Consider the following 56,922-nt stretch of genomic DNA (forward strand, 5'->3'; position numbering starts at 1 on the left):
ATAGGCGATAGCGAAATTTTCGCCAAACATAGTCAGAAACTGCTCCAGCGGCGGGCCGGTGCGATGCATCGGCAGGATCAGCGCAGAGCGCAGGCGCTTGACCACCCTGCTCATGCTGTCGGCCCCCATGGTCAAACCACCATCGACAGGCACCATCAACACATCCAGGCGGCCGATCTCGGCATAATGCGTGTCCGTCAACTCATGATGCAGATGGCCGAGATGGCCGATACACAGCCCGGCAACCTCGAAGATGAAGATGGAATTGCCGTTTTCCTGAAAAGACTCATAATCTCCCCAGCGGTTGCGGATGTCGGTTGAGACATTGCGGATGTAAACGTCGCCCACGAGCAGCTTGTGCTCGGCTTTTTCTCCCGGCGTATCGCTCCAGCCATGCAGCACATATTGAATGGCCGGGTCCGGATTGAGGGTGAAATGTGTTGAATGCGCCCGGTTCATGGTCACCACCGTCGGCATGACGGGAGGGCGATAGACGCCGTTATAATCCGTGGCAATCGTTACCCCGCCGGGACTTTCGATCAGGTAGGTGGAGTGGCCGATGAAGCTGATTTTCACCTCTTCCTTCGCCGTGGCCTGAGCCAGCTGAACATTGCGCGCATCGAAGCGCGCGAACATCACGCCCGGAATGGCGCTGGCGATCGCCTGGCACTGGCTGACGGGAGGACGGCTCGCCGACTGGGAGAAGGCCGCTCCCGAACAGGCGATCAGTCCTGTTATTGCAAGCATTAGCACGCGCAGCATCATGCCACTCCCCTGAACTTGCGAAGCTGAGAGGATGGGACAGGTTTTGCCGAGCGTCCAGTTACATCAGCAACTGAAGGCTGGCACTCTCGTCATTGTGAACGCTTCGGCGGGATCAAACCCAGAAGGAAGGCAGCGTTTCCGAAAGTCGCGGCCCGATGCGCAGCGGCGCAATTTTTTCCGCAAGCCCAGTCCGGTCGGAAATCTCCACCCCGACACCGCAGATCGTGGCAGGCCCGCTCGCTGCCTCAAAGCGGCCCTTCGGCATCTTGGAGATAAAGCGGTTGATCGGCTCTTCCTTGTCCATTCCGAGGGAACTGTCATAATCGCCGCACATGCCCGCATCCGACATGTAGGCGGTTCCGCCGTTCAATATCTGTGCGTCAGCTGTCGGAACATGGGTGTGGGTGCCGACGACGAAGCTTGCACGGCCATCCACGAAATGTCCGAAGCACTGTTTCTCGCTGGTCGCCTCGGCGTGAAAATCGAAGATGATGGCATCCGCCTGTTCCTTCAGCGGGCAGGCCGCAAGAATGCTTTCCGCCGACTTGAAGGGGTCGTCCAGCTCCGGATGCATGAAGACCCGCCCCATGATGTTGGCGACCAATATGCGTGCGCCGTTGCGGGCATAAAAAATGCCCGAGCCCTTGCCCGGCGTACCCTCGGGGTAATTGGCGGGCCGCAGGAACTGGTCATGGCGCTCGCAGAAGGAAACCGCCTCTTTCTGATCCCAGACGTGATTGCCGGTGGTGACAACATCGGCACCGGCATTGATGGTCTCGAGATAGATATCCTCGGTGATACCGAAACCACCAGCAGCATTCTCACCGTTGACGATGACGAAATCCAGCTTCAGATCGGAAATCAGCCCCGGCAATCGCTCCCAGACAGCCGTGCGTCCGGTCTTGCCAACCATGTCTCCGAGAAAAAGAAGCCTCATTCACCCGCCCCGATCTTGCGCATGTTTCGATATTTCGTCCCCTCTAACGGGTAATCCATCTTTTAAAAAGTGCTAAAGCGCCTTTTGCTCACTATCGGAGATCGACAACGGGGCTGAAAACCAGCGCAGACCGCTTTCTGTCAGAATGGCGTGAAGCGAGACATCGTGCGGTTCCGCGGGGATGTCTGCCACTTCCTGGCAGTCAAAGGCGACACCGATGAGAACGGGCTGTTTGCCCTTGGCGTGCAACCGCGCGATGGCGCGGTCATAATGGCCTGCGCCATAACCAACCCGTTGCCCGTGTCCGTCGAAGACGGACAGAGGTACGAGCAGTATATCGGGATCGAGAAGCTCCGCATCCTCACCCGGACCGGTCGTGCCGAAGCCGGTCTTCACCAGCGGCGTATCCCTCTCGAAAGCCCTGAAGACAATGGTTTCACGATCCAGCACAACGGGAAGGACGAGACGTCCACCCCTTGCCCGCAACGCTTCCATCAGCGGACGGGTATCCGCCTCCGAGCGGATCGGCATGAAGCCGGAGATGACGGTCCCCGGCACAAGGGGAATATCCGCGGCACCGTGGGCGGTAATGAACCGGCTCTTCTCGTGCCGTTCCGCCAGTGTCAGAGCATCTCGCGCGGCGAGCCGTTCGCCGCGCAACCTTGCTTTTTCGGCAACGTCACCGGGCATCAGGCGGCCCGGCTCACGAGAACCTTGTCGATGCGGTGACCATCAAGGTCGATGACCTCGAAACGCCAGCCGTTGCGGGTTACATGTTCACCCAGTTCCGGCAGGCGACGGAACTCGTCCAGGACAAGTCCGGCGACGGTCTCGAACTCGGCGTCCTCATTGATCTGGAAGCCCATGCGATAAGCGAACTCATCGGCAGGCATCCAGCCGGCAACGAGGAACGAACCGTCCTCGCGCTCGACCATGGCCGGCTCTTCGTCGTCATCTTCCTGAAAGGCACCGGTAATGGCCTCCAGCACGTCGCCGGAGCTGATGATACCTTCGAAATGGCCGTACTCGTCATAAACGAGGACCATGTGCACGGTGGAGCGACGCAGCGACTGGATGACGTCAACGGCGCTCGTCAGGTCGGACACGACGGGCACCTCGCGCAGAAGCTCACGAATGTTGAGCTCCTTGCCGGAGGCCAGCGCATCAAAGGCGTCCTTGGCGAAAAGCACGCCAAGAATTTCGTCGGACGCGCCGTTGCGCACCGGCAGACGCGAACGCTGCGTCCCGCGAAGCTGCTCGCGGATTTCTTCGGCGCTGTCTTCGATATCGACCACTTCCACGTCGCGACGCGGCGTCATCAGGCCGCGCGCGTTGCGGTCAGCAAGGCGCATGACGCTGGTGATCATCGCCGATTCTTCGGTCTCGATCACGCCGGCGCTATGGGCTTCGGCCAGGACAGTGCGAATTTCATCGTCGGTGACCGACGCGTTGGATTCGCCACTATGGCCGAGAAGCGCCAGAATGGCCTTACCCGACCGGTCGAGCAGCCACACCAGCGGCGCGCCGACCTTGGACAGCAGCATCATGGTAGGCGCAACACGCGCGGCAATCTTTTCAGGGTCGCGCAACGCAATCTGCTTTGGCACCAGTTCGCCGACGATCAGTGACAGGTAAGTAATGGCGACGACGACCGAGCCGACGCCAATTGCATCGGCCGCACGGTCAGGAACACCCTGCTCCAGAAGCCACGCCGTAAAGCGGGCACCGAGCGTGGCGCCGGAAAATGCGCCCGAGAGGACGCCAACCAGCGTGATGCCGATCTGCACTGTAGAAAGAAAGCGTCCGGGGTTTTCGGAAAGGCTGAGCGCCTGTGTGGCGCCCTTGCTGCCTTGCGTGGCAAGCACCTTTAGCCTCGCCGGTCTGGAGGAGACAACGGCAAGCTCGGACATGGCAAGCACACCGTTCAATACGGTGAGCAGGACCACGATCATAATTTCAGTAAACAAGTTTAGCTCTTTGGGCTGTTGAACGGCACGTCGCGGTTTTGGCCGCAGCGCCCCTTTTTAAAGGGCATGACAGACATACCAATCCGGATAATAGGGAATTGTTCCGCCATTGCAATGACAGGAATATAAAAAAGCCGTGCCCGGCAGTTATGAAAAATGACTGTCGACTATATCGAGGGTACAGGGAAGCATCGGAATTGTCCCGAAACTTCAAGCGCGTTCCACGGCGACCGATGGAGATTTACGATCCTGGGTGCCTACAAAAGTAGGTGGGCACCGTGTGTCCAGCCCCACGGGACTGGCCAGGGACAGCTCCCTTTGGATCGAGTATGGCCCCAGGGATTGTGGTTCCTGTCGAGAAGCGCAGAACGCATTCAAGATATAGGACGGATCGGGAAAAACCGCCAGAGGCGCAGAGCGAAATTTTATCGCTTCGGAATTCCGGATGATCAGTGTGCCGCCGGTTTTGGGCGGTCCAGCAATTTTTCGGTAATGCCGTTCAGCCGGTCGGCCAGATCGCCGATGGCAAGCGCCACCATCTCATCCGACTTCGCCTTGTGCTCGGCCATGCCATCGCGATTGCGGGAGAGGGATGCGACCTCACCTTCCAGCTTCTCGATCTTGCGGTTGAGCTCGGAAAGCTCGTCCATCACCATGATACCAGCCATCACCGTTAGCCTCAGGTCGCCGATTTCTCCGAACTGGCTCTTGAGATGCCCCACATACCGGTCGAAACTGGTGGCAAGGTCGGTCAGGTGGTCTTCCTGGCCTGCTTCGCACGCCATGCGATAGGCCTTTCCGTCGATCATAACAGTAACTTGCGCCATGATACCGCTCCTATCGATCCAGCACCGCGCGGATCGTCTCCATGGCCGTCACCAGCCGGCGCGAAACCTCGCGATTGACTTCTTCAAGACGGTTAGCGCGAAACTCGGCCTGGTCCAGTTCCTGCGCCAGTCTGGCGCGGTCGACATGGACGCGCTTCACCTCGTTATCGATCTCGCCGGTCTCTCTCTGCCGCTCGATACGCATATCGATGGCATTTTCGAGATTTGTGATGGCAGCATTCAGCTCCGTCAGCGCAGATTGTAAGGTCTTCTCAGCCGACATCGTTTTTTCCAACTCGCACGCCACCGGCCGAATCGTCCGGTTTCAGGCCATTTAAACGCTCACGAGGTTATTACCCGATTTACCATCCCGTCAATCAAACCAGTGCATTGTGGCGTTTTGCTCTGTGGATGAACGAAGAAACCGGGCCGGACGGGACACGAAATCCGTTCCAGCCCCCGCTTTGCGAAACGATTTTTATCGACCGCAGAACCGCAATTGCCCGTCGATTTATTGACTTGCCTGCCTCACCTGCTATGGATCAACCCGCTTTTTGGATAGTTGCGTAAAACTATCTCCTTTCACCCGGAAACAGACGGAAAAGCCATGATTTCTCGCGACAAACACAACCGGATGGCAAATGCGATCCGCTTTCTTGCCATGGATGCAGTGGAGAAGGCCAACTCAGGCCATCCCGGTCTGCCGATGGGCGCCGCTGATGTCGCCACCGTTCTCTTCACCCGCTACCTGAAATTCGATCCCAAGGCGCCGCTCTGGCCGGATCGCGACCGTTTCGTGCTGTCGGCAGGTCATGGTTCGATGCTTCTTTACTCGCTGCTCTATCTTACGGGCTACGAGGACATGACGATCGACGAGATCAAGCGTTTCCGTCAATTCGGTTCCAAGACCGCCGGCCATCCTGAATATGGCCACGCCACCGGCATCGAAACGACCACCGGTCCGCTCGGCCAGGGCATCGCCAACGCCGTGGGCATGGCAATCGCCGAACGCAAGCTGGAAGAGGAGTTCGGCTCCGACCTGCAGAGCCACTTCACTTATGTACTGTGCGGCGACGGCTGCCTCATGGAGGGCATCAGCCACGAAGCCATCGCGCTTGCCGGCCATTTGAAGCTTAACAAGCTCGTTCTCTTCTGGGATGACAACAACATCACCATCGACGGCGAAGTTGGCCTCTCCGACAGCACCGATCAGATTGCCCGTTTCCAGGCGGTTCACTGGAACACCATCCGTGTTGACGGCCATGATCCGGATGCGATCGCCGCTGCCATCGAAGCCGCGCAGAAATCGGACCGCCCGACCTTCATCGCCTGCAAGACCGTCATCGGTTTCGGCGCGCCCAACAAGCAGGGCACCCATAAGGTTCATGGCAACCCGCTCGGCGCAGAAGAAATCGCTGCGGCCCGCAAGAGCCTGAACTGGGAAGCCGAAGCTTTCGTCATTCCGGAAGACGTGCTGGATGCATGGCGTCTTGCCGGTCTGCGCTCCACCAAGACGCGTCAGGACTGGGAAGTCCGCCTCGAAGCCGCTGAGGCCGGCAAGAAAGCCGAGTTCAAGCGCCGCTTCGCCGGCGACCTGACGGGCAATTTCGATAGCTCGATCGATGCTTTCAAGAAGAAGATCATCGAGAACAACCCGACCGTTGCGACCCGCAAGGCCTCGGAAGACTCGCTCGAAGTCATTAACGGCGTGCTGCCGGAAATGATCGGCGGTTCTGCCGACCTGACGCCGTCCAACAACACCAAGACCAGCCAGATGAAGTCCATCACGCCGACGGACTTCTCCGGCCGTTACCTGCACTACGGCATCCGCGAGCACGGCATGGCTGCTGCCATGAACGGCATCGCACTGCATGGCGGTCTCATTCCTTATGCGGGCGGCTTCCTGATCTTCTCGGACTACTGCCGTCCGTCGATCCGTCTTGCCGCGCTCATGGGCATCCGTGTCGTCCACGTTCTGACGCATGATTCCATCGGCGTTGGTGAAGACGGCCCGACCCACCAGCCGGTGGAGCAGATCGCTGCCCTTCGCGCCATTCCGAACCTGCTCGTCTTCCGCCCGGCGGATGAGACCGAGACGGCGGAATGCTGGCAGCTGGCGCTGGAACAGAAGCATCGTCCGTCTGCGCTGGCCCTCACCCGCCAGAATCTCGCTCCTTCGCGCAAGGAATATGAAGAGAAGAACCTGTCTGCTTACGGCGCCTACGAACTCGTCTCCGCCAGCGACGCCAAGGTTTCGATATTCGCTTCCGGTTCGGAGGTCGAAGTGGCTCTGAAAGCGGCCGCAACGCTGAAGGACAAGGGCGTATCCGCCCGCGTCGTTTCCGTTCCCTGCTTCGAACTCTTCAAGGAACAGCCGGAAACCTATCGCAACGCCATCATCGGCAAGGCTCCGGTCAAGATCGCGGTGGAAGCCGCCATCCGCCAGGGCTGGGATTACTTCATCGGTAACGATGGCGCTTTCGTCGGCATGCACTCCTTTGGAGCGTCCGCCCCGGCGAAGGATCTCTTCAAGCACTTCGGTATCACGGCAGAAGCTGTCGTCGCCGCAGTCGAGGCAAAACTTGCGTAAGGGCTTCCCAAGCCCTCACCATTCAGCAAAGACCAAGCCCATTCTTGATCGGGAGACTGTAAATGACTGTAAAAGTTGCCATTAACGGCTTCGGCCGCATCGGCCGCAATGTTTTGCGCGCCATCGTTGAATCCGGCCGCACCGATATCGAAGTCGTCGCCATCAACGACCTCGGCCCGGTTGAAACCAACGCTCACCTGCTGCGCTACGATTCGATCCACGGCAAGTTCCCGGCCGACGTCAAGGTCGAAGGCGACACCATCATCGTTGGCGGTGGCAAGCCGATCAAGGTGACGGCCGTTCGCGACCCGGCAACGCTGCCGCACAAGGAACTGGGCGTCGATATCGCGCTTGAGTGCACCGGCATCTTCACAGCCCGCGACAAGGCTGCTGCCCATCTGACGGCCGGCGCCAAGCGCGTCATCGTTTCGGCTCCCGCTGACGGCGCCGACCTCACCGTCGTCTTCGGTGTCAACCATGACCAGCTGACGAAAGATCACCTCGTCATCTCCAACGCATCCTGCACCACCAACTGCCTCGTGCCGGTCGTGAAGGTTCTCGATGACGCCGTTGGCATCGATCATGGCTTCATGACCACGATCCACTCCTACACCGGCGACCAGCCGACGCTGGACACCATGCACAAGGATTTGTACCGCGCCCGCGCCGCAGCCCTGTCCATGATCCCGACCTCGACAGGCGCCGCAAAGGCTGTTGGCCTCGTCCTGCCACACCTCAAGGGCAAGCTTGACGGCACGTCGATCCGCGTTCCGACCCCGAACGTGTCGGTCGTCGACTTCAAGTTCGTGGCCAAGAAGAGCACGACGGTTGCCGAAATCAACGCAGCCATCAAGGTGGCTTCCGACGGCCAGCTGAAGGGCATCCTCGGCTATACCGACGAGCCGCTGGTTTCCCGCGATTTCAACCACGACAGCCACTCGTCAATCTTCGCCAATGACCAGACCAAGGTCATGGAAGGCAACTTCGTGCGCGTCCTGTCCTGGTACGACAACGAGTGGGGCTTCTCCAACCGCATGTCGGATACGGCTGTCGCCTTCGCGAAGACCATCTAACGAATACCCATCAGTCGATGCATTCCGGCGGGAGCGATCCCGCCGGATTTTTTATTCCCGGTTTTCCTCTACAGTGCCGCCATGTTTTCAATTTCCTGCCTTTGTCTGGTCCATTTTGAAACGGACAAGGGACGCAGGGATAACGGTCGTGCGCAATGCACTTCGGCCCTGCCGTATCTTTCGATACACCCCGCCTTGCGTTACCTTTCAACGCCGCCGACCGAGCGCTGACAGACCGCAACCCGTGGCGCATTGACTGCGAACGTGCAGAGCAATCATTGCGGTGGCCAGCGCGGCGTGAAAGAGGCGGTGGACGTGGAATCATTTTATCTGTTGTTGCTGGTGGCAACTGTTCTTGTCCTCGTCGCTGCCTTCTCGAGCCTCATCGCCTACCGCTTCGGCGCGCCGCTGCTGCTGCTCTTCCTTGTGATTGGACTTGCGGCGGGTGTGGACGGACTCGGTATCGAATTCACCAACAACCCTCTCGCCTATATGCTCGGTTCGCTGGTACTTGCCGTCATCCTGTTCGACTCCGGGTTTGGCACGTCGATCCAGTCTTTCCGGCTTTCCGCGGCACCGGCAATGGCGCTTGCCACGGTCGGCGTTATTCTCACATCCGTCTTTTTCGCGGGCGCAGCCGCCCTCCTGCTCGGGCTCTCCTGGCTAGAGGGCCTGCTGCTCGGTGCCATCGTCGCCTCCACCGATGCGGCAGCGGTGTTTTTCCTGCTGCGCATCGGCGGCATCCACATCCGCGATCAGGTGCGCTCCACGCTGGAGGTCGAATCCGGTACCAACGATCCAATGGCCATCTTCCTCACAGTCGCCCTGGTCGAGATCATCGCCAAAGGACAGGGCCTGGCCGGTATCGACAGCGGTTTTCTGCTGCTTTTTGTTGAGGAAATGGGCCTCGGTGTGATCGTCGGCGTGCTGGGCGGTCTCATGATCGCCGCCGTGGTCAACCGTTTTGCCGCCGATCGGGGACTGGCGCCAATCTTTGTGCTTGCGTTGGCGCTGCTCGTGTTTTCCTTCACCGGCACGATTGGCGGCAGCGGCTTTCTGGCGGTCTATGTCGCCGGCATTGTCGCCGGCAATCGCAGGATCTTCGCCAAGGAAACGATCCGTCGCTTCCACGAAGGGCTGACGTGGCTGGCACAGATCATCATGTTCCTGATGCTCGGCCTGCTTGCCACGCCGTCGCAGTTTCCTGCAATCGCAATTCCAGCCATCCTGCTGGCGCTGTTCCTGATCTTCGTCGCCCGTCCGCTCGCGGTCTGGCTCAGCCTCATGCCGTTTAACTACACCCAACAGGAAACCTCTTTCGTCGCCTGGGTGGGCCTGCGCGGCGCCGTCTCCATCCTGCTTGCCATCATGCCCATCCTCGGCGGACTTGATGACGCCCAGATATATTTCAATGCCGCCTTCATCATCGTGCTGGTATCGCTCCTCGTGCAGGGCTGGACCATCAAACCGGTGGCAACAAGGCTGGGGCTGATCGTGCCGCCACGCATGGGCGAGGTGGACAAGCTGGAGGTTGACCTTCCCGGTACGGCCAATCACGAACTGATTTCCTACCGCGTGGCAAAGGGCAGCGCCATCCTGCAGGGCGAGCGCATTCCCCGCTGGGCGATGCCTTCGCTGGTGGTGCGTGACGGCAAATCGATTCGCTACCAATATGCCGGGCGACTGCGTGAAAATGATCTTGTCTATCTCTTCATCGCCCCCGGTTATTCCCGCCTGATCGACCGGCTCTTCGCGAGCGCCCTGCCCGTCGCCGATGACGACGCCGATTTCTTCGGCACCTTCGCGATCTCTCCCGCCCGGCCGGCGAAGGAGCTTGATGCCGCCTATGGTCCCGGCCTGCTTGCGCCAGCAGAACAGGCAATGAGCATCGCAGAACTCATCGAGACACGTCTTGCCGGACGGGCCGATTATGCCGACCGCGTGCGCCTCGGCTCCATCGTCCTGATCGTGCGGACTTTGGACGAACATGAGGCGATAGCGGGTGTCGGAATTTCGCTGGAGCCGGTCGAACCGGCTACCACCCTGCCGATCTTCATCAGCTTCTCGGAAATTTTCAAACGGGTGCGTGACTATCTGGCGCAGCGGCGTCAGTCGCGTTCCACCGCTACCGCACAAGACGTGGTCGCACCTTCAAACACCGTGAGAGAAAATGAAGCCTGACCGGCTTGCGTCGGCAATCAGGCATAGTATGGTCCCTGCCGAACTCGCAACAAATCAGGATCGACCTATGCCCGCTTTCAAGACCATCGATGACCTCAACGACATTGCCGGAAAGCGCGTTCTCGTCCGCGTTGATCTCAACGTGCCGGTCGCGGATGGCAAAGTTACGGACAAGACCCGTATCGAGCGGGTCGCGCCGACCATTCTGGAACTTTCCAAGAAGGGCGCAAAGGTTATTCTGCTTGCCCATTTTGGCCGTCCGAAGGGCGAACCCGTGGCTGACATGTCGCTTTCCCAGATCGTACCAGCAGTAGAGGAAGTGCTGGACCATGCCGTCTCCTTCGCGTCCGACTGCATCGGCGCGCCGGCGGCGGAAGCCGTTGCGAAACTGAATGACGGCGATATCCTGCTTCTGGAAAACACGCGCTTCCACAAGGGCGAAGAAAAGAACGATCCCACCTTCGTCGAGGCTCTGGCGGCCAATGGCGATATCTATGTCAATGACGCCTTCTCCGCCGCGCATCGCGCCCACGCCTCCACCGAGGGCCTCGCCCGCCACCTGCCCGCCTATGCCGGCCGCACCATGCAGGCCGAGCTTGAGGCTCTGGAAAAGGGCCTCGGCCAGCCGGTGCGTCCCGTCGTCGCCATCGTCGGCGGCGCGAAGGTTTCAAGCAAAATCGATCTTCTGATGAACCTCGTAAAGAAGGTCGATGCCCTCGTCATCGGCGGCGGCATGGCCAACACCTTCCTCGCCGCCCGTGGCGCCCAGGTTGGAAAATCGCTCTGCGAGCACGATCTGGCCGAAACCGCAAAGCAGATCATGATCGAGGCCGCGACTTCCGGCTGTGCCATCGTGCTGCCGGAAGACGGCGTCGTTGCCCGCGAATTCAAGGCCGGTGCGGCCAGTGAAACGGTCGACATCAATGCCATTCCCGCTGACGCCATGGTGCTCGATGTCGGCCCGAAATCGGTTGAAAACATCAAGGCCTGGATTTCACGCGCGGAAACGCTGGTCTGGAACGGGCCGCTCGGTGCCTTCGAAATCGAGCCCTTCGATGCAGCCACCGTGGCTGCCGCAAAACATGCCGCGGAATGCACGAAGGCCGGCAAGCTCGTCTCCGTCGCAGGCGGCGGCGACACCGTGGCCGCGCTCAACCATGCCGGCGTTTCCGAGGATTTCTCCTATGTTTCGACCGCCGGCGGAGCCTTCCTTGAATGGATGGAAGGCAAGGAACTGCCGGGCGTTGCCATCCTGACCGCCGCCAAGTAAACTTATCTCACTTGCCTGACACGAGGCCGGACAAGCGATGCTTGTCCGGCCTTGTCTTTTGGTAAGTGCACGCGGGAGGAAAAGTTTCAAACGATTGAAATCATTTCAATCGTTTCAATGAGTTAGCGTGCCATTTCCCTGCCCTGGAACTTCTGTTATCGGAAATTTATTGTGCCTTGGGAGAATAGCAAATGACCGAACGTCTCGAAGACATCGCAATCAAAATGGTCGCCGACGGCAAGGGCCTGCTCGCCGCCGACGAATCCACGGGAACGATCAAAAAGCGTTTCGACAGCATCAATCTGGAGTCCACCGAGACCGCCCGCCGCGACTATCGCGAGATGCTGTTCCGTTCCGACGACGCCATGAAGAAATATATCTCCGGCGTCATTCTCTATGAAGAGACCCTGTTCCAGAAGGCTGCCGACGGCACACCTTTCGTTGATATCATCAAGGCGGCTGGCAGCCTGCCGGGCATCAAGGTGGATATCGGCGCCAAGCCGATGGCCTTCCACCCGCATGAATTCATTACCGAAGGCCTCGACGGTCTTTATGAGCGCCTGCGCAAGTACCACGAAGCCGGTGCGCGCTTCGCCAAGTGGCGTGGCGTCATCACCATCGGTGAACAGCGCCCGAGCTGGGGTTCGATCAAGGCAAACTCCCAGTCGCTCGCCCGTTATGCCGCTCTCTGCCAGCAGGCGGATATCGTGCCGATCGTTGAGCCTGAAGTCCTGATGGACGGCGAGCCGGGCACGCATGACATCGACCGCTGCGCGGAAGTCACGCAATGGGTTCTGCAGACCGTCTTCGCGGACCTTTTCGACGCCCGCGTGAACCTCGAAGGCATGATCCTCAAGCCGAACATGATCATCGACGGCAAGAAGGCCCGCAAGGCTTCCGTCGAGGAAGTGGCGGAAAAGACCGTGAAGGTCCTGAAGGCGACCGTACCTTCCGCCGTTCCGGGCATTGCTTTCCTTTCCGGCGGCCAGTCCTCCGAAGAGGCAACGGCGCATCTCTCCGCCATGAATTCCGGCTATGACCTGCCCTGGTCTCTCACCTACTCCTACGGCCGCGCGCTTCAGGATACGGCCCTCAAGACCTGGGGCGGCAAGCAGGAGAATGTCGCTGCCGGCCAGCGCGCCTTCACGCACCGCGCCGCCATGAACAGTCTGGCGGCCAAGGGTAACTGGAAGCAGGAACTCGAAAAAGCAGCCTGAGGCTTCGCTCCAGAGCTTTAGTGAATGAAAGCCGCCTCCCGGGGCGGCTTTTTCTTATGGGCGCAGAAGCAGCGTTACCGACCAGATGACAAAGGCGGCAACCGCTATCTTCCAGCAATCGCCCCGTTTCTTCAGCCCCGGCAGGCCGAGCGGCCGGATAATCTGGACGGCCATGGCCAGCAGTAAAAAAAGGCCGATCGCCTTCGTCATTTATTGAGCCTTTTCTTTATTTCTGCATCGTCACAGGCTGGACATTTTTACCGTTCACCAGAAGAGTGCAACTCATTCGGGTAACTCCCGTTGTATGACCTGTCCGACCGTCCGTCCGAACGCATGAGAGTGTTGTCATGAGCAGAAATCTTCTACCCGTATTCGCTCTTTTATCCAGCACTCTGTTCCTCTTTCTCGGCAACGGTCTTCAGGGCCTCGTGCTGCCAGTGCGTGGCTCGGCAGAAGGTTACTCCAACGAGATACTTGGTTTCCTCGGAACCTCCTGGGCTGCGGGCTTCGTTGTTGGTTGTTTTGTCGCGCCGGCCATCGTGCGCCGTGCCGGCCATGTGCGGGCTTTTGCGTCTTTCGTCGCATTGGTATGCCTGACCGTGCTCATGACCGGTCTCATCGTTGATGACGTCTGGTGGATTACGCTGCGTGCGCTTACCGGCTTCTGCACCGCCGGCACCTCAATGATCATCGAAAGCTGGCTGAACGAGCGCGCCACGAACGAAAGCCGCGGCATGATCTTTTCGCTCTATATCGCCATCACGCTTCTGGGCGTCGTGGCGGGACAGATGATCGTGCCGATGGGAGATATCAGCAATACCTCGCTGTTCATGATCTGCGGCATCATTTATTGCATCGCCATTCTGCCGGCAACGCTTTCAAAGGCGGCCAGTCCACAGCCTTTGCAGAAGGTGAAACTGGATTTGCCGGCGCTCTATCGAAACTCCCCGGTCTCCTTCGTCGGCATTCTGATGATCGGCATCGCCAACGGCGCGTACGGCACGCTCGGCGCCGTCTTCGGTGCCCGGGCAGGCCTGGATCCGACCATGATCGCCATCATGGTGTCCGTCACGATTTTCGTCGGCGCATTGGCGCAGTTCCCGGCGGGTCGCCTTTCGGACAGGATAGACCGTCGTTACGTGCTGGCCGGCCTCGCGGGGCTTGGCGCTGTCGCGGGACTTGCGGTCGCAGCCGTGCAGCCGCATCACGTCTACGTTCTGATTCCGATGATCGCCGTTTACGGTGCAGCCGCCAATGCGCTCTATCCCATCGCCGTGGCGCACGCCAACGACTTTGCGGCGTCCGAGGATTTCGTTAAGGTTTCAGGCGGGTTGCTGTTGCTTTACGGCGTCGGCACCATTATCGGACCGACGCTCGGCGGCGCTGTCATGACCTATTCCGGGCCCTATGCGCTGTTTCTGGTCACAGCCGTCGCCCATATTTTGATTACTGCCTATGCCATTATCAGAAGCCGCAGGCGCGCCGCGCTTTCAACCGACGAGAAGGACAATTTCTCGACGATGATGCCGACGACGCCTTCGCCGCTGGTGACACCGGAGAGTATTGCGCTTGACCCGCGCGCGCCGCAATATCCCGGCGAGGATGGGGACTACGTGGAAAAAGGAGCAGGCATATGAGCCTCTTTGACGACGACCGCCCGCAAAAACCCGCTGCACACCAGATTGGCAGCGATCTTAGCCTCCTCTCCGTGGACGAACTGGACAGCCGGATCGAGCTTCTCCAGGCCGAAATCACCCGACTCGAAGAGGAAAGAAAGCGGAAATCCGCGGGAAGACAGGCGGCGGAGAATCTTTTCCGATCCTGATGCGCGGCGACCAATAAACCCGGCCCGCACGTGCCTAACGGCAGAATCGGTTCAACGTGCGTTCCAAAATAAGAGGTTTTGGGTCAGTCTTTCGTTTACCATTAACCAAAAATTAAGCTTTCTGAGAGATTACTATACATGTCCAGTTCTTCTGGATTTCAGGCATCTTCTCCATTCGGCGAATTGGTCTGATTTTTCTCCCTGTTTTACCTTGAGAGCCGCTTTCGCGGCTCTTTTTTTGCCGCCGCCGGCTTCGGTAAAACTGTGGGTATTAACCCTTCTTTAATAATTGCCTTGCGCATTTCAGGTAAAGATACCATCCTGAAAACACTAAAGGCCGGAACAAAATATCCGGATCGTCGTTGCCTGACAGTGTGGTGCGTGAGCAGGGATTTAAAGAAATGTCGGAACAGGTTTTAAATACCATAAGCTTTGCGGGGCGCGCGGCTGCTTCCAACCAGTTCAAGACCCTCTATACCGAAGGCATGACCCTGGTCGAGGAAACTGCAAGCTATCTCGACGGCGCCGGCCGCGCTGCCTCGAAAGTTTTGCCGCGCATGGCCTCAGTGCTTTATGCCGCGGAATCGATGCGCCTCACGACTCGCCTGATGCAGATGGCCTCCTGGCTGCTGCTCCAGCGCGCCGTCAACAACGGTGAAATGACCCGCGATCAGGTTTTGAGCGAGAAGAATAAGGTTCGCCTCGACAGCTTCAACGTCGACCGCAACGCGCCCGGCTGGAACGACCTGCCGGAGTCCTTCCGCGATCTTATCGAGCGCTCGCTGCGTCTCCAGAACCGCATCGCCCTGCTCGACCGCGAAATCTATCGCCCTTCCGAAGCCGCGAAGGTGCCGGACAATGAGAACAGCGTTCAGGCGCAGCTCAACCTTCTGCGCACGGCTTTCTCGATCAACTGAGAAAAAACCACATTGAGTGGACAATTTGAAAGCAGGCTCACCGGCCTGCTTTTTTTTCAGCGGTCATGCCGGGTAGATGCCGTCGCCAAAACAGCGCAACAAAAAAGCCCGGTAAAACCGGGCTTTTTTAACAATCCGCCCGCAAGGGAATCAGAGGCCGAGGCCACCGAAACGCTTGTTGAACTTGGAAACGCGACCACCGCGGTCCATAAGCTGCTGGTTGCCGCCCGTCCATGCCGGATGGGACTTGGGGTCGATTTCAAGGTTCATGACGGCGCCTTCCGAACCCCAGGTAGAGCGGGTTTCGTATTCGGTGCCATCGGTCATGACCACCTTGATCGTGTGATAATCGGGATGGATATCAGCCTTCATGACAATCTTCCTGGTTAAGTGACGTGCGGTCCATTTGCCGCAATTGCGTCAACTGAGCCAATTCAATAAATGAAGCCATAGTCCAGATGGGCTATGGCTTCCCAATTCGATGCGGAGCCTATACATGAAGGTCGCCGAGATAACAAGAGCCTGCTATCCCCTTGTGAAAGGAGATGGCTGCCGGGCAGGAATTTTACCGCAGACCGGAAATTCGCCCGCAAAAGGCCGAAAAATGGCGAAGAACGAGGAGCATAGAGGACGTGGCAGACATCGAACAGCATAAAGCGGTGAAACAGAGAAGCCTGAAACCGCTCCTTGGCCTGTTTCCTTATCTCAGGCGTTATCGTGGCTTGATGGCTGCGGCTCTTTTTGCACTTGTTCTGTCTTCCGCCACGACTCTCGCCTTGCCGCTCGCCGTTCGCCGCATCATCGATCACGGTTTTCAGACGCCTGATGGCGGTATGATCAACAGCTACTTCGCCATGCTTTTGGCCATTGCGGTTGTTCTCGCGCTCGCCAGCGCCATGCGTTATTATTACGTCATGACGATCGGCGAGAGGGTCGTTGCCGATCTGCGCCGCGATGTGTTCGCCCATCTCACCACGCTGTCACAGCAATTCTTCGATGCCAACCGCTCAGGCGAGCTCACCTCGCGACTGACGGCCGACACGGTGCAGATCCGCTCCGCATTCGGCTCATCTGCGTCGGTGGCGTTGCGCAACATCATCATGTGCTGCGGCGCCGTGGCGATGATGATCTATACCAGCCCCGGTCTTTCCGGACTCGCGCTGCTGGCCATTCCCTTTATCGTTTTTCCCCTGATTGCCTTCGGGCGCTCGGTCCGCGCCCGCTCCCGTACGACACAAGACACATTGGCCAATTCCGCCGCTTATGCTTCCGAGACGATTGCGGCGAGCCGCACCGTACAGTCCTTCAATGCCGAGACGCTGGCGAATGCCCGTTATGGCGCTTCGGTGGAAGCGGCCTATCAGGGCGCACGCGCCGCCATCGGCGCACGCTCCATCCTCACCGCCGTCGCCATCACGCTCGTCTTCGGCAGCGTTGTCGGCATTCTCTGGTATGGGGCGCAAAGCGTCCTGTCCGGTAGCATGACCGCGGGAACGCTCGGTCAGTTCGTGCTTTATTCGGTCATCGCGGCCAGCGGCCTTGGCCAGCTATCGGAAGTCTGGGGAGAACTGGCGCAGGCCGGCGGCGCGGCAGAACGGCTGTCCGAACTGCTGGACGAGCGCTCGCCGGTTCTCGATCCCGTCGCGCCCGTCACTCTGCCCCAGCCGCCGCGTGGCGAAGCCGCATTCGAGAATGTCGATTTTGTCTACCCGCTCGCGGCAGGACGGCCGATCGTCTCCGGCCTCTCCTTCAAAGTCAGTGCCGGCGAAACCGTCGCAATCGTCGGACCCTCCGGTGCGGGCAAGAGCACGGTCTTTTCGCTGCTGATGCGCTTTTACGATCCGCAGCAGGGCCGTATCACCATTGACGGCGCTGATATCCGCGACGTCAAGCTCGCCGATCTGCGGGCGCGTCTATCCATCGTCCCGCAGGATGTGGCGATATTCGCCTCCTCCATCCATGACAATATCGCCTTTGGACGGCCTGACGCGACACGGGAAGAAGTGCGCGCCGCAGCCATCGCCGCGCAGGCCGACAGCTTCATCGAACGCCTTACCGACGGATATGACACCCAGGTGGGAGAGCGCGGCGTGACGCTTTCCGGCGGGCAGCGCCAGCGCATCGCCATTGCCCGCGCCATCCTGCGCAACGCACCTATCCTGCTTTTGGACGAGGCCACGTCGGCGCTCGACGCGGAAAGCGAGACACTGGTACAGAAGGCTCTCGATGAGCTCATGAGCAGCCGCACCACCATTGTCATCGCCCACCGCCTTGCCACCGTTCTCAAAGCCGACCGCATTCTGGTGATGGATGAAGGCCGCATCATCGAGGAAGGCACGCATCAGAGTCTCATTCGCCAGAACGGTCTCTATGCCCGGCTCGCCCGTCTGCAATTCCAGACCGGGCCCGAAGAACTGCGCGCACAGGCTTGAGTTACGTCAGCACACTGCGCCCCGCAACGCGCCCGGAAAACAGGCATCCTCCGAGGAAAGTGCCTTCAAGCGCGTTATATCCATGCATGCCGCCACCGCCGAAACCAGCCACCTCGCCAGCGGCATAAAGCCCCGGCACCGGCTCACCGCCGGCGTCCAGCACCCTCGTCTCAAGGTCGGTGTGCAGGCCGCCCAGGGTCTTGCGCGTCAGCACATGCAGACGCACGGCAATCAAAGGCCCCATGGCAGGATCGAGCAGGCGATGCGGTTTCGCCGTTCGCATCAGCCGGTCACCGAGGTAACGGCGCGCACCGTGGATCGCCGTTACCTGCGTATCCTTGCTAAAGCCGTTTTCAATCTCACGGTCGCGCGCTTCGATCTGCCGGCGGATGTGGTTGGTGTTCAGACGATCATTTCCGGCGATGGCGTTCATCGCAGGCACCAATTCTTCCAGCGTATCACGAACGGCGAAATCCTCGCCCCGTTCCATGAAAGCCCGCACGGGTCCAGGCGGCTCCTTTCCCAACCTTTTCAGCAACAGGCGCATGTTCTTGCCCGTCAAATCAGGATTCTGCTCCGAACCTGAAAGCGCGAACTCCTTCTTGATGATCGCTTTGGTCAGAATGAACCAGCTGTAACCGCTGCCACGTTCACCCAGCATCTTCAGTGTGCCAAGCGTATCAAAGCCAGGCATGGCCGGCGCATGAAGCCGGTCACCATTCGCATCGCACCAGAAGGACGAAGGACCGGGCAGAATGCGGATGCCGTGACCTGGCCAGATCGGGTCGTGGTTTTTGACACCCTCGGTGTAATGCCACATGCGGTCACGGTTGATGACCCCGCCACCCGCCGCCTCGGTGATGGCGATCATGCGGCCGTCCACATGCGCCGGCACACCGCAAACCATGTTTTGCGGCGGCTGGCCCAGTCGTTCCACGGGCCAGTTGCGCCGTACCAGCTCCTGATTTCCGCCGATGCCGCCGGAACTGACAATGACCGCAGCAGCGGAAAGACTGAATTCGCCCTGCTCTTCCCGGCTGCTCTCCTCTCCGCGTTGCACCGGATCGCTTGCAAGAACCGCGCCGGAAACGCCGGTCACCCGGCCATCGGCGATATCCAGCCGATCAACCCGGTGGCGGAAGCGGAAGGATAGCCGCCCATCCGCCGCGATCAGCTTTGCCTTTTTAACGAAGGGAGCAAGCACCCCGGGGCCTGTGCCCCAGGTGACATGGAAGCGTGGAACAGAATTGCCATGGCCATCGGCCAAACCGCCGCCACGCTCGGCCCAGCCGACAACGGGAAACCAGCGCATACCCATGCGGTGCAGCCATTCCCGCTTCTCACCGGCAGCAAAATCGAGATAGGCCTCCGCCCAGCGACGCGGCCAGTGATCTTCCGGGCGATCAAAACCGGCCGAACCGAACCAGTCCTGCCTCGCAAGGTCGAGACTGTCTCGCACGCGCATCCGACGTTGTTCTGGGCTATCGATGAAAAACAGGCCGCCAAGCGACCAGAAGGCCTGTCCGCCCAGGTTCTGCTCACCCTCCTGATCAACCACGCAGACGCTGAGACCTCGCGCGGCAGCCTCCGTTGCCGCAACCAGCCCGGCAAGCCCCGCCCCGACAACGATCACATCATAGCGTTCCATCAGCCCCTCCCAGATATGACGGAATTACTTTTACGCGAACGTAAGTTTACTTTCGTCGGAAGGCAACCGCCCAGATGCGGTCCGCGATTTCAGCGCTCGGTCAGCTTGAGTTCGATACGGCGGTTCTGCTGCCGTGCCTCCGGTGAGTCACCTTCTGCAATCGGCTGATATTCTCCAAAGCCGGCAGCGACCAGACGGTTTGCCGGCACGCCCTTGGAGATCAGGAACTTCACAACCGAAGTGGCACGGGCCGAGGAGAGTTCCCAATTGTCGCGGTAGCGGCCGGAGCCGGACAGCTGGACATTATCCGTATGGCCATCGACGCGCAGGACCCAGTTGATCTCCGCCGGGATTTCCTTTGCGAGATCAAGCAGCGCGGTTGCGAGCTTCGCCATTTCCGCTTGCCCTTCCGGATTGAGTTCATTGCCGCCGGAAGGGAAGAGCACTTCGGATTGGAAGACAAATCGGTCGCCGACGATGCGGATGTTTTCACGATCGGACAGAATTTCGCGCAACCGCCCGAAGAAGTCGGACCGATAGCGGTTCAGTTCCTGCACCCGCTGCGCCAGCGCGACATTGAGGCGGCGGCCGAGATCGGCGATCTTGACCTGAGAAGAGGCATCCTTGGCTTCCGAAGCCTGCAGCGCGGCTTCGACCGAGGCAATCTGCGCCCTCAGCGCCGCAATCTGCTGGTTGAGCAACTCGATCTGCGCGGAGGCGCGGGAATTGGCCTGCCGCTGCTCGTCCAGTTCACCGGTGAGACTGCCGATACGGGCGTTGGCGCTGGCATTGTTGCCGGAGCCAGCGTCGAGCAGTGCCTGCAGCCGCGACCGTTCATTCTCAGACGCGGCAAGAGTGGATTGCAGGCTCGCCAAGGCGTCCTCCACATCCTGCTTGTTGCCCTTTTCCATGGCCAGAAGTTCGGTCAATTCGGCAATCTGGCTGTTGAGACGCGTCAGCACCTCGTCCTTGCCGGTAATCTCACGCGACAGCACGAATTGCGCGAGCACGAAGACCGTCAGCAAAAACATGATGGCCATCAGCAGCGTCGACAGCGCATCGACGAAGCCCGGCCAATAATCCACACCCCTGTCGCGGCGGCGGTTGCGCGCAAGCGCCATGGCTATTCGCTCCCGTTATCGTGCCGGGTGCGTCCGGAAGACTTCGTATCGCTGTCAATCCGCGCCGAAAGCCGGTCGAGCGTGCGGCGGAGCGATTTGGATTCCTCCTGTTGCGCCTCGATCCAGTCGCGCAACATCTGCTGTTCGCTGCGCATGTTCTTGACCAGACCCTGAATGCCTTCGGCAAGACTGGTCATGGCCGCGAGCGAACGCTCGGTGCTCACCACGGCCCCTGCGTCGCCCCGGGACTCCCTTGGGGCGTCCGTCGTATCCGTCACCGAGGAAAGCCAGTTTTCGAGTTGGGTGTAGAAACGGTTCTGGGCGCGGCCGGCCTGAAGATCGAGAAAACCGAGAATAAGCGAACCGGAAAGACCGAGCAGTGACGAGGAAAAGGCCGTTCCCATACCCGCCAGCGGCGCGGTGAGACCGGCCTTAAGCGAACCGAGAATATCATTGCTGTCACCGGCGCTTGGGTCGAGAGACTGGATGACGTTGCTGATGGCGCCAATGGTGCCGATAAGGCCCCAGAAGGTGCCGAGCAGGCCGAGAAATACCAGCAAGCCGACGAGATAACGCGAAGTATCACGCGTCTCGTCGAGGCGCGTTGCGATGGAATCGAGGATCGTGCGTTGCGTAACGGCAGAAAGGCGGACTTCACCACGCTTGCCGATCAGCGTGCTCATCGGCGCAAGCAGTTTGGGCGCGCGACCGACCTTTTCGACGCTGCCGGCGGCACGAAAGGCGTTGAACCAGCGGACTTCCGCACGCAGGCTCATCGTCTGCGTAAACACCAGAATGATGCCGATGGCGAGCACACCGAGAATGAAGCCGTTGAGCCCCGGATTGGTCATGAAGGCGGTGTGCGCCTGCCGATAGAGAATCGCTGCCAGAAAACCGACGAGGATCAGAAACAGAACCATCGTCCAGAGAAACGGTGTGGGGCTGGACAGCTTGTGGCTGTATTCCCGTGTGGTCACCGGTTTCTCGACGCCAAGATCGAGCAGCTCCGAATCCGCCATAACGTTCGCATTCCCTTTGGTCAGCTATCCAGCGGAAGCTATTTGAAAATTGCGACGATTTGAAGCGAAAAGCCGGTCTTTCGTCACAGGCTTTTCACGAAAGAAGGCATGGAGCCGGGCGAGGGAAAACAAAAACGCCCGGCGAACATTCGCCGGGCATCGAAAACTTGCAGAAAACGGCAGGTTTTCTGCTGAAAACCAATCAGCGGCCCGGAATAGGACGGTTGGCCACCTCAACGAGCGCCTTGTGGATATATTCGTTGCCTGCAGCAACGGAACTGCTGCCGAAGATATCGGTGCCGCCCTTGATGTCGGAGGCGAAACCACCGGCTTCCCGAATCAGCACGAGGCCGGCCGCCATGTCCCACGGCGAAAGATCGGCTTCCCAGTAACCGTCGAGACGGCCAGCGGCAACGTAGGCGAGATCGAGCGACGCCGCACCCATGCGACGGATGCCTGCAGCCTCCCCCATGACGTGACGAAGCTCGACCAGGAACTTGCCGTGGTTGCCGCGGCCGAGATGCGGCACGCCGCAGCCGATGACGCAATCCGTCAGCGCCTTGCGCGCGGCAACGCGGATGCGGCGATCGTTGAGGAACGCGCCGCCGCCGCGCTCGGCGGTGTAGAGTTCGTCGGTGGCAGGATTGAAGATCACACCGGCGACGACTTCGCCGTTACGCTCAAGCGCGATGGAAACCGCAAAATGCGGAATGCCGTGCAGGAAGTTGGTCGTGCCATCGAGCGGATCGACGATCCAGCGATGTGCACCATCGGTTCCCTTTTCCTCGCCGCCTTCTTCACCCAGGAAATCATAGGTCGGGCGCGCCTTCATCAGCTCCTCGCGCACGATCTTCTCGGCCTTCAGATCCGCCTGCGAAACGAAGTCGCTCGGTCCCTTGACCGAGACCTGCAGGTTCTGCACTTCACCGAAGTCACGCGACAAAGACTTACCCGCCTTGATGGCGGCCTGAACCATGACATTGAGAAGGGCTGAACGGGCCATCGATGTTTTTTCCTGGAAAGCTTGCGAACCGCCCGGAAGCTCACCGGGCAGGCACGTCATTATTTTCTTGAATTGAAAGTTTGCGGTTCAAGACCACAAAACGCGCGGAAATTCAAGGTAAAAAGCCCATGGGTCAACCGCGGCCAGGGAACGCAACCCTTCCATCAGGTCGGACGGAAACGATTGGCGGCCTCGATCGCCTTCTTCTGCTGCTCGTCATTGATGCCGAGATAGAAGTCCTCGAGAGACGGATCCTTCAATCCGGCGCGGCGGGAAAGCACGTACCATTTGGCTGCCTCAACCGGATCAGGCCGGGTACCGAGTGCCTGAATATAGAGATGCGCAACCTTGTTCTGCGCCACGACATTACCGCGCTGTGCTGCGCCATAGAGCCAGCGGAAGCCTTCGTCGAGATTACGCTCGCCACCAAATCCGTTGACCAGCCAGATACCGAGATCGACCTGTGCAGTGTCATAGCCGGCCTTTGCGGCGCGCATCAACCAGTCGCGCGCCTTTGCCTTTTTCTCGGCAGGCACATCCTTCACGGACCAGTAAATTTGCGATACCGCATATTGCGCATCGGCAATGCCCTGTTCGGCGGATTTTTCATAGAAGGGCAAAGCCATCAGCAGACCCTTGGCGCCCGGATTTTCCGAAACCAATATCTGGCCCCAGTTGAACTGGGCAGAGGCGTTGCCGGCTTCCGCTGCACGACGCATGAAATCATCGGCCTTCGCCTTGTCGCGCGTAACGAACTTTCCTTCCATCAGGATAAGGGCAAATTTGAACATGGCGACGGGATCGCCGCCCTGTGCGGCCTGCTGATACCAGAACGCGGCTGTTTTCTCGTCACGCGCAATGCCAAGTCCGCGCGACATCATTTCCGCCACCAGCGTCTGGGCGGGTGCGTCACCGTTCTGCGCACGGTTCAGCGCCTTATCAAGCGCCTGCACATATTCGCCGCGCTGGAAATGGCCATAGGCCTCATCCACCCGGCCCTTGAATTCCTTCTCAGGCGGCAGTGCCGGCAGATCCGCACCCATGCGCTGATAGACGTTCACGCCGGCTGAGGGCTGCAAGTCCTTCTGCTCTTCAGATTGCACCCTGCCCTGACGGGTCGGCTGAGCCTCATTTTCCAGCTTTCGGGAAAGCGCATTGTTTTCACTCTGCGGCCCGGATTGAGCAAGAGCGACACCCGCCGGCGCGGCGAAAGCAAACGCCAGCAGCGAAACAGAGAGGCAGAAATGAAGCGAGCGCATGATCATCGCCTGTATCAACCGTCAAACCGTGGCGCTTTTTCGTCAAGCAAAGCGTTGATTTCAGAAACGGCCTGGGCGGCGCCACCGACATTATCGAAAACGCCGCTGCGCATAGCCACGAACTCCACGCCCGTCTCCGCCACGGCAACCACGGACGAGAGGTCCGTGCCACCCATGACGATGGCGGGGATTTCGATCATCGACGCCCACCACTCACCGAGCGCCAGGTTCTTGGGATGCGCCTCGGGCTTGATGTCGCCTTCGAGCTTCCCGAAAAACACGTAATCCGGATTGGCCTCGCCCTGCTCCAGCGCCTTGTGGCGGTCATCGGCATTTCCGCCGCCGACGATCAGTTTCGGGGTGAATTTTTCCACAGCCTCCGAAAGCGCCTCGGCGTTACCGACCACATGCAGCCCGTCCGCCTTCACCCGGCCGGCGACACGGCTGTCACCGGCAATGAGCGCTGCGGCACCCGACGCCTGCACGAGGGGTACGATCAGTTCGGCGCGTTTCTGGAAAGCGGCGTCATCCAGACCGTATTGCGGAATGATGACCGAAGCGACATCGCCTCCCCGCAGCGCGGCTTCCACATCTGCCGCCTGCTTTTGCGCATCGTCCGATTGCGGGACGATCAGGACAAGGCGGCAACGGTCTTCAACAATGCTCATCGTTTCGTCCATTTCAGGCAGACGACGCTTCCGACGCGATCTGCACTCGTTTTCATATGACAAATCCGATAAACCGGACCGGCGAAAGGATCAACCATACATCCATGCTGACCGATTTTCATTTTTATCTCGTCGCCATTCCCGCAGTGGTTCTCGTCGGCCTTTCCAAAGGGGGACTGGGCGGCGCGCTGGCGCTGATGGGCGTGCCACTGATGGCGCTTGCCGTATCGCCCGTGCAGGCGGCGGCGATATTCCTGCCGATCCTGATCGTCATGGATATTGTCGCGCTCTTCGCCTGGCGGCACTACAACCATCGCCAGACGCTCCTTGTCATGCTGCCGGGGGCAATCGCCGGCATTGCGCTCGGCTGGGCAACTTCGAGCATGATCTCCGCAGATGCCATGCGTCTCGTCGTCGCCTCGGTCACGATCCTGTTCGTGTTGCGTTACTTTTATGAGAGTTTCAAAAGCCGCAACGGTCAGGAAATTCCGGCAAAACCGCAAAGGCCGGCCGCCGCCACGCTCTGGTCCAGCCTGTCCGGTTATGCGAGTTTCGTGGCCCATGCGGGTGGACCGCCCTTCCAGATCTACGTTCTGCCGCTGAAACTCGATCCGAAGACCTATACCGGCATGAGCGTGCGCTTCTTCGCCATCATGAATGCGATCAAGCTCATACCCTATTTCGCACTTGGCGCGCTCGACGCCACCAACCTCAAGACATCGGCAAGTCTGCTGCCCGTCGCGATGCTGGCGACGCTGGCCGGTGCAAGAGTGGTGAAATACCTTAAACCATCCGTGTTTTACCCGCTGATGTATGCCATGGCGTTGATTGCGGCACTGAAACTGCTGTGGGACGGACTGCCGTTCTAATACGGCAATAAAAAAGCTCTGGCAGCAGGTTTTCGCCGCCAGAGCTCGAAAGGGTCAGACCGCCGACCCCTCATTCATCGAGGGCCAGCGATCTGCCATAAATCAATGTCTTGTGGAGGCTTTGAGCCTCTGGAGTTCATCCTTCAGGCGCAGTTTACGACGTTTAAGGTCCGCGATCTCTCTATCGTCAGACGACGGGGAAGCAAGAATACTTTCGAGCTCCTCCTCCAGAGCACCGTGTTTCTTTTCGAGCGATGCAATATGAGCCTGAATGGTCATGCGGCACGTCCTTCCTTTTTGAACCTACCTCCAGCTCTCCATCGCTGGAGTTTCAGGTTTGCGACGACAATGTGACACGGATCGATCGGCTTGTCGAAGGCGAAATGAAGGCAATAAGTGGGCAATTTGGTCGCAACGGATAACTTCCCGTTACCGCGATTTGATGATAGAGCCTCGTGAACGATCACATACGCGCCGGAGGCTATCCGGCTGGCATAAAATGGGGATGACAAGATGCCCGATCAGGACCAGGCGGACATCAGGCTCACGCTGGCGCGGCTGCGCCAGGAGCATGAGGATTATGACGCGGCGATCAATGCGATGATCCAGACCAGCTGCGACGCGCTGCGGATACAACGCATGAAAAAGAAGAAGCTGGCCGTCAAGGACAAGATGACCCAGCTGGAAGATCAGGTCATTCCCGATATCATCGCCTGAGCCCGGAGACATTACGTGACAGCAGAAACGCCCCCCGTCGCCATCATCATGGGCAGCCAGTCCGACTGGGAGACCATGAAGAACGCTGCCGACACGCTGGATGCGCTCGACATCGAATACGAAGCCCGCATCATTTCCGCCCATCGCACCCCTGACCGGCTTTACGATTTCGCCAACGGCGCGAAAGACGAAGGCTTCAAGGTCATTATTGCGGGCGCCGGCGGCGCTGCACATCTGCCGGGCATGACAGCTGCCATGACGCCGCTTCCGGTCTTCGGCGTTCCGGTCCAATCGAAGACCATGTCCGGTCAGGACAGCCTCTATTCCATCGTGCAGATGCCCGCCGGCATCCCTGTCGGCACGCTCGCGATCGGCAAGGCCGGCGCGATCAATGCGGCCCTTCTCGCGGCCGCGGTGCTGGCGCTTGGCGATGAAGACCTTGCCGATCGTCTGGACGCCTGGCGTGCGCGCCAGTCGGCGGCTGTCGCGGAATACCCCATGGACAGCGCCCAGTGACGACAAACGACATGGCAAAGACAACCAACCTCACCATCGGCATCATCGGTGGCGGGCAACTCGGCCGCATGCTGGCGATGGCCGCGGCGCGTCTCAACCACCGTACCATCGTGCTGGAGCCGCAGGCGGATTGTCCCGCGGCACAGGCCTGCAACGACCAGATCGTGGCAGCATATGATGACGAAAAAGCACTTGCGCAACTCGCAAGCCGCTGTGATGTCGTGACCTACGAGTTCGAGAACGTGCCCGTCGCCGCGGCAGAAAAACTCAGCGCCTCGGTTCCCGTTTATCCGCCGGCACAGGCGCTCAGCGCCTCACAGGATCGCTTGACGGAAAAACGCTTCCTCAACGATTGCGGCATTCCAACCGCCGATTTCCGCGCCGTGGATAGCCAGGAAGAACTGGAAGCCGCGCTGGCCGCCTTTGGCGGCAAAGGTGTGCTGAAAACCCGTCGCATGGGTTATGACGGCAAGGGCCAGCGCCTCTTCCGGGATGGCGAAGACCTCGCGGGCGCGTTTGCAGCGCTTGGCGGCGTGCCCCTGATTCTTGAAAGCTTCATCGCCTTCGAACGCGAAATTTCGATCATCGCCGCCCGTTTCCGGGACGGGACTGTGACCTGTTACGATCCGGCCGAGAACGTTCATCTGAACGGCATCCTGCACACATCCACCGTGCCGGCCGCACTTTCGGATGCCGCAAGGGGTATTGCCGTGCAATCGGCGGAAAAGCTCCTGGCCGCTCTGGATTACGTCGGCGTTATCGGCATTGAGTTTTTCGTCCTGCCGGATGGATCGCTGGTCGCCAATGAAATGGCGCCCCGCGTGCACAATACTGGCCACTGGACGGAGGCGGCCTGTGTGATCTCGCAATTCGAACAGCATATCCGAGCCGTATCGGGCCTTAACCCCGGCAACACTGATCGCCATTCCGACTGCATCATGACCAATCTGATCGGCGATGACATCAACGACGTACCGGCATGGCTGTCGAAAAAAGATTGTCTCGTCCACCTCTACGGCAAGACGGAAGCACGGCCGGGCCGCAAGATGGGCCACGTGACGCAGCTTCTGCACACAGGAAAAGCCTAGTCTTTTAAGGCAAAGACGCGGGCAAGTGTTGACAGGCAGGGCTCAAACAGGTATCTGCCTGCCAACCGAAAAGAGCGCGCCCCGTTGCGCGCTTTTGATTGTTTGAATAGCACGGCACTAACCGTGCAAAACTGCGGACCAGTAAAATGAAGATCAAGAATTCGCTTAAAGCGCTTAAGGCCCGTCATCGCGATAACCGCCTGGTTCGCCGCAAGGGCCGCGTCTACATCATCAACAAGCAGAACCCGCGCTTCAAGGCTCGTCAGGGCTGATTGACTGCGACTGCGGTTCGCGATCAGATCGCGGATCACTTTGTTGACAGACCAGAAGTTTGCATTTGATATTGGGCGCAGTCGGGTTAAGCTTTAACCCATGCGCCCAAATCGTTTTTGCACCGCTCTCATTATTGCTCAGGGCTTCATGGTCTCAAGCCTCGCGTTTGCGGGAACGGCTGCTGTTGCCCAGGCGGCAGACGGAAAGCCAGCTGTCGCTGTCGAATCGGCGCCATCACCCGCCAAGACAATCGACACGCTTTTCGCTTCGCTGAAAAAGGAACGGAATGCGGTCAAGGCGCGCAGCATCGCCAACCAGATCGCCTCCGAATGGAATGATTCCGGCAGCGCAACGATCAATCTCCTGATGCAATGGGCAGGCGAAGCTGCCGACGAAAAGCGCAACGCCGCCGCTTACGATTTTCTCGACCAGGTTGTTTTGCTCGATCCCGACTATGTGCAGGCGCCCTATCGCCGCGCCATGGTCCATTTCGCCGATGGCGACACCCGCAAGGCAATGGCAGATATCAACCTGACGCTGGAAAAAGAGCCGCGCTATTTCCCTGCCCTCGCAAGCCTGGCCAACATCCTCGAAGCCTCCGGCCGCGACGAGCTGGCGCTAAAAGCCTGGGAGCGTTATCTGGCGCTTTATCCTGCAGACAAGGATGCCCGCAAGGAAGCCATCGACCTTTCAGAAAAGCTGGCTGGCACGCGCGGCTGATGTCGAGGGCAGTTTAAACAAAAATCGCCGCAGAAGCGGCGATTTTTCATTGAGGCATTTTCAGCCGATCATTCCATGCCGAGCGCGGCCATATAAGTCTGAAGAATCGTTTCTTCCTCGATGCGCTCGTTGGCATCCTTCTTGCGCAGGCGAATGATGGTGCGGATGGCCTTGGTATCGTACCCACGCCCCTTCGCTTCGCCCATGACATCCTTGATATCACCCTGAATAGCAGCCTTTTCTTCTTCGAGGCGCTCGACGCGCTCGATGAACTGACGCAGTTCGGCGGCGGCGACGGTTTCGGTGGTGCTGTTTTCGTCCATCATATCATCCTTCATTGGCGGCCCGCATGTGGGCCTTGTTCATTCAAACTGGCAAGGCGTTCGCCGGTCGCTGCCAGCAGGCAGCAAAATTCAGGCCCGTGAACTGCCCACTGAAAGGCGTCCCGTCAAGTCGATTCCGTCGGTGAAGACTTATTCCTTGGGCCGGTTCTGCTCGAAAGCGGCTTTCTGGTCGCCACTCGCTTCGCCCTGGTATTTCTCTTTCCAGTCCTCATAGGGCATGCCGTAGACGATTTCCCGGGATTTTTCCTTGCTGAGCGGAACACCCGCTTCCTCGGCCGCTTCACGGTACCAGTTGGAAAGGCAGTTGCGGCAGAAGCCCGCGAGATTCATCAGGTCGATGTTCTGCACATCGTGGCGTTCACGAAGATGTTTGACGAGACGCCGGAATGCGGCCGCCTCAAACTCGATCTGCCCGTTGTCGTTCTCATTTGTCATGGCGAAACTCCAGGCTCAATAGGGGCCGGTGCGGGAAGCGAACAGCTGATATTCATGCAGAACCGGATCGTCATTCATTGCGGCAAAAATGGGAGCGAGCCGGTCTGACCATTCGGCGATCCCCTCCTCGTTTCCGATCAGATCCTGCCTGACCTCCAGAAGTGCGTGCGGTATACCCTTCGCCATACAATGACGATACATGGTATCGCCCTTGAGTGCTCCGTCATAGGGTTCGTTGTCGCCGACGAGAATGTCGCCGGTAGCGCGCAGATGCGCCAGCAGCGGATCGACCGCGCGATGATCCGTATCCCACAGAACCGCCGCATGCCATGGCCTCGGCGTTTCCTTCCAGAACGGTGTATAGGAATGCAGTGACAGGACGAGCGGCGCTTCTTCCGAGGCCTCGGCCACACGGGTCAGCACGCTGTCCACGGCATTGTGATAAGGCCGGTGAAAAGTCTCGATCCGCTTTTGCCATTCCTCGTCGGAAATCGGATGGTTTCCGGGGATGATCGCTCCGTCCGAGATTTTCATGATGAGAGTTGGATCATCCTCACCACGATTCGGATCGATCAGCAGCCGCGAGAAACGCCCGAGCACCGCCGGCACGCCAAGGCGCGCAGCCAGCGAGCGCGTTAACCCCTCTATACCGATATCAAATGCGATGTGGCGATGAAAAGCGGTTTGCGGAAGACCAAGATTGCCGTAGTGTGCCGGCAGAAGGTTCATGGCGTGGTCTGCCAGCAGAACCATGCCTTTGTCATAATCGCCTTCTATGATTTCATAGGGTATGAAGTCGTTCATCGATGATTTTTCTGGGGCAGCATTGAGGAGAGAAACTTGATGGCATGGCTTGAGGCCGGGCGCAAGTTACGGCGGAAGAACAGCCATCTACCTTATCGCACTCACGATCCCACGAACAATATAATCGATTAAACTCGCGTTGACTTTCTTGGGCGGCCACGCCAAGAAGTGTGTTCATTATAACCATGGAATCCGGATGGAAGCCGTGACTCAGTCATCTCTCGCTCGTCCCCGCCACATCAGGCACCTCGCCCGTCTTTTTTCCATAGCGGCATTGTTTCTGACCCCTTTCATGATCGCGGCGCCCGCGTATGCGGATTTTCGCGTCTGCAACAGCACGCAGAATCTCGTGGGGGTCGCAATTGGCTATCGGGCACAGGAGGGCTGGGTCAGCGAAGGTTGGTGGCAGGTCCCCGCCTCGACCTGCGCGACGCTGATCGAAGGTGAACTGCAGTCACGTTATTATTATCTCTATGCCGAGGATGCCGCTCATGGCGGCCGCTGGACCGGTGACGTCAACATGTGCGTGGCGGAAAACGAGTTCAAGATCACCGGTGTGGATGATTGTTATGCCCGCAGCTTCCAGAGAATGGGTTTCAAGGAATATGACACGGGCAGACAGGGCAGCTGGATGGTCCAGCTTTCCGATACGCCAGGCACACAGGGAAATCAAAACTGATGAAGCGTAACCGCAAAGTCAAAATTCTTGCAACTCTCGGCCCTGCCTCCTCTGATGAGGCCATGATCGAAAAGCTGCATCTCGCCGGCGCGGATCTTTTCCGGATCAACATGAGCCATGCGAGCCACGACCTGATGCGGACGCTCATTCAGCGCATCCGTTCGGTCGAGAGCCGCAACGGCCGCCCCATCGGCATTCTGGCCGACCTGCAGGGTCCCAAGCTGCGCGTCGGAAAATTTGCGGAAGGCAAGGTCGAGCTCGTACCTGGCCAGACCTTCACCCTTGATAACAACGACGCACCTGGCGACAACACCCGCGTTTTCCTGCCGCACCCCGAAATTCTCGAGGCGGTCAAACCGGGCCATCGCCTGCTGATCGATGACGGCAAGCTGCATCTGCGCGCTGAAAAGAGCGACGGCAAGAGCATCGTCACCACGGTCATTTCCGGCACGCGCATTTCCGACCGCAAGGGTATCAGCCTGCCCGACACTCTGCTCGGCGTCGGCGTTCTCACCGACAAGGACCGCGTCGACCTCGATGCCGTGCTGGAAACCAACGAGGTAGACTGGGTCGCGCTTTCCTTCGTCCAGCGTCCTGAGGATCTGGCTGAAGTGCGCAAGATCGCACGCGGCCGCGTCGGCCTTATGTCCAAGATTGAAAAGCCGCAGGCGGTCGAGCGCATCGAAGAAATCATCGAGCTTTCTGACGCCCTGATGGTTGCCCGTGGCGACCTTGGCGTCGAAATGCCACTGGAAGCAGTTCCCGGCATTCAGAAGCAGCTGACCCGCGCCTGCCGCCGCGCAGGCAAGCCGGTCGTGGTTGCCACGCAGATGCTCGAATCGATGATAACAGCGCCTGTACCGACCCGCGCTGAAGTGTCCGACGTCGCCACCGCCGTCTTCGAAGGCGCTGACGCGATCATGCTCTCTGCCGAGTCTGCCTCTGGCGATTATCCGGTCGAAGCCGTTTCCACCATGGCCTCCATCGCAAGCACCGTGGAACAGGATCCGCATTATTCCAACATCATCTACGCGCAGCGCGCCCAGCCGGAACCGACAGGCGCCGACGCGATTTCGCTGGCCGCCCGCCAGATTGCCGAAACCCTGAAGCTTGCGGCAATCGTCACCTACACATCGTCAGGCACGACAGGTCTGCGCGCGTCGCGTGAGCGGCCGCAGGTTCCGATCATCGCCCTCTCGCCGATCATCCAGACCGCACGCCGACTGTCGGTTGTCTGGGGTCTGCACTGCGTCGTCACCGGCGACGCCAGCGATCTGGACGACATGGTGAACCGCGCTTGTCGCATCGTCGTTTCCGAAGGCTTCGGCAAACCGGGTGACCGTATCATCATCTCCGCCGGCGTTCCGCTCGGCACACCCGGCGCGACCAACATGGTGCGTATTGCCTATATCGGCTCGGACGGCCAGAGCGGCGTCTGACGGACAGATGTCAGGAACAAAAAAACCCGCCGTCACCGGCGGGTTTTTTTTGGCCTCTCGGGCCGCATTGGCAATGAAGGCTCAGTGCATCTTGACCGGCGTGCTGAAGCGGCTCGATTCGATGGCGACCGCGCCCGGCTTGAAGCTTGCCGACGTCGCGGAAGCCGACATATCGTGGCTCAGCATGCGGTTGGCGACAACCCGCGGCGCCTTGACCGAGCGCCCGGTCGTGCCCTTGTTCTGATTGAGCGCCCAATCCGAAATCAGGTCCTGTGTCAAACGCCCGCCGCCGACCATGGCCTGGTGGGAAACCGCAGCATCCTGCTTGCTCGGGCGTGCGCCCTTGGTCGGCAAGCCGGCAGTGAGACCACTATTGATGGCAGGTTTCAGATCAAAAGCGTCACCGAAGCCGGGCTGTGGTTCTGCCTTGGCCGTTTCAGCAGGTGCGACCGTGACCTTGTGATTGACGGCGGCCGGGAAAGGAGCGGCTGTCGGCGTGACGGCTGACTGAACCTGCGACCGGGCAGCCTGACCGCTCTGTTCCAGAGCTGCGACCACCGTTGGTGAAAGGCTGTCCTGCTGCGTCTCGGCGAGGTCGTCTTCACCCTCCGGATCGGCATTCGCGGCCGCCAGCAGGGCTTCCGCAACAGCCGGACGGTTGGCGGGGACCGGAACAGAGGCCAGTTCGCCCGTCGCTGCGGGCGTTGCGCCGTCAGCGGAAGCGGTGAGAACAGAACCCTCGGCATCCCCCTTCATGCCACGCGGCCCGAGAAGCGTCGGCACCGGAACTGAAACCTCGGCGAGATCGGCAAATTGCTGACGCTCGGCAGGCGCGGATGTGGGCGTCGGTGTGGTCGCTGCCTGCAGCGCATCCTGGGCTGCGTTACGCGCCGGCGCATAAAGCGCGGTCGCAAGGCCGGTATTGGCAGGCGGCTGGTTGCCGAATGCGGGACGGGCCGTGGGCAACGGGGCATCGGTCACACCCGGAAGTGCCTGGGCCGAAGCAACGGCGATTGTCGGTTCGGGCTCAGGAGCCGCCTGCTGCGGAGCTGCCGGGCGAGCAACCGCCGGACGTTCGGCGGGCTCGGGCGCTGCGATGCTATCGGGATCTTCATCCTCATCACCGCCGCCAAACAGGGCCTGCAACAGGGTCTTGCGCTTGCCGCCGCCCGAAGAGGCCGGACCGGCACCGGCACTGGAAGCAACCTGAATGGAAGAGGAACTGACGCGCTTCTTGTAATCGGCAAGCGCCTGCTCATAACCGGGAAGCGGCTTACCATCGGAAGGAAGATGCAGCGTATTGCCATTCGGGAAGATGCGGACGAGTTCCTGGCGGCTCATGCGCGGCCAGGCACGAACGCCGCCGACATCCATATGCACGAAAGGAGATCCCGATGTCGGATAGAAACCGACGCCGCCGATCTGCATCTGCATGCCGATCTCGCGAAGCCGGGAAAGTTTCACGCCGGGGATATAAAAGTCCATGGCCTTGCCCAGCATGTGCTGGCTCTTTTCTGCGACACCCTTGGTGCGCGTGCGCAGAAGACCATTGGTTTCAGGCGAGCGGAAAGCCGACACGACGTTGATATAATCGGTGGCACCGCTGCGGCGATAGACTTCCCAGACGAGATCGAAAAGGCGCGGGTCCATGCGTGTCGGCTGGTTGCGACGCCAGTCGCGCAGGAACCGGTTCAGCTCCTGCAGACCCTTCTGGTCATATTTTCCATTGCGCTTGAAGGTGATGACCGCCTTCTCGCGTGTGTGGATATAATACAGCTTGAGACTGCGCGTTTCGGCGGCGGCTTCCGTCGCCGAAACACCAACGAAAGGCATTGCGGCGAGCATCAGGCAGGCAAAGGTGACAGCGCGTGCCGACAGCTTCGTGCATATATCCATGATCAAGCCGCGCGCCATCTTGCCTGAAAGCGCGTTATTCCGATGCAGATATGGCAATTCGATCCCCGCCTGGAAGACAATTTCTGTCACATTGCCTCAAATGAACGTCAAATACGGTGACACGATGGCAAAATTGCCACACACATACAACCTTCCTCTATATAGTGAATCAGCCACTAACAAGAGGTTTATAGACGGTAAGCGGATATCCTTGCTCAGAAGTTAACGAATTTTGCGATCTGCCCTCGAATAGGTGCATTGCGCGATCATGCGACGTCTCGAAGTGGATCATCGGGATCGATGCCGTAATCCTTCAGCTTGCGATAAAGTGTCGAGCGGCCGATGCCGAGCTTTCTGGCGACCTGACTCATCTGCCCGCGATAGAAACGCAGGGCGAAACGAATAAGCTCCTCTTCGATCTCCGCCAGCTTGCGGATGTTGCCTGTCTCATCCGTGCTGGAGATCAGGCTTCCACCCCTGTAAATGGTGGAAACATCCGCCGGTTCATCCGTGACGACGTGGTTTTCGACGGCTGGTGCCGGTGGCGAATAGGCTGCGAGCTTCAGTGACGATCCGGATGGCGAGCGGATGACATCCTCTGCGTCATCGCCTGTCGAGAATTCCGGCAGTTGCAGCGCGATCTGCGGAAAATCGGCATCCGACAGTTCCCCGCCCTGCGACAGCACGACGGCGCGGAAGACGGCATTTTCAAGCTGGCGAATATTGCCGGGCCAGTCATAGGCGGTCAGCAGCGCCAGCGCGCTGGCATCCAGGCCGACGGGATTGGGCAGCTTCTGCTCCGCGGAAAAACGTTCGGCAAACACCCGTGCGAGGTGGGGGATATCTTCCTTCCGGCGACGCAAGGCGGGAATGGTAATCGGAAAGACGTTGAGGCGATAATAAAGATCCTCGCGGAAGCGGCCTTCCTTGACCTCCTCGATGAGATTCTTGTTGGTGGCCGAGATCAGCCGCACATTTACCTTCTGCACCCGAGCGGAACCGACGGTTTCTATTTCGCCCTGCTGGACGGCGCGCAGCAGCTTGACCTGCACGTCCAGCGGCAGATCGCCGATCTCGTCCAGGAACAGCGTGCCACCGTCCGCTTCCATGAATTTGCCGACGTGCTTTTCCGTCGCGCCGGTGAAGGCGCCCTTCTCGTGACCGAAGAGAATGCTTTCCACGAGATTATGGGGAATAGCGCCGCAATTGACTGTAATAAAGGGCTTGTTCGCCCGGTCGCCGGCGGACTGGATGGCCCGGGCGACCATTTCCTTGCCCACGCCCGACTCACCCTCAAGCACCACGGGAATGCTGGACTGGGCGGCGCGCTGCGCCAGTTCGATCACCCTCAGCATTGCGGGGCTTGCGGAAACGATATCGGTAAAATTCACTGCATTGCTCCGTCCGCGCCTGCCCGTGCGGGCCTTTGCCTCTCTTCTGTCGAGCTTGAGCGCATTGGAGATGGCGGCGCCGATCCTTTCCGGTGAGACCGGCTTGACGACGAAATCGAAGGCGCCGGCGCGCATTGCCTGCACCACCGTATCGATGCCGCCCTGCCCCGTCTGGACGATGACCGGCACGTCGACGCCCAGTTCACCAACGGCTTTCAGAAAACCGAGACCATCCATCTCCGGCATCATTAGATCGAGGACGACGACATTTATTTCACCGCTATATTGCTTGAGGAGCTCCAGGCCGGCCTTGCCGTTCTCGGCAAGCAGGGCCAGGTGCCCATAACGTTCCACCGCATTTTTGAGCAGGCGGCGCTGGACGGGATCGTCGTCTATCACAAGAACATGCGCGGTCATTTTTGGCTCCGGTTTCCGGTTTATGGACCTGCGTCATGCGGTCCCTTGTGCCGCACTCTGGCACGGGAGACTTGAACATCCAGTTTTGAGAATTGCTTGCATTTTATCCATTGCCGCGGGAAACAAAGGCCCCATATGCTGCGCAAAGCATAATCAGAAGGACATATCCGATGACCCTCAACCAACCCGTTCCGCAGCCTGTCTTCGCCCTCGCCGAAACAGCCGCCCCAGTGCTCGGCGACCTGCCCGGCTGGAAGCTTTCGGACCTTTATCCGTCGGGAGATTCGGCCGAATACAGGGGTGACCTGGAGAAAGCGGCGTCGATGGCGGCTGCTTTCGAGCAGAAATGGAAGGGCAAGCTTGAGGCCGCCGCAAAGGCGACGGGCGAAAAGGGCATCGGCGCGGCGCTGAAGGAATATGAAGCGCTGGACGATCTTATCGGCCGCATCGGCTCTTTTGCCGGGCTCACCTATTTTTCCGACACATCCAATCCGGCAAACGGCAAACTCTACGGCGACGCCCAGGCGAAACTGACGGATATTTCCTCCCACCTCCTGTTCTTCACGCTCGAACTCAACCGCATCGACGACGCCACGATGGACGCCTGCATGGCGAATGATGCAGCTGCAGGGCATTACCGCCCCTGGCTTGTGGATTTGCGCAAGGACAAGCCGCACCAGCTCGATGATCAGCTCGAACAGCTTTTCCTTGAAAAATCGATGACCAGCGCCGCGGCGTTCAACCGCCTCTTCGACGAGACGATGGCAGATCTGCGTTTCGACATAGACGGCGCAAGCCTGCCGCTGGAAGTGACGCTCAACATGCTTCAGGAGCCGGAACCGGAAACCCGAAAGAAGGCGGCGGAAGCGCTGAGCGCCACCTTCAAGGCCAATCTGCGGGTCTTCACGCTCATCACCAACACGCTCGCCAAGGACAAGGATATTTCCGACCGCTGGCGCAAATTCGAGGATATTGCCGATAGCCGCCATCTGGCGAACCGCGTCGAGCGCGAGGTTGTCGATGCGCTGGCGGCGGCAGTCAAAAAAGCCTATCCCCGCCTTTCGCATCGCTATTACGCCATGAAGGCGACGTGGCTGGGCATGGAGCAGATGAATTATTGGGACCGCAACGCACCCCTTCCCGATACGTCGAACACGATCATTTCGTGGGATGAGGCAAAGGATACCGTACTTTCCGCCTATGGCGACTTCGCGCCGGAAATGGCCGATATTGCCCGCCGCTTCTTCGATGAAGAATGGATCGACGCCCCTGCCCGCCCCGGCAAGGCGCCGGGTGCCTTCGCACATCCCACCGTGCCCTCGGCCCATCCCTATGTGCTGGTCAACTATCTCGGCAAACCACGCGACGTGATGACGCTTGCCCATGAGCTTGGCCATGGCGTGCATCAGGTTCTGGCCGGCGAACAGGGGGCCCTGATGTGCGCGACGCCTCTCACTCTGGCTGAAACGGCCTCGGTGTTCGGGGAAATGCTGACCTTCCGCAAACTGCTCGATGACACGAAGGATGTTCGGGAACGCAAGGCCATGCTCGCCCGCAAGGTCGAGGACATGATCAATACGGTCGTGCGCCAGATTGCTTTTTATGAATTCGAGCGCAAGCTTCACACTGCGCGCAAGCAGGGTGAACTGACCTCCGAGCAGATCGGCGACTTGTGGCTTTCCGTTCAGGCCGAGAGCCTGGGTCCGGCGATCCGGATTTCCGAAGGCTATGAAACCTGGTGGACCTACATCCCCCATTTCATCCACTCGCCCTTCTATGTGTACGCCTATGCCTTTGGCGATTGCCTGGTAAACTCGCTTTATGCGGTTTACCAGAAGGCCGAGTCGGGCTTTCAGGAGAAGTATTTCGAGCTTCTGAGGGCGGGCGGCACCAAGCACCATTCGGAACTCCTGAAGCCCTTCGGCCTTGATGCGACCGATCCCTCCTTCTGGGACAAGGGGCTTTCGATGATCGAGGGGCTGATCGACGAGTTGGAAGCGCTGGATAACAGGCAGGCTTAATCTCATCCACCGGCAGGGCTATCCTGTTCCGGATAAGCTTTGCCGGTTGATGGTGCCGGCACAGGATGCCGGTCATCAATTTCGGACGACGAGCACAGGCCATGAAACGCAAACCCGCCGATCTGACCTTGAGGGAAACGCTGCGCTGGGAGCAACAGACCGGCTTTCAGCGCATTGACCAGCATATCCGCCGGCTGCTGCGCTCTGCCGACGCGCTCGGTTTCCGTGCCCCGGCCAATGCGGTTCAGGCGCTGGAAAAGGCGGTGGGCGGCGACAAGCCGCTCTGCGTCAGGCTGGTGATGAACTACAAGGGGGAACTGGACATCGAAACCACCGCGTTCGAGCCCCTGCGACAGGATACGGTCTGGCGGGTTCGTATCGCCCGGAACGTCAAACTCGATTCCACTGATACCTTCTATCGCCATAAGTCCTCGCGCCGCGAACCCTATGACGCCGCCCGTGCTGAATTTTCAGCCGGAGAGGCCGACGAGGTACTGCTGCTCAACGAACGCGGCGAATTGTGCGAGGGATCATCGACCAGCATTTTCGTGGAAATGCCAGATGGGCAATTGCTAACGCCGCCGCTCGACAGCGGCATTCTGCCGGGCGTGCTGCGCGCCGATCTGATCCGCGAACGCAAGGCGCGTGGACAGGCACTGAGGCCGGAAGACATTGCCGGCCGCAGGCTCTTCGTCGGCAATTCGCTGCATGGGCTGGTTGCGGCGGAACTCATCTAAACCGTTACCGCCAGAAGCCGGTCGCGGCCCTTCTCCTTGGCCGCATAAAGGGCCTGATCGGCACGCGTGAAAATATCGTCCGCGCTTTCCGCCGTCCGATAGGCCGTCATGCCGGCCGAGCAGCTGTAGGAAAAATCCGGAAAATCCGCGAGAGGTCGCGAAAGCCGAACTCGCTGCAGCAGCCGCTCTACAATGTCCCGCCCCTCGGCAAGAGACGTTCTCGGCAGGACGAGCATGAATTCTTCACCACCGATCCTGCCGAAACAATCGACCCTGCGGATGACGGAATGGGCGACGCCGACAAAATCGCGCAGCACCGCGTCACCGCACTTATGACCGAAACGATCATTGATCTGCTTGAAAAAATCGATATCGAGCGTGCAAAGGCAAAAAGAGGCCTCCAGCCCCTTTGAGACCTGCTCGACCTGCAACGCCAGCTTGGCGAAGACGAAGCGACGGTTCGCCGTTCCCGTGAGTTCGTCCGTCTGGGAGGCGCGTACGGCCAGATCCCTGTCCTGCCTCAGCGTTCTGTAACCCTGGCGCAATTCGGTGACATCGCTTGCAACGCACAGCATCCAGCCATCCTGCTGCACCGTTTCCGTCATCCAGAACCAGCGGCCGTCATACATGTCCATCTCAAAGGCGCGGTAAGGCAGCTTGCCGCGACGGGACTGCGCCGACAGCAGCCATCCCTCGAAATCATTGTTGCGAATGACGACACCGGTCCGCAGCCGGTGGTTCAGCCGCATGATATCCGCCCAGGTCGGAAAATCATCTTCGGCAAGCCTGAAGCTCTCCCGAAACGACGGATTGGCATGCCGCAACCGATCGTCGGAATCATAGAGGGCGATCAAAACGGGGGTGGCACTCTGAAGCGCTGTTACACGCGCGAAAAGATCACTCAACAGGCAACTCCTGTGATGGAGAAATCCCTCCTCCATCATCCGGTCAAGCCCCCCGAGCCTTGGTCGATGGCGAAAAGAAGAGTTCAATTATAGACGCGCCCTCCAAAATGCGAAGAGGCAGAATGAAGGGAAGAGAAGCTGAACCGACCTTGCGGGCAGCACCGTCATATGTCCGTCATCTGCCTGCCCTTTATTGTGGCACGCTTTTGTGATCTAGCTTACTTATTGGCTGAAAAAGGAAAATTGACGAATGACGGACGCAAACCACCCGATTTATGGCGATATCGATGGCCCAATCATCATGATCGGCTTCGGCTCCATCGGGCGCGGCACTCTTCCGTTGATCGAACGTCATTTCAATTTCGACCGGACCCGCCTCGTCGTCATCGATCCGCGCGCAGACATCGCCCCGTTTCTGGCCGAGAAGGGCATCCGTCATATCCAGACACACCTGACAAAGGAGAACTATAAGGAGGTTCTCAAGCCGCTTCTTAAAGGCGTGCGGGGTCAAGGTTTCTGCGTCAACCTTTCCGTGGATGCCGCATCCGTCGATCTCATGCGGATTTGCCGTAAACACGGCATGCTCTACATCGACACCGTCGTGGAGCCATGGCCCGGCTTTTATTTCGATGCCGATGCCGACAATGCCGCGAGAACGAATTATTCGCTGCGCGAGACCATGCTCAAGGAAAAGGCGCGCAGACCCGGCGGCACGACGGCCGTTTCGACCTGCGGCGCCAATCCGGGCATGGTCTCGTGGTTCGTGAAACAGGCACTCGTCAATCTCGCAAAGGATATCGGCGTCGACATCGAGGAGCCGCAGTCCCATGACCGGGAAGGCTGGGCGAAACTGATGGAGCGGCTTGGCGTCAAGGGTGTTCACGTGGCTGAACGCGACACCCAGCGGGCGAAAGAACCCAAGCCCTTCGGCGCTTTCTGGAACACGTGGTCCGTCGAAGGTTTTATCGCGGAAGGTTTTCAGCCGGCAGAGCTCGGCTGGGGAACGCATGAGAACTGGATGCCGAAAAACGCAAAAAAACAGAAGAAGGGCAGCAAGGCAGCGATCTATCTCGATCAGCCGGGCGCCAACACAAGAGTACGCACATGGTGCCCGGGCCTTGGGCCGCAATATGGATTTCTCGTCACGCACAATGAGGCGATTTCGATTTCGGATTATTTCACCGTCCGCAACGAAGGTGGCGACGTGACATACCGACCCACCTGTCATTATGCCTACCATCCCTGCAACGACGCGATTCTCTCCCTGCATGAACTCTTCGGCAATGGCGGCATTCCTCAGCCGGTTCAGCATGTGCTGGGCGAAGACGAGCTTGTCGATGGCGCCGACGAGCTGGGCGTCCTGCTCTATGGTCACGAAAAAAACGCCTATTGGTATGGCTCCCGGCTCAGCCTGCAAGAGGCGCGGTCGCTTGCCCCGAACCAGAACGCGACCGGACTGCAGGTCAGTTCGGCGGTGCTGGCCGGCATGGTCTGGGCGCTCGAAAATCCTCAGGTCGGCATCGTCGAAGCCGACGAGATGGACTATCGCCGCTGCCTTGAAGTGCAGCGCCCCTATCTCGGCCCGGTCGAGGGTCATTATACCGACTGGACACCGCTTGATGGTCGTCCCGGCCTGTTCCCCGAAAATCTCGACAAGTCCGATCCCTGGCAGTTCCGCAACATCCTCGTGCGCTGATGGAAGAGTCTCATATTTGCCACGCCGGGACTTTCCTGAATGACCTCAGGAACCGGGGAGAGCGAACAACGTTGCCTTGAAATAAAGAACGCTTCACGGCATGGTCGAAGCAAGAAGCTTTTATCGAATCGCAGGAGAACAGGCTCATGAACTTCAAGACAAGCGCGGCTTTGCTTTCAGCCGCCATCGCGGTGTCTTCATGCGTCGCGCCGGGTCCATCGCAGCAAACCTCGATGGCGCCGTCCCTGTCCCGCGGGCCGGCTGTCGACGGCCGCTGGATCGACCGCAACGGCATCGTATCGACCTTCCAGAACGGCGCCTTCTCCACCCGGTCGACCGACACCAACACGCTGCTGGCCTCCGGCACCTATGTCACCATTTCGCCGACGCTTTACGAAATCAATATGACGTCGCTGGTGCGCAACACGCAGTCGCGCGTCAACTGCGCCCTCGTCTCCCCGTCACAATTGAACTGCACGACGGACACAAACAGCCAGTTCTCGCTCACGCGTCAGGGCTGATAATATCACCTATTCAATAAGATAAACCCCTCAGACGCACGCCTTTGGCGTGCGTTTTTCTTTATTGCCTACCTGTCATAATTTCGCTTGCGGCGACTGCCGCTAAATGGAAACATCCGGTTTTCGAAAGACTGACATGTTTTCGGACTAAAGAATGAGCGCGGTCGGAGAATGATCAACCGGCCAGGGCTTCCGCTTTGAACAGGAGAGAGGGACCATGAAGAAAATTTTGGGACTGGGCATGCTGAGCGTTTCGGCGATAACGCTTTCCGCCGGCGCGGCTCTGGCCGATTACGAGCTCAACATTCTTCACATCAACGATTTTCACTCCCGTATCGAATCGATCAACAAATTCGACTCGACCTGCTCTGCGGAAGAGGAAGGCAAGAATGAATGCTTCGGCGGTGCCGCGCGCCTGCTGACAGCGATCAACCAGACAAGGGATGCCCTGAAGGCCGGGGGAAAAAACGTCCTGCTGCTCAATGCCGGCGATAATTTCCAGGGCTCACTGTTCTACACCACCTACAAGGGCACGGTGGAAGCGGAAATGCTGAATGCCATGAAGTTCGACGCGATGACCGTCGGCAACCATGAATTCGACGATAGCGAGGACGGGCTCGCCGGCTTCCTCGACAAGGTTCAATTCCCCGTCGTAACCGCCAACGTGGTGGCCACCGCCGCCTCTAAAATCGGCGACCGGGTAAAGCCGTCCATCGTGCTCGAGGTCGGCGGACAGAAAATCGGTATCGTCGGCGCCGTTGCCAACGATACGGCCGAACTGGCAACACCTGGTCCCAACATCACCATTGCCGAAGATGTCGCGAAAATTAGCGAACAGGTACAGAAGCTGAAGCAGGACGGCGTCGATAAGATCATCGCGCTCACCCATGTCGGCTACCCGCGCGATCTGGAATTCATCGCCAAAATTCCCGATGTCGATGTTGTGGTTGGCGGCCATTCGCATACGCTGCTGTCGAACACCGACCAGAAAGCCGAAGGCCCTTATCCGACGCTCGTTGACAATCCCGGCGGCTACAAGGTTCCTGTCGTGCAGGCCGGCCAGTACAGCAAATATCTTGGCGACCTCAAAGTCGTCTTCGACGACAACGGCGTGGTGAAGGAAAGCAAGGGAGACCCGATCCTCGTCGATTCCTCCTTCAAGCCCGATGAAGCCACGCTGAAGCGTATCGATGAACTGAAGGCGCCGATCGAAGCCCTGAAAGCCAAGGTGGTCGGCACTTCTGAGGGCCCGATCGAGGGCGACCGCAAGATTTGCCGCGTGAAGGAATGCTCGATGGGCAATCTGGTGGCCGACGCAACGCTGGCCCGTGTCAAGGATCAGGGCGTCACCATCGCTTTTGCAAATAGCGGCGGCCTGCGTTCCTCCATCGATGGCGGCGATGTCTCCATGGGTGAAGTGTTGACGGTTCTGCCGTTCCAGAACACCGTCGCAACCTTCCAGCTCAAGGGCGAGGATATTCGTGCCGCCCTCGAAAACGGCGTCAGCCAGATTGATGACGGTGCGGGCCGCTTCATGCAGGTTTCCGGCATGAAATATTCCTTCGACCGCTCGAAGCCGGCCGGCAGCCGCGTCGTTTCCGTCGAAGTCAAGGAAGGCGATGCCTTCGTGCCTCTCGATCCCGCCAAGACCTATATCGTGGCGGCCAATAACTACGTGCGGACCGGGGGTGACGGCTTCAAGGTTTTTGCGACCAAAGCCATCAACGCTTATGATTTCGGCCCCAATCTCGAGGAGGCCGTTGCGGCCTATATTACCGCCAACAGCCCCTATAGGCCCTATACGGATGGCCGCATCGCCGAAGTGACGCCCGCAGGTTACGTCGCCCCGGCGAAGCCCGCAGCACCCGCGCCGGCAGCGACGACAGCCGCTCCGGCCGCCACGCCGGCACCCGCGCCTGCAGCCCCTGCCACCCCCGCACCGCCCACAACGACGCCTGCTGCAGCTGCTGCAGCCGCCAGCAAATATGTGGTGGAAAAAGGCGATTCGCTCTGGAAAATTGCTGCGGAGAAATATGGCGACGGCGCGCTCTGGCAGAGAATTGCCAAGGCAAACACGCTGAAGCATCCGAACCACATCGAAATCGGCGAGGAGCTGGAACTGCCGGCTCAATAAGCGGGGCTGCAGCAGACAGGGCAATATGCCGCAGACACGAAGCCGGCCCTCGGATTTCTGGGCCGGCTTCTTTTTTATAATGAAAAACAGTTACTTACGAGAATAATTTTGCCGCCTGAAGGCATGTGCCTGCCGGAATGGCGGAAATAGCCGGTGGCGGTGGTTTAATCCTGAAGAATTTCGTCTAGAACACGATGAACAAAGTAACGCCACGGGCGTATAGCTCGGGCACGTCCGGCCAAACTTCATTGCTGTTTGCGTTGGGGTCAATAAACAGACGATGGAACGTTTCCAGCCTTTATCCGGGGCGGAGCGTCCCTCGCACAACCAGTTCGAGTTTCAGGGTATCATTCATGGTGACAGAACTATCCGCACTCCCCGCGAACCATCCCCGTGTCGCATTTGGCAAGGTGGGCGTGCTGCTCGTCAATCTCGGCACGCCCGATGGTACGGATTATTGGCCGATGCGCCGTTATCTGGCGGAGTTCCTGAGCGACAAGCGCGTGATCGAATGGTCGCGCCTCTACTGGTACCCGATCCTTTACGGCATTGTCCTCAACAAGCGCCCGCAGAAGGTTGGCAAGGCCTACGAGGAAATCTGGAACCACGAGCGCAATGAAAGCTACCTGCGAACATATACGCGCAGCCAGGGCGAGTTGATGGCGCAGGCATTGAAGGATTTGCCCAACGTGGTTGTGGACTGGGCAATGCGTTACGGGCAGCCTTCCATCGCCTCGAAGATCGACGCGCTTAAAGAACAGGGCTGCGAAAAAATCCTGCTTTTTCCGCTTTATCCGCAATATGCCGCGTCCACCACGGCGACCGTGAACGACAAGGCGTTTGAACATCTGATGAAACTGCGCTGGCAGCCGGCGATCCGCACCGTGCCGCCCTATCATGACGATCCCGCCTATATCGAGGCGCTCGCCGCCTCCGTCAAAAAACATCTGGCGACGCTGGACTGGGAGCCGGAGATGCTGATCACCTCCTTCCACGGCATTCCGCAATCCTATTTCAAAAAGGGCGACCCCTATTATTGCCATTGCCAGAAAACCGCCCGTCTGCTGCGGGAGGCTCTGGGCTTGACGGAAAAGAACTTCATGATCACGTTCCAGTCCCGTTTCGGACCGGAAGAGTGGCTTCAGCCCTATACCGACAAGACCGTGGAAAAACTCGCCTCGGAAGGCATCAAACGTATAGCCGTGATGAATCCCGGCTTCGTATCGGATTGTCTTGAGACCCTGGAGGAAATTGCCGGTGAAGCCGGAGAAATCTTCCTGCATAATGGCGGCGAGAAATTCACCCACATCCCATGCCTGAATGACAGTGCCGAGGGCATGACCGTTCTCGAAAAGGTTGTGCGGCGGGAGTTGCAAGGCTGGGTGTAATCTTGCCATAACGATACGGGGGTAAACCCTGATCATGATGTGCTGGAGGGTAAAGTGATGATCGCATTGGGCGGTTTCGACATCGTCGTCTTGGCAGCCGTGGTTCTGGTCATTCTGGTGCTGTTTGCCGGCATCAAGACCGTGCCGCAGGGATACCGCTATACGGTGGAACGTTTCGGGCGCTATACGCGCACGCTCGAGCCTGGCCTGAACCTCATCGTACCCTTCTTCGAGCGCATCGGCGCCCGCATGAACGTGATGGAGCAGGTGCTCGACATCGCCACACAGGAAGTCATCACCCGCGACAATGCCAGCGTTTCCGCCGATGCGGTGGCGTTTTATCAGGTTCTGAATGCGGCGCAGGCTGCCTATCAGATCGCCAATCTGGAAAACGCCATCCAGAACCTTACCATGACCAATATCCGCTCGGTCATGGGTTCGATGGACCTCGATGAATTGCTGTCGAACCGAGACGCCATCAACGACCGCCTTCTGCGCGTGGTGGATGAGGCCGTGGGACCTTGGGGCATCAAGGTCACCCGCATTGAAATCAAGGATATCGCGCCGCCGAAGGATCTCGTCGATTCCATGGCGCGGCAGATGAAGGCGGAGCGCGAAAAACGCGCGCAGGTGCTGGAGGCGGAAGGCGCCCGCAATGCCCAGATTTTGCGCGCGGAAGGCGCAAAACAATCCGCTATTCTGGAAGCGGAAGGCCAGCGCGAAGCAGCGTTCCGCGACGCCGAAGCGCGCGAACGTCTCGCCGAGGCCGAAGCCAACGCCACCCGGATGGTGTCGGAAGCCATTGCTGCTGGCAATGTCCATGCCATCAACTATTTCGTTGCTCAAAAATACACTGAAGCACTTGCCGAGATCGGCACAGCCAAGAATGCCAAGATCGTGCTGATGCCGATGGAGGCCTCGGCGCTGATCGGCTCTCTCGGCGGTATCGGCACGATTGCGAAAGAGGTCTTCGGCAACGACGGAGACGCGCCCACTGCTCCCGCCGCCCCCGCATCCTCCCGCTCCGTGCCGCCGACACGGGCTTCGGGCCAGACGATTAACGTCACGGCTCCCGGCAATCCCTTCGGTTCTTCCTCGGAGAAGTGAAGATGCTGCAAGGGCTTGCCACGGAACTTGGACCATGGAGCTGGTGGATCGTCGCTTTCGTGCTGCTCGCTGCCGAACTCATCGCCCCCGGCGTCTTTCTGATCTGGATCGGCCTTGCCGCACTGGTCATCGGTGCGCTCTCCCTGCTCCTTTGGCAAACAGCGTTTTGGGCGTGGCAATTGCAGTTAGTGATGTTTGCCGCGCTCTCCGTCGTTTTCGCTCTGCTCGGCCGGAAATACTTCGGCAGAAACCGGGCGACAAGCGACGAGCCCTTCCTCAACCAGCGAGAGGCAAGCCTTGTCGGCCGCACATCGACGCTTCAGGAACCGATTGTCGAAGGGCGGGGCCGTATCAGGCTGGACGATACCTGGTGGCCGGTCAACGGTGAAGACCTGCCGGCGGGAACCCGGGTGAAGATCGCTTCCGCCCGGGGACGAACGCTGACAGTCGAGCCGTTAGAGCGATAGGTTTCAGGATCAGCCTTCTCAGGATCGGCTGGCCTCAGGCCACGCCGATTCTCAGCAGATCGTGGAAATGCACCAGTCCTATCGGCCGGTTATCGTCATCGACCACGATCAATGCGCCGATGTGGAATTTTTCGAGCGTTGCCAGCGCACCCGTTGCCAGGACCGATTTTTTGACCGTCTTGGGCGTCCGGGTCATGATATCGTCCACAGTCAATTCGGCAAGATTGCGCGACAGGTTGCGCGCCATGTCCCCCTCGGTGACGATGCCGCACAGACGCCCGTCCTCATCGAGAACGCCGACGCAGCCGAAATGCTTGCGGGAGAGAACACCCACGGCTTCCGGCATGGCCGTTCCCCTTTTGACCAGCGGCACACGATCGCCGGTATGCATTATGTCGCTGACCAGCGTGAGACTGGCGCCCAGCTTGCCGCCGGGGTGAAATACCTTGAAATCGCCGGCCGTAAAATTGCGCGCTTCCAGCAGCGCAACAGCAAGGGCATCACCAAGTGCAAGCTGCATCAATGTGGAGGTTGTGGGCGCAAGGCCAAGCGGGCAGGCTTCCTGCTCATTGGGAACCAGCAATACGATATCGGAAGCCTTCGCCAGAGATGATGTCTCGGAACAGGTGAGCGCGATCAGCGGAATGGAAAAGCGGCGCGAATAATTGATAATGCTGCGCAATTCGGCACTTTCCCCACCCTTGGAGATGGCGAGAACCACGTCGTCGCCGCCGATCATGCCCAGATCGCCGTGATTGGCCTCCGCCGCATGGACAAAAAATGCCGGCGTTCCAGTGGACGCAAAGGTGGCCGCCAGCTTCGCACCTATATGCCCGCTTTTGCCCACACCGGTTATGATGAGACGGCCGTTCGACTGGCCGATTGTTTCGATCGCCTTGCAGAAGGGGACCGAGAGACCGTCTCGCAGAGCCGTCTCGAGGGCGGCAAGGCCCGCCCGCTCCATCGAAATCGTCCGTACGGCGGATTCGATGGCATTGTCTTCGACCAAGTTGACGGCGCGCGTAATCATGGCCGACTGTTACTCTTTCAGCCGGAATAAGTCCACTCCCTGCCGGAAACCGCCTGCTTCAGTGGCGCAGATCCGGCGGAGAAATTTCCTCCATGGTTCCCAGCCGCTTAAAGGGAATGTTTTCTTCATCGACGAGATATCGGCCAGCGGTCCTCACCCAGGAAACCGAACCGTCGGTGCGGCGCACGGCATATTCCTGATTGTAGAAGCTCGCATCCTTCAGGGTGTTCAAGGCGGTCTCTATAACCCGATTCCGATGATCCAGATCCACTTTTTCGAGTATCTGGAAAATACTGATGCCCTGCATTGCCTGTCTTAGTGGAATTCCGAGTAGTTCAGCGCACACTTCATCCAAATAGAAGCGGTCATTGGTAATATCCCAACAATAGAAACCGACCTGTTTGATATTCAAAACGGCTTTCATGAAACTACACTGTCACACAAAATAAAATTCAATACGATTTGCCGGGCAATGGAAGGTCAACTTTCGTTAATCATAGGGCGATTCCGTGCCAAATTGAAACGTTTTAATCTTTTCATATTAGGAATTTGCATTTGCGAACAGCCCCGCTGCCGCCAGCTCTGACCGGTGCGCGCAGGTAACGGGAGTGGACGGTACTCCAGGACGCCTCCCCGTGACACCAGGAAATTCCGGCGATCTTTATCAACTGTTAACCATAAAAAACCTATTGTTAAAGCGATGTTAAAACTTGCGTCGACTGTTTGGTCCCTGGTTTGTCCATGTCGTTTCGTCGGCCTTTCTGACTGGGGCCTGCGGCAATGTATTGGCGGACTGTCGGTCCGGCATTCGGCCCATTCGCCGGGTGAAAAGGAATGACTGTGAAGGGCACCGCCACACGTCTGCCGACGTCGCGGAAAGCAGCAACCCTGCTGCTCGCCTGCACGCTTTTTTACCACCACGAAGATGCTTCTGCACAGACGGCGACTGCCGCCCCGGCAATGCCGGGCGCCGCTACCACGACCGATGGCATTGGCTCCGCCGCTCCCGCACCGACCCCCGGGACAATAGCGGGTACGGCCCAGGCCACAACGGCACCTGTACCCACGCCCCAACTCTGGCGTCCCTCAAATAATCCTGGTGACGCGATTTCCGAGCAGCAGGACGAAGCGGGGCAGCCCTATGCCGACGCAGACAACCCCTATGAGCCGACCGTGGACGGGGGCGAAAACCCACGCGTTGTTACCGAACCCGGACAGACTCCGGGAATTCGGCTGGGCACCCTTCTGCTCAGGCCTTCGATCAGTCAGACCATCAACACGGAAAAACAGAGAAATACGGGTGGTCCCTCGCGACGAAACTATCTGACGACAGGCATACGCGGAACGCTCACCAGCGACTGGTCCCGCCATGCTTTGACCGTCACCGGAGACGGCGCGTGGGAGAAAAACTTCGGTGATAAGGACGGAGAAGAACCAAGGGCGCGGATAGAGGCCGATCTGCGTCTTGACCTCGGATCAGAAACAACCGCCAACCTCAAGGCCGGTTACGAATTCAGCCGTGAAGACACGACCGATCCCAATGCCTTGACCGGCGCCGCCGTGCAGGGTGGCGAACACCGTTTCAGCGCCGGAGCATCGATAGAGCGGGATTTCGGCAAGCTGCGAGGTCTGGCCGCGCTTGACCTGTCCCGTACGGTGTATACCGACGCGAAGGGTCTCGATGGCCGGCCGATCAGCCTCAGTGACCGTGACCAGAATGGTGCGAATCTGCGCGGACGCCTCGGCTATGAGCTGTCACCAGCGCTGATCCCCTTCCTCGAACTGAACGCCGGCACAACGAAATATGACAGCCGCCTCGACAATTCCGGTTATGCCCGTTCATCCAATGCCTATGGGGCGAAGATTGGGGCAGAGGTCGATCTCGGCGAAAAGACCCGTGGCGAAGCCGCCATCGGTTATCTGCGCAAACAATATGACGATGATCGCCTTGCGTCGATCGGCGCGTTGACGCTGGACGGCGAACTTAACTGGTCACCCCAGCGCGGCACGAATGTCAATCTTGGCCTGCGCACGACAATAGAGGATTTCGCCGGCGGCCCGCAGGGCGGATGGGTTTCCTATCGCCTGGATGCCGGGCTGACCCACGAATTGCGCAGCAATCTGGTAGCGCGATTGACCGGCCAAATCGTGCATCGCACATTCCCCTCCTCCGATACGGAGGACGCCGTGGAATATACGGCGGGAGCCGGCCTGACCTGGGGTCTCAACCGTTATCTCGATCTGACTGCCGATGTCAGCTACCAGTGGACACCGGTTTATGACAGCAGCGAACTTCGCGTCGGTGCAGGGCTTGTCCTGAAGCGATAAGCGCCAAATAAAAATCCCGGCGCGAAGGCCGGGATTTTGTCATCTATTCTCTGGTCTCTCACTTCAGCCCGTCGATCAGGGCCTTGATCGGCTCTTCGATTGCCGGACGGATATCGCCGCGCTCGAGAGCGAAAGCGACATTGGCCAGAATGAAGCCATCCTTGGCGCCGCAATCGAAGGTCTGACCGCGGAAATGATAGCCTGCAAACTCTTGCGACTTGGCAAGCGTCAGCATGCCGTCCGTCAACTGGATTTCATTACCGGCGCCACGCTCCTGATTTTCGAGAATATCGAAAATCTCGGGCTGAAGAATATAGCGACCGTTAATGTAGAAATTCGAAGGCGCTGTACCCTTTGCAGGCTTTTCAACCATTTCGGTGATCTTGAAACCCTCACCCACGGTCTCGCCAACGCCGACGATACCATATTTATGCGTCTGGTCGGGAGCGCATTCCTGCACGGCGATGACGTTGCCCTGGGTCTGGTCGTAAAGTTCGACCATGCCCTTCAGGCAGCTTTTCTGTGAATGCATGATCATGTCAGGCAAAAGCACGGCGAAGGGCTCGTCGCCGACGATATCACGGGCGCACCAGACCGCATGGCCCAGGCCGAGCGGCACCTGCTGGCGCGTGAAGCTTGCGGTGCCTGCCTTGGGCAGAAGGCCAGCCAGCAGTGTCAGCTCGGCATTCTTGTTGCGCTCGCGCAGCATTTGTTCAAGTTCAAATTGAATATCAAAATAATCTTCGATCACCGCCTTGCCGCGGCCGGTGACAAATACAAAATGCTCGATACCCGCTTCTGCCGCTTCATCGACGACGTACTGAATAACCGGCTTATCTACGACGGTGAGCATTTCCTTTGGAACTGCTTTGGTTGCGGGCAGAAAGCGCGTGCCGAGACCTGCGACGGGAAATACGGCCTTCCGAATTTTCTTATGTTCTACCACATATTCCTCCTGAGAGATAACACTTGATCACAATCCCCGCACGCTGTTGTTATTTCAAAAACAACAACGTTTTGTAAAGGGTGACGCTACCATCTATTAATGGTAAAGAATTTGTTGACGTTCTTTTGTTATCCATGATGACGCCCGATGCGTTTTCGCAATCGAAATGACATTCGAGAGAACGAAAGACAGACGATGACAAAGATGATCCTTTCAGATGTCCGCAAATTCGGCTGCATGGTGGCTGCTGGCCTCGTAATCTCACTGGCGCCGGTTTCGGCCCGCGCCGATGCGGGATTCCGTCAGTGGATCAACCAGTTCTATGCAACAGCCGCGAAAGAAGGCATTAGCAAGGCGACCTATCAGAAAGCCTTTGCCGGCGTTAGCGAGCCGGATCCCGACGCGTTGCGCAAGGCCACTTTCCAACCGGAATTCACAACGCAAATCTGGGATTATCTCGACTCCCGCGTCAATCCGTACACGGTGCGGATTGGCCGCGAAATGAAGATGAAGCACGCGACGACCCTCAACTGGATCGAGCGCAACTTCAACGTCGACAAGCACATCATTCTCGCCATCTGGTCGATGGAATCGAATTACGGCGCGGTTCTCGAAAAGCCGGAGCGTCTGCACAACATCCCGCAGGCACTGGCAACGCTCGCCTATTCCGATCCCAAGCGCGCCAAATTCGCGCGTACGCAATTGATTGCCGCGCTCAGGATCCTTCAGGCGGGTGACGTCACCCCCAAACAGCTGACGGGCTCCTGGGCCGGCGCGATGGGCCATACACAGTTCATCCCGACAAGCTACCTGCTCTACGCGGTAGATGCGGATGGCAATGGCAAACGGGACATCTGGCATTCCGTCCCGGACGCTCTCGCAACTGCCGCCAATCTTCTCGCGAAAAACGGCTGGGAGCCCGGCCGGACATGGGGTTACGAAACCGCCGTTCCGCGTGGCGGCGCGCGGTATGAAGGCCAGACGAAGACCATCGCTGAATGGGCAAAGCTTGGCTTCACCCGCCCCAACGGCAAGAATTTCACCCGTGGCTCCGACCGCGCGATGCTGAAACTACAGGGCGGGGCAAACGGCCCGGGCTTCCTGATGATGAAGAACTTCTTCACCATCAAGAAATACAACGCCTCCGACAGCTATGCGCTCGCCGTCGGACTGCTCGCGGATGAAATCGCCGGTTACGGCGGCATGCAGCAGAAGTGGCCGCGTCCGGACGGTACGCTGGATATTCGCGAAAAATTCGAACTCCAGACCCGCATGAAGGAACTCGGCTATTATGACGGTGAAGTCGACGGCAACTTCGGCTCCGGTTCCAAGGCCGCCATCAGTGCCATCCAGTCACGCATGGGGATGGACGCGGACGGCCAGCCGTCGCAGCGGTTGCTGAGAGCCCTTCGCAACTGATAATGTGCCGGCGAGTTCGGCGGCAATTACGAAACGCCGCCGAAATATCCGGAAGGGCCGATGTCATGAGTACGAAACCTGCGGAAAAAACTGGAAGAACCGGCTGGCGTTTCTGCGCTGTCCTTCTTTCCGCTGTTCTTGCCATGCCGCTCGTTCCCTCCGAGAGCTTGGCACAGGAACAGCGGCGCACCCTGTTTGAAATGCTCTTCGGCAGGCCGGTGGGCCGCGATGGCGGATCAGGCCGCGAATACCAGCCCCGCAACCGGCGCGATTTTCCATCCGCGCCGCGTGAAAGATCGGTTACCCGCCCGCAACCAGCAAGGAAAGCGCCTTCGGTGGTGCAGATGCGAACCGCTAAGCCGGAGCCTGCCGCCAAGCTTGAAAATGCCAGGCGCGTCCTTGTTATCGGTGATTTCCTCGCCGGCGGAATGGGGGAAGAGCTGGTCAATGCCTTTGCCAGCTCGCCGGCAATCGCGGTAGATGTGCGTGCCAATGGCTCTTCCGGCCTGGTGCGCACCGATTATTACGACTGGTTCAAAAACCTGCCGCAGTTCATAAGCGAGACCAACCCCGCCACCATTGTCATCATGATGGGCTCGAACGATCGCCAGCAGATGCAGATCGGCGATATCAAGGAAAAATTCGGCACGGAGGTATGGCTCAAGGAATATGAGAGGCGGATCGATGAGCTTCTCACCCTCGCCGGCCGTCCGAAAGTGCCGCTATTATGGGTGGGTCTGCCCGCCTTCCAGTCTCCCTCGCTTTCTGCGGATCTCGTTGGGTTCAACCGGCTTTACCGCAGCCATGTGGAAAAATTCGGCGGCGAGTTCGTGGATGTCTGGGACGGTTTTGTCGACGAAGCCGGCAAATTCGTCATCACCGGTTACGACATGAACGGTCAGCAGGCCCGCCTGCGTGAGGCCGACGGTATCGGCATGACGCAGGCCGGAAAGCGCAAGCTTGCCTTTTACGTCGAGAAATTCGTCCGCCGGCACCTCGACGGCGCCGGACCGGACCTTGTGAAACTGGACGGCAGCAATCTGCCGGCACTCACCTCCCTGCCGGCACTTGGCATCGATGCGGGACAGGTGCGCACCCAGTCGATCAGCCTTACCGATCCCGCTCTCGATGGCGGCGACAAACTGCTCGGGGATGTCCCTCTTTCGGCCGCGCCAACACGCGTCTCCGTTGTGGAATCCCCGCGCGAAAGGCTGACCAAGCGTGGCGAAATGGCCGATGCGCCGGCAGGCCGCATCGATGACTATCGGATTACGCCCGATACCACACAGGCAAAGCAATAGAAGCTTGCCCGCCGTCTGCCGCCCAGTCGGTCGGCGTAATGTTCAGGCAATCCCACGATGACAGGATAGCTGCAGCTTTGCAGGAATGCGGAGATCGGCCACAAACCTCCGCCGCTCCACCGATTTCGCATGGCGAATGTATTCGACGGCCACGCGTCGCTTGCCATGAGCGTCAACGGCACCGTCGTTTTTGACTCCATGTGTACGCTTCACCCTAAGCGTGCAGACAATGCCGAGACGAATTCATGCGCCTGCTGCTTGTTGAAGACGAACGTGAGATGGCAGCGGCCCTGTCTGCCGCGCTCCATCGGTTCGATATTATCGTGGATACGGTCGGAACACTGGATCTCGCTCGACACGCCATCATGGATGGTGTCCACGATCTCGTTGTGCTGGACCGGCAACTGCCCGATGGTGACGGCATCGAACTGATAGAAAATCTGCGTCTGCTGCCGGTCACCCCACCCGTCATAGTGTTGACGGCCCAGGGCGGGCTCGTGGATCGGGTGAAGGGCCTGAACCTCGGTGCAGATGACTATATGGCCAAGCCTTTCGCTGTCGAGGAGCTACTTGCCCGCATTCGCGCCCTGATGCGCCGACCCGCCGGAACCGTGGCGATGACGGCAAAACTCGGCAGGCTGGAGTTTTGTTTCGAGACGCGCGAAGTGCGTATCAACGGCGCGTTTCTTCCGCTGACGAGAAGGGAGTTGCTGATTCTCGAAGCCTTGCTGCGACGACAGGGCAGAACAGTGCTGCGCTCGCTGCTCGAAGAGGCCGTCTATAACTTTGACGATGAAATCCAGTCCAATGCGCTCGATTCCCACATTTCCCGCTTGCGGCGCAAATTGCAGGCTGCGGACGCCGCCGTGGAGGTGCATGGCATTCGCGGCGTGGGATATCTTTTGAGGGCGACGGGATGAGATTGTCAAAGAGAAAGTCACTGAAGCGGCGATTGACCATTCAACTGCTCCTCTTCCAGATCGGCAGTCTGTTGATCGTCAGCGTCGCGTTCTTTGCCTATCTGTTGAGCGACGGCGTCGGCAGCGCTCTTCTTAGCTCGGAGGCGGCGCAGATAACTGCAAACGCTTTGATCCGCGATACGGATGGGAAGCTTACGCTGAACGAGACAGCCGAATATGCCAAACTCCGGGAAAAAATGCCCGATTTCTGGTTTGTTGCGCTGAGCGACAAGGATGAGCTCATCCAGGGTGGCCCTGTGCCCGAGGCCTACAGCAACATGGAGAAGGAGTTAAACGACATCAAGATTTCGAACATTCGCGAAGCCGGGATGTCCTACTCCTATTTTGCCGTTCTTTACCTTGCGGTCGTTCGCCGTGCATCCGGGCCAGCCGGAGAGTTCGTGATGGTCGGAAAAGGCGATCTTTTCAGCATGACGCTCCCTGTTCTGCTGTTTTCCAACATCATGATTTTCCCGGTCCTCGTCCTCATCTCCATTGCGACCACGATAGCAATTCCCTTGATCATCCGCAGGGAATTTCGGGCACTCTCGACGATTGCCAAAACCGCGGAAGCGATCGATATCGACAGACGCGGATATCGCTTGCCCGACAATGATATTCCACGGGAAGTGCAGCCGCTGGTGCACGCCGTCAATGGTGCACTCAAGCGCCTGGACGATGGCTATGAACGGCACAAGCGCTTCATTCTCGACGCCGCGCACGAATTGCGCACGCCGGTCGCCATTCTACAGACGCGTGTCGAAACTCTGCTGGAAGGGCCCGCACGCAGCCGGATTTTGGCGGATGCCAACCGTATCGGCGTGCTGGCCGAACAATTGCTCGATCTGCAGCGTCTCGGCGGCCAGAAGGCGCCATTGGTGCCGCTCGATCTGGTCAATCTATGCAGATCGGTTGTTGCCGATATGGCACCGCTTGCCATCTCGCAGGGTTATGAGCTCTCATTTGAACCGGAGGAAGAACCGATCCTTGCACTTGCGGACGACCCTTCCCTGCGGCGAGCCCTGATGAATATCGTGCAAAACGCCATAGAACACGGCGGCAACCGCGGAACCATAACGATGACAGTGGCGGCCAATCGGGTGATAGAGATCGCCGACGAAGGCAACGGCATTCCTGAAAAGGAGCGGGAACTCGTCTTTGATGCCTTTCATCGCCTGCAACCTAGAGACCGGGGCACGGGCCTCGGGCTTAATCTCGTGCAGGAAATCGTGCGGTATCACGGCGGAGATATTACTATCGGCGATTCATCCAGCGGTGGGGCCTGCTTCCGGATTACGCTTCCCTATTGCTGAAAAAGAAGCGCTCGTTTTCTGACATCAAAAAAAGGCCTGTTGCGGGTGCGACAGGCCTTTCCATTTTTATCCATTTGCCGGCTTAGCGCGGAAGAACGGTCGCGCCCATCAGCGCTTCATCGATAGCACGCGCCGCCTGACGGCCTTCGCGGATCGCCCAGACCACCAGCGACTGGCCACGGCGCACATCGCCCGCCGCCCAGAGCTTGTCGACAGAGGTCCTGTAATCCGTCTCGTTGGCGACGACATTTGTGGAGCCACGGCGGTCCGTGTTGAGTGTCAGCTTGCCGTCCATTTCCTTCAGAACGCTGTCCGTGAAGGGACCGGAAAAGCCGATGGCGAT

54 protein-coding genes, 1 other RNA gene and 2 pseudogenes (2 of these 57 cut by a window edge) are annotated in these 56,922 nt (G+C 59.0%); 30 read left to right on the top strand and 27 right to left on the bottom strand.

Annotated elements, in window-relative coordinates; translation table 11 throughout:
- From DOU54_RS25025 to DOU54_RS25060, 7 genes are all read right to left on the bottom strand, one after another.
- Positions 1–765, bottom strand: partial view of an MBL fold metallo-hydrolase gene (locus DOU54_RS25025; protein ID WP_113732021.1) — the 5' portion only. Its footprint begins 78 nt before the window's first position; only the first 765 of its 843 coding nucleotides appear in the window; it begins with the start codon at positions 763–765; its stop codon lies off the left edge, out of view.
- A 112-nt stretch (positions 766–877) separates the two neighbouring features.
- Positions 878–1,702 (bottom strand): TIGR00282 family metallophosphoesterase, encoded by an 825-nt coding sequence (locus DOU54_RS25030; protein ID WP_004445757.1) that lies wholly within the window; start codon positions 1,700–1,702, stop codon positions 878–880.
- Positions 1,703–1,774: 72 nt separating this feature from the next.
- The gene (locus DOU54_RS25035) at positions 1,775–2,392 is read right to left on the bottom strand and encodes a 5-formyltetrahydrofolate cyclo-ligase (protein ID WP_107327399.1); all 618 of its coding nucleotides are present in this window, start codon (positions 2,390–2,392) and stop codon (positions 1,775–1,777) included.
- Positions 2,392–3,654, bottom strand: coding sequence for a hemolysin family protein (locus DOU54_RS25040; RefSeq protein WP_004445761.1), 1,263 nt, complete (start codon positions 3,652–3,654; stop codon positions 2,392–2,394). The genes DOU54_RS25035 and DOU54_RS25040 overlap by 1 nt, the downstream gene beginning before the upstream one ends.
- Positions 3,655–3,883: 229 nt before the next feature.
- Positions 3,884–4,042: non-coding RNA, 6S RNA (gene ssrS, locus DOU54_RS25050), on the bottom strand.
- Positions 4,043–4,118: 76 nt separating this feature from the next.
- Entirely contained in the window at positions 4,119–4,496 is a 378-nt protein-coding gene (locus tag DOU54_RS25055) for a cell division protein ZapA (protein WP_113732022.1), read from the bottom strand.
- Positions 4,497–4,506: 10 nt separating this feature from the next.
- Positions 4,507–4,779: a DUF4164 domain-containing protein gene (locus tag DOU54_RS25060; protein ID WP_004445765.1), complete on the bottom strand. Its 273-nt coding sequence runs from the start codon at positions 4,777–4,779 to the stop codon at positions 4,507–4,509.
- A 324-nt stretch (positions 4,780–5,103) separates the two neighbouring features.
- Here DOU54_RS25060 and tkt point away from each other — a divergent pair, with 324 nt between their 5' ends.
- The 5 genes from tkt (at position 5,104) to DOU54_RS25085 (ending at position 12,827) form a co-directional block, all read left to right on the top strand.
- Positions 5,104–7,086, top strand: coding sequence for a transketolase (gene tkt / locus DOU54_RS25065; RefSeq protein WP_113732023.1), 1,983 nt, complete (start codon positions 5,104–5,106; stop codon positions 7,084–7,086).
- A gap of 62 nt (positions 7,087–7,148) precedes the next feature.
- Entirely contained in the window at positions 7,149–8,159 is a 1,011-nt protein-coding gene (gene gap / locus DOU54_RS25070; RefSeq protein WP_113732024.1) for a type I glyceraldehyde-3-phosphate dehydrogenase, read from the top strand.
- Between the two features lie 315 nt (positions 8,160–8,474).
- Entirely contained in the window at positions 8,475–10,340 is a 1,866-nt protein-coding gene (locus DOU54_RS25075; protein ID WP_035209187.1) for a potassium/proton antiporter, read from the top strand.
- A gap of 67 nt (positions 10,341–10,407) precedes the next feature.
- Complete coding sequence (locus DOU54_RS25080; RefSeq protein ID WP_113732025.1) at positions 10,408–11,610, top strand: phosphoglycerate kinase; 1,203 nt, start codon at positions 10,408–10,410, stop codon at positions 11,608–11,610.
- A 191-nt stretch (positions 11,611–11,801) separates the two neighbouring features.
- Positions 11,802–12,827 carry a class I fructose-bisphosphate aldolase gene (locus DOU54_RS25085; protein ID WP_004445772.1) on the top strand — a complete coding sequence of 342 codons (1,026 nt, stop codon included), beginning with the start codon at positions 11,802–11,804 and terminating at the stop codon, positions 12,825–12,827.
- Positions 12,828–12,881: 54 nt separating this feature from the next.
- Here DOU54_RS25085 and DOU54_RS27610 read toward each other — a convergent pair whose 3' ends face one another.
- Positions 12,882–13,037: a hypothetical protein gene (locus DOU54_RS27610; protein WP_004445774.1), complete on the bottom strand. Its 156-nt coding sequence runs from the start codon at positions 13,035–13,037 to the stop codon at positions 12,882–12,884.
- A gap of 137 nt (positions 13,038–13,174) precedes the next feature.
- Here DOU54_RS27610 and DOU54_RS25090 point away from each other — a divergent pair, with 137 nt between their 5' ends.
- From DOU54_RS25090 to rcdA, 3 genes are all read left to right on the top strand, one after another.
- Positions 13,175–14,464 (top strand): MFS transporter, encoded by a 1,290-nt coding sequence (locus tag DOU54_RS25090; RefSeq protein WP_004445776.1) that lies wholly within the window; start codon positions 13,175–13,177, stop codon positions 14,462–14,464.
- Positions 14,461–14,652, top strand: coding sequence for a DUF1192 domain-containing protein (locus tag DOU54_RS25095; RefSeq protein ID WP_004445779.1), 192 nt, complete (start codon positions 14,461–14,463; stop codon positions 14,650–14,652). Before DOU54_RS25090 ends, DOU54_RS25095 begins: the two co-directional genes overlap by 4 nt.
- A 401-nt stretch (positions 14,653–15,053) precedes the next feature.
- Positions 15,054–15,569 carry a protease adaptor protein RcdA gene (gene rcdA, locus DOU54_RS25100; RefSeq protein ID WP_003506184.1) on the top strand — a complete coding sequence of 172 codons (516 nt, stop codon included), beginning with the start codon at positions 15,054–15,056 and terminating at the stop codon, positions 15,567–15,569.
- A gap of 150 nt (positions 15,570–15,719) precedes the next feature.
- Here rcdA and rpmE read toward each other — a convergent pair whose 3' ends face one another.
- Entirely contained in the window at positions 15,720–15,941 is a 222-nt protein-coding gene (rpmE, locus tag DOU54_RS25105; RefSeq protein ID WP_003497640.1) for a 50S ribosomal protein L31, read from the bottom strand.
- 260 nt (positions 15,942–16,201) lie between these two features.
- Between rpmE and DOU54_RS25110 the strand changes: the two genes are divergently transcribed.
- Positions 16,202–18,001: an ABC transporter transmembrane domain-containing protein gene (locus DOU54_RS25110; RefSeq protein ID WP_037092114.1), complete on the top strand. Its 1,800-nt coding sequence runs from the start codon at positions 16,202–16,204 to the stop codon at positions 17,999–18,001.
- A gap of 1 nt (position 18,002) precedes the next feature.
- On the opposite strand, the gene DOU54_RS25115 is transcribed toward DOU54_RS25110, so the two are convergent.
- The 6 genes from DOU54_RS25115 to DOU54_RS25140 form a co-directional block, all read right to left on the bottom strand.
- Positions 18,003–19,649, bottom strand: coding sequence for an FAD-binding dehydrogenase (locus DOU54_RS25115; RefSeq protein WP_037091976.1), 1,647 nt, complete (start codon positions 19,647–19,649; stop codon positions 18,003–18,005).
- 89 nt (positions 19,650–19,738) lie between these two features.
- Entirely contained in the window at positions 19,739–20,770 is a 1,032-nt protein-coding gene (locus DOU54_RS25120) for a peptidoglycan -binding protein (protein ID WP_004445789.1), read from the bottom strand.
- 2 nt (positions 20,771–20,772) lie between these two features.
- Positions 20,773–21,789, bottom strand: coding sequence for a hypothetical protein (locus DOU54_RS25125; RefSeq protein WP_037091978.1), 1,017 nt, complete (start codon positions 21,787–21,789; stop codon positions 20,773–20,775).
- A gap of 202 nt (positions 21,790–21,991) precedes the next feature.
- Positions 21,992–22,792, bottom strand: coding sequence for an inositol monophosphatase family protein (locus tag DOU54_RS25130; RefSeq protein ID WP_004445792.1), 801 nt, complete (start codon positions 22,790–22,792; stop codon positions 21,992–21,994).
- Between the two features lie 164 nt (positions 22,793–22,956).
- Entirely contained in the window at positions 22,957–24,057 is a 1,101-nt protein-coding gene (locus DOU54_RS25135; protein WP_193603458.1) for a tetratricopeptide repeat protein, read from the bottom strand.
- Positions 24,058–24,065: 8 nt separating this feature from the next.
- Positions 24,066–24,719, bottom strand: a complete 654-nt coding sequence (locus DOU54_RS25140; RefSeq protein ID WP_034497636.1) for a thiamine phosphate synthase — start codon at positions 24,717–24,719, stop codon at positions 24,066–24,068.
- Positions 24,720–24,823: 104 nt separating this feature from the next.
- Here DOU54_RS25140 and DOU54_RS25145 point away from each other — a divergent pair, with 104 nt between their 5' ends.
- Positions 24,824–25,588, top strand: a complete 765-nt coding sequence (locus tag DOU54_RS25145) for a sulfite exporter TauE/SafE family protein (protein WP_004445798.1) — start codon at positions 24,824–24,826, stop codon at positions 25,586–25,588.
- A 102-nt stretch (positions 25,589–25,690) separates the two neighbouring features.
- Here the strand turns inward: DOU54_RS25145 and DOU54_RS25150 are convergent, their stop codons facing one another.
- Positions 25,691–25,867 (bottom strand): YdcH family protein, encoded by a 177-nt coding sequence (locus tag DOU54_RS25150; RefSeq protein WP_003506164.1) that lies wholly within the window; start codon positions 25,865–25,867, stop codon positions 25,691–25,693.
- Between the two features lie 234 nt (positions 25,868–26,101).
- On the opposite strand from DOU54_RS25150, the gene DOU54_RS25155 reads away from it, so the two are divergent.
- From DOU54_RS25155 to DOU54_RS25175, 5 genes are all read left to right on the top strand, one after another.
- Complete coding sequence (locus DOU54_RS25155) at positions 26,102–26,305, top strand: YdcH family protein (protein ID WP_003497661.1); 204 nt, start codon at positions 26,102–26,104, stop codon at positions 26,303–26,305.
- Positions 26,306–26,353: 48 nt separating this feature from the next.
- Positions 26,354–26,821 (top strand): 5-(carboxyamino)imidazole ribonucleotide mutase, encoded by a 468-nt coding sequence (purE, locus tag DOU54_RS25160; RefSeq protein WP_034497641.1) that lies wholly within the window; start codon positions 26,354–26,356, stop codon positions 26,819–26,821.
- Between the two features lie 11 nt (positions 26,822–26,832).
- Positions 26,833–27,909: a 5-(carboxyamino)imidazole ribonucleotide synthase gene (locus tag DOU54_RS25165; protein ID WP_113732027.1), complete on the top strand. Its 1,077-nt coding sequence runs from the start codon at positions 26,833–26,835 to the stop codon at positions 27,907–27,909.
- 146 nt (positions 27,910–28,055) lie between these two features.
- Entirely contained in the window at positions 28,056–28,181 is a 126-nt protein-coding gene (ykgO, locus tag DOU54_RS25170) for a type B 50S ribosomal protein L36 (RefSeq protein ID WP_003497670.1), read from the top strand.
- Positions 28,182–28,281: 100 nt separating this feature from the next.
- Entirely contained in the window at positions 28,282–28,902 is a 621-nt protein-coding gene (locus tag DOU54_RS25175) for a tetratricopeptide repeat protein (RefSeq protein WP_034497310.1), read from the top strand.
- A 68-nt stretch (positions 28,903–28,970) separates the two neighbouring features.
- On the opposite strand, the gene DOU54_RS25180 is transcribed toward DOU54_RS25175, so the two are convergent.
- The 3 genes from DOU54_RS25180 to DOU54_RS25190 all read right to left on the bottom strand — a co-directional run bounded on the left by DOU54_RS25180 (position 28,971) and on the right by DOU54_RS25190 (position 30,485).
- The gene (locus tag DOU54_RS25180) at positions 28,971–29,228 is read right to left on the bottom strand and encodes a DUF2312 domain-containing protein (RefSeq protein WP_113732103.1); all 258 of its coding nucleotides are present in this window, start codon (positions 29,226–29,228) and stop codon (positions 28,971–28,973) included.
- A 147-nt stretch (positions 29,229–29,375) separates the two neighbouring features.
- Complete coding sequence (locus DOU54_RS25185; RefSeq protein ID WP_006697181.1) at positions 29,376–29,681, bottom strand: DUF1244 domain-containing protein; 306 nt, start codon at positions 29,679–29,681, stop codon at positions 29,376–29,378.
- Positions 29,682–29,696: 15 nt separating this feature from the next.
- A complete protein-coding gene (locus tag DOU54_RS25190; RefSeq protein ID WP_004445811.1) occupies positions 29,697–30,485 on the bottom strand; it encodes an N-formylglutamate amidohydrolase in 789 nt (262 codons plus the stop codon).
- 292 nt (positions 30,486–30,777) lie between these two features.
- On the opposite strand from DOU54_RS25190, the gene DOU54_RS25195 reads away from it, so the two are divergent.
- Together DOU54_RS25195 and pyk are read left to right on the top strand one after the other, a co-directional pair.
- Positions 30,778–31,164 carry a DUF1036 domain-containing protein gene (locus DOU54_RS25195; protein WP_318252556.1) on the top strand — a complete coding sequence of 129 codons (387 nt, stop codon included), beginning with the start codon at positions 30,778–30,780 and terminating at the stop codon, positions 31,162–31,164.
- Complete coding sequence (gene pyk / locus DOU54_RS25200) at positions 31,164–32,603, top strand: pyruvate kinase (protein ID WP_004445813.1); 1,440 nt, start codon at positions 31,164–31,166, stop codon at positions 32,601–32,603. Before DOU54_RS25195 ends, pyk begins: the two co-directional genes overlap by 1 nt.
- Before the next feature lie 81 nt (positions 32,604–32,684).
- Here the strand turns inward: pyk and DOU54_RS25205 are convergent, their stop codons facing one another.
- The 3 genes and pseudogenes from DOU54_RS25205 to DOU54_RS25210 form a co-directional block, all read right to left on the bottom strand.
- On the bottom strand, positions 32,685–34,589 hold the full coding sequence (locus tag DOU54_RS25205; RefSeq protein ID WP_193603459.1) for a peptidoglycan L,D-endopeptidase MepK: 1,905 nt from the start codon (positions 34,587–34,589) through the stop codon (positions 32,685–32,687).
- Positions 34,590–34,765: 176 nt separating this feature from the next.
- Positions 34,766–34,936: pseudogene (locus tag DOU54_RS28575) on the bottom strand (helix-turn-helix domain-containing protein); the annotation flags it as partial.
- Between the two features lie 180 nt (positions 34,937–35,116).
- Positions 35,117–36,307: pseudogene (locus DOU54_RS25210) on the bottom strand (sigma-54-dependent transcriptional regulator); the annotation flags it as partial.
- A gap of 170 nt (positions 36,308–36,477) precedes the next feature.
- Here DOU54_RS25210 and DOU54_RS25215 point away from each other — a divergent pair.
- Positions 36,478–38,328, top strand: a complete 1,851-nt coding sequence (locus DOU54_RS25215; protein WP_113732029.1) for a M3 family oligoendopeptidase — start codon at positions 36,478–36,480, stop codon at positions 38,326–38,328.
- 101 nt (positions 38,329–38,429) lie between these two features.
- Positions 38,430–39,065 carry an aminotransferase class IV family protein gene (locus DOU54_RS25220; protein WP_072493443.1) on the top strand — a complete coding sequence of 212 codons (636 nt, stop codon included), beginning with the start codon at positions 38,430–38,432 and terminating at the stop codon, positions 39,063–39,065.
- Here DOU54_RS25220 and DOU54_RS25225 read toward each other — a convergent pair.
- Entirely contained in the window at positions 39,062–39,970 is a 909-nt protein-coding gene (locus DOU54_RS25225; protein ID WP_006697187.1) for a sensor domain-containing diguanylate cyclase, read from the bottom strand. The genes DOU54_RS25220 and DOU54_RS25225 overlap by 4 nt on opposite strands.
- A gap of 250 nt (positions 39,971–40,220) precedes the next feature.
- Here DOU54_RS25225 and DOU54_RS25230 point away from each other — a divergent pair, with 250 nt between their 5' ends.
- The 6 genes from DOU54_RS25230 to DOU54_RS25255 all read left to right on the top strand — a co-directional run bounded on the left by DOU54_RS25230 (position 40,221) and on the right by DOU54_RS25255 (position 47,283).
- The gene (locus DOU54_RS25230) at positions 40,221–41,666 is read left to right on the top strand and encodes a homospermidine synthase (RefSeq protein WP_072493310.1); all 1,446 of its coding nucleotides are present in this window, start codon (positions 40,221–40,223) and stop codon (positions 41,664–41,666) included.
- A 146-nt stretch (positions 41,667–41,812) separates the two neighbouring features.
- A complete protein-coding gene (gene omp10 / locus DOU54_RS25235; RefSeq protein ID WP_003506132.1) occupies positions 41,813–42,187 on the top strand; it encodes an outer membrane lipoprotein Omp10 in 375 nt (124 codons plus the stop codon).
- 217 nt (positions 42,188–42,404) lie between these two features.
- The gene (locus DOU54_RS25240) at positions 42,405–44,321 is read left to right on the top strand and encodes a 5'-nucleotidase C-terminal domain-containing protein (protein WP_113732030.1); all 1,917 of its coding nucleotides are present in this window, start codon (positions 42,405–42,407) and stop codon (positions 44,319–44,321) included.
- A 353-nt stretch (positions 44,322–44,674) separates the two neighbouring features.
- A complete protein-coding gene (hemH, locus tag DOU54_RS25245) occupies positions 44,675–45,709 on the top strand; it encodes a ferrochelatase (protein ID WP_113732031.1) in 1,035 nt (344 codons plus the stop codon).
- 57 nt (positions 45,710–45,766) lie between these two features.
- Positions 45,767–46,816: an SPFH domain-containing protein gene (locus DOU54_RS25250; protein ID WP_022563068.1), complete on the top strand. Its 1,050-nt coding sequence runs from the start codon at positions 45,767–45,769 to the stop codon at positions 46,814–46,816.
- 2 nt (positions 46,817–46,818) lie between these two features.
- On the top strand, positions 46,819–47,283 hold the full coding sequence (locus DOU54_RS25255) for an NfeD family protein (RefSeq protein ID WP_006697192.1): 465 nt from the start codon (positions 46,819–46,821) through the stop codon (positions 47,281–47,283).
- Between the two features lie 34 nt (positions 47,284–47,317).
- Here DOU54_RS25255 and DOU54_RS25260 read toward each other — a convergent pair whose 3' ends face one another.
- Together DOU54_RS25260 and DOU54_RS25265 are read right to left on the bottom strand one after the other, a co-directional pair.
- Positions 47,318–48,313, bottom strand: a complete 996-nt coding sequence (locus tag DOU54_RS25260) for a KpsF/GutQ family sugar-phosphate isomerase (protein WP_006697193.1) — start codon at positions 48,311–48,313, stop codon at positions 47,318–47,320.
- A gap of 58 nt (positions 48,314–48,371) precedes the next feature.
- Positions 48,372–48,737: a PAS domain-containing protein gene (locus DOU54_RS25265; protein WP_035208590.1), complete on the bottom strand. Its 366-nt coding sequence runs from the start codon at positions 48,735–48,737 to the stop codon at positions 48,372–48,374.
- A 410-nt stretch (positions 48,738–49,147) separates the two neighbouring features.
- Between DOU54_RS25265 and uppP the strand changes: the two genes are divergently transcribed.
- A complete protein-coding gene (uppP, locus tag DOU54_RS25270; RefSeq protein ID WP_113732032.1) occupies positions 49,148–50,641 on the top strand; it encodes a polysaccharide biosynthesis protein UppP in 1,494 nt (497 codons plus the stop codon).
- Positions 50,642–50,699: 58 nt separating this feature from the next.
- Here the strand turns inward: uppP and galU are convergent, their stop codons facing one another.
- On the bottom strand, positions 50,700–51,587 hold the full coding sequence (gene galU, locus DOU54_RS25275; protein WP_004445838.1) for a UTP--glucose-1-phosphate uridylyltransferase GalU: 888 nt from the start codon (positions 51,585–51,587) through the stop codon (positions 50,700–50,702).
- Positions 51,588–51,782: 195 nt separating this feature from the next.
- On the opposite strand from galU, the gene DOU54_RS25280 reads away from it, so the two are divergent.
- The 4 genes from DOU54_RS25280 to DOU54_RS25295 all read left to right on the top strand — a co-directional run bounded on the left by DOU54_RS25280 (position 51,783) and on the right by DOU54_RS25295 (position 56,579).
- Positions 51,783–53,006 carry a lytic murein transglycosylase gene (locus tag DOU54_RS25280; RefSeq protein ID WP_004445839.1) on the top strand — a complete coding sequence of 408 codons (1,224 nt, stop codon included), beginning with the start codon at positions 51,783–51,785 and terminating at the stop codon, positions 53,004–53,006.
- Positions 53,007–53,071: 65 nt separating this feature from the next.
- Complete coding sequence (locus tag DOU54_RS25285; protein ID WP_072493314.1) at positions 53,072–54,307, top strand: SGNH/GDSL hydrolase family protein; 1,236 nt, start codon at positions 53,072–53,074, stop codon at positions 54,305–54,307.
- Between the two features lie 245 nt (positions 54,308–54,552).
- Positions 54,553–55,227, top strand: a complete 675-nt coding sequence (locus tag DOU54_RS25290) for a response regulator transcription factor (RefSeq protein ID WP_004445841.1) — start codon at positions 54,553–54,555, stop codon at positions 55,225–55,227.
- Positions 55,224–56,579, top strand: coding sequence for a sensor histidine kinase (locus DOU54_RS25295; RefSeq protein WP_072493315.1), 1,356 nt, complete (start codon positions 55,224–55,226; stop codon positions 56,577–56,579). The genes DOU54_RS25290 and DOU54_RS25295 overlap by 4 nt, the downstream gene beginning before the upstream one ends.
- A gap of 82 nt (positions 56,580–56,661) precedes the next feature.
- Here the strand turns inward: DOU54_RS25295 and DOU54_RS25300 are convergent, their stop codons facing one another.
- On the bottom strand, positions 56,662–56,922 hold the end of the coding sequence (locus DOU54_RS25300; RefSeq protein WP_072493316.1) for a glutamate synthase subunit beta. It continues 1,194 nt past the right edge of the window; only the last 261 of its 1,455 coding nucleotides appear in the window; its start codon lies off the right edge, out of view — the gene reads right to left on this strand; it ends in the stop codon at positions 56,662–56,664.

Origin of the sequence: Agrobacterium sp. MS2, from assembly GCF_003261015.1 — a bacterium.
Taxonomy (GTDB): domain Bacteria; phylum Pseudomonadota; class Alphaproteobacteria; order Rhizobiales; family Rhizobiaceae; genus Agrobacterium; species Agrobacterium pusense.

Coding starts and splice junctions, on each gene's coding strand:
- DOU54_RS25290 (WP_004445841.1), top strand. CDS start 54,553: ATGCGCCTGCTGCTTGTTGAAGACGAACGTGAGATGGCAGCGGCCCTG.
- DOU54_RS25135 (WP_193603458.1), bottom strand. CDS start 24,057: ATGATCATGCGCTCGCTTCATTTCTGCCTCTCTGTTTCGCTGCTGGCG.
- DOU54_RS25085 (WP_004445772.1), top strand. CDS start 11,802: ATGACCGAACGTCTCGAAGACATCGCAATCAAAATGGTCGCCGACGGC.
- tkt (WP_113732023.1), top strand. CDS start 5,104: ATGATTTCTCGCGACAAACACAACCGGATGGCAAATGCGATCCGCTTT.
- DOU54_RS25040 (WP_004445761.1), bottom strand. CDS start 3,654: ATGATCGTGGTCCTGCTCACCGTATTGAACGGTGTGCTTGCCATGTCC.
- DOU54_RS25080 (WP_113732025.1), top strand. CDS start 10,408: ATGCCCGCTTTCAAGACCATCGATGACCTCAACGACATTGCCGGAAAG.
- DOU54_RS25155 (WP_003497661.1), top strand. CDS start 26,102: ATGCCCGATCAGGACCAGGCGGACATCAGGCTCACGCTGGCGCGGCTG.
- DOU54_RS25185 (WP_006697181.1), bottom strand. CDS start 29,681: ATGACAAATGAGAACGACAACGGGCAGATCGAGTTTGAGGCGGCCGCA.
- DOU54_RS25145 (WP_004445798.1), top strand. CDS start 24,824: ATGCTGACCGATTTTCATTTTTATCTCGTCGCCATTCCCGCAGTGGTT.
- rpmE (WP_003497640.1), bottom strand. CDS start 15,941: ATGAAGGCTGATATCCATCCCGATTATCACACGATCAAGGTGGTCATG.
- DOU54_RS25265 (WP_035208590.1), bottom strand. CDS start 48,737: ATGAAAGCCGTTTTGAATATCAAACAGGTCGGTTTCTATTGTTGGGAT.
- gap (WP_113732024.1), top strand. CDS start 7,149: ATGACTGTAAAAGTTGCCATTAACGGCTTCGGCCGCATCGGCCGCAAT.
- DOU54_RS25035 (WP_107327399.1), bottom strand. CDS start 2,392: ATGCCCGGTGACGTTGCCGAAAAAGCAAGGTTGCGCGGCGAACGGCTC.
- DOU54_RS25250 (WP_022563068.1), top strand. CDS start 45,767: ATGATCGCATTGGGCGGTTTCGACATCGTCGTCTTGGCAGCCGTGGTT.
- DOU54_RS25115 (WP_037091976.1), bottom strand. CDS start 19,649: ATGGAACGCTATGATGTGATCGTTGTCGGGGCGGGGCTTGCCGGGCTG.
- rcdA (WP_003506184.1), top strand. CDS start 15,054: ATGTCGGAACAGGTTTTAAATACCATAAGCTTTGCGGGGCGCGCGGCT.
- DOU54_RS25165 (WP_113732027.1), top strand. CDS start 26,833: ATGGCAAAGACAACCAACCTCACCATCGGCATCATCGGTGGCGGGCAA.
- ykgO (WP_003497670.1), top strand. CDS start 28,056: ATGAAGATCAAGAATTCGCTTAAAGCGCTTAAGGCCCGTCATCGCGAT.
- DOU54_RS25180 (WP_113732103.1), bottom strand. CDS start 29,228: ATGATGGACGAAAACAGCACCACCGAAACCGTCGCCGCCGCCGAACTG.
- DOU54_RS25240 (WP_113732030.1), top strand. CDS start 42,405: ATGAAGAAAATTTTGGGACTGGGCATGCTGAGCGTTTCGGCGATAACG.
- DOU54_RS25260 (WP_006697193.1), bottom strand. CDS start 48,313: ATGATTACGCGCGCCGTCAACTTGGTCGAAGACAATGCCATCGAATCC.
- DOU54_RS25130 (WP_004445792.1), bottom strand. CDS start 22,792: ATGGCCCGTTCAGCCCTTCTCAATGTCATGGTTCAGGCCGCCATCAAG.
- DOU54_RS25175 (WP_034497310.1), top strand. CDS start 28,282: ATGCGCCCAAATCGTTTTTGCACCGCTCTCATTATTGCTCAGGGCTTC.
- DOU54_RS25220 (WP_072493443.1), top strand. CDS start 38,430: ATGAAACGCAAACCCGCCGATCTGACCTTGAGGGAAACGCTGCGCTGG.
- pyk (WP_004445813.1), top strand. CDS start 31,164: ATGAAGCGTAACCGCAAAGTCAAAATTCTTGCAACTCTCGGCCCTGCC.
- DOU54_RS25295 (WP_072493315.1), top strand. CDS start 55,224: ATGAGATTGTCAAAGAGAAAGTCACTGAAGCGGCGATTGACCATTCAA.
- DOU54_RS25190 (WP_004445811.1), bottom strand. CDS start 30,485: ATGAACGACTTCATACCCTATGAAATCATAGAAGGCGATTATGACAAA.
- DOU54_RS25095 (WP_004445779.1), top strand. CDS start 14,461: ATGAGCCTCTTTGACGACGACCGCCCGCAAAAACCCGCTGCACACCAG.
- DOU54_RS25030 (WP_004445757.1), bottom strand. CDS start 1,702: ATGAGGCTTCTTTTTCTCGGAGACATGGTTGGCAAGACCGGACGCACG.
- DOU54_RS25255 (WP_006697192.1), top strand. CDS start 46,819: ATGCTGCAAGGGCTTGCCACGGAACTTGGACCATGGAGCTGGTGGATC.
- DOU54_RS25285 (WP_072493314.1), top strand. CDS start 53,072: ATGAGTACGAAACCTGCGGAAAAAACTGGAAGAACCGGCTGGCGTTTC.
- DOU54_RS25280 (WP_004445839.1), top strand. CDS start 51,783: ATGACAAAGATGATCCTTTCAGATGTCCGCAAATTCGGCTGCATGGTG.
- DOU54_RS25055 (WP_113732022.1), bottom strand. CDS start 4,496: ATGGCGCAAGTTACTGTTATGATCGACGGAAAGGCCTATCGCATGGCG.
- DOU54_RS25060 (WP_004445765.1), bottom strand. CDS start 4,779: ATGTCGGCTGAGAAGACCTTACAATCTGCGCTGACGGAGCTGAATGCT.
- omp10 (WP_003506132.1), top strand. CDS start 41,813: ATGAACTTCAAGACAAGCGCGGCTTTGCTTTCAGCCGCCATCGCGGTG.
- DOU54_RS25120 (WP_004445789.1), bottom strand. CDS start 20,770: ATGGCGCTTGCGCGCAACCGCCGCCGCGACAGGGGTGTGGATTATTGG.
- purE (WP_034497641.1), top strand. CDS start 26,354: ATGGGCAGCCAGTCCGACTGGGAGACCATGAAGAACGCTGCCGACACG.
- DOU54_RS25150 (WP_003506164.1), bottom strand. CDS start 25,867: ATGACCATTCAGGCTCATATTGCATCGCTCGAAAAGAAACACGGTGCT.
- hemH (WP_113732031.1), top strand. CDS start 44,675: ATGGTGACAGAACTATCCGCACTCCCCGCGAACCATCCCCGTGTCGCA.
- uppP (WP_113732032.1), top strand. CDS start 49,148: ATGACTGTGAAGGGCACCGCCACACGTCTGCCGACGTCGCGGAAAGCA.
- DOU54_RS25140 (WP_034497636.1), bottom strand. CDS start 24,719: ATGAGCATTGTTGAAGACCGTTGCCGCCTTGTCCTGATCGTCCCGCAA.
- DOU54_RS27610 (WP_004445774.1), bottom strand. CDS start 13,037: ATGACGAAGGCGATCGGCCTTTTTTTACTGCTGGCCATGGCCGTCCAG.
- DOU54_RS25090 (WP_004445776.1), top strand. CDS start 13,175: ATGAGCAGAAATCTTCTACCCGTATTCGCTCTTTTATCCAGCACTCTG.
- DOU54_RS25195 (WP_318252556.1), top strand. CDS start 30,778: ATGATCGCGGCGCCCGCGTATGCGGATTTTCGCGTCTGCAACAGCACG.
- DOU54_RS25215 (WP_113732029.1), top strand. CDS start 36,478: ATGACCCTCAACCAACCCGTTCCGCAGCCTGTCTTCGCCCTCGCCGAA.
- DOU54_RS25125 (WP_037091978.1), bottom strand. CDS start 21,789: ATGGCGGATTCGGAGCTGCTCGATCTTGGCGTCGAGAAACCGGTGACC.
- DOU54_RS25230 (WP_072493310.1), top strand. CDS start 40,221: ATGACGGACGCAAACCACCCGATTTATGGCGATATCGATGGCCCAATC.